The organism is Shinella sp. G-2 (genome assembly GCF_050172695.1).
Classification (GTDB): domain Bacteria; phylum Pseudomonadota; class Alphaproteobacteria; order Rhizobiales; family Rhizobiaceae; genus Shinella.
Map to the genome: position 1 here is coordinate 1 of NZ_JBBEYH010000029.1, position 56,041 is coordinate 56,041.

Consider the following 56,041-nt stretch of genomic DNA (forward strand, 5'->3'; position numbering starts at 1 on the left):
AAGGAAAATACGGCGCGATCCGCGCCATCTGCTGTTCGCTCAGCAAAAACAAATCACTCATAATAGCCTCCTGCCAGAGGCCATGAATCACAACTTATTCCAAATTAATAGGTCCTGAGCCTAGCTCACGGGGTATTGGTGGATGGACAGTCAGGGCTGCCAACGATTGTATCCAACATGTTCGCGAGGAAAAAGAACTTCCGACAGGAGAGCATCAGCGCTGACATGATTTATGACAAGTACAACGAGCTTCAGCAGCTCTATCTCGACTTCCTTCACGCGATGGACGCTGCCCCGAAGGGGTTTCCTAAGAAATTCGATTTCGGCGCTCCACCCACGGCGAGCTAGCGCTTCCCGGCAAGAGGGGATGTTTATGACGTTGGAGGGCGAAACAGGAATCCTCAATGCTGTCGCATGGCCGAAGGTGTCTGAACGACAGTGCCGGCCCGTGCTCACTGCTTCGAGGGTGGCCATTAGTGGCAAAATCCAGCGAGAGGGAGATGTTGTTCACATCGTGGCTCAACGATTGTTCGACCTTTCCGAAGATTGGGAGAGCCTGAGTGTGAGCTTTCAGCAGGTTGTCCATTCGGTCCTGGCCGAGCAAGCTGAGGTTGTCGAAGCTTCAGTGATTGTTGGAGGACCGAATGAACATCCGCATGAATGCCCGTTTGACGCCGCTGCGTCGAGGGGAGATGGCTCGCGCGGTTTGTTAGGGCCGTCTTTCCAAGGCCCATGCCGCGCGCACCTACGCCGTGACGCTCAAGGTTGTGGGGCGCTGGGTCGAACGGTTCCGGTGCGACGGCCTCGCCGGCATGGCGGATCACTCGTCCCGACCGAATAGGAGCCCGAAACAGATCGCGTCGATGATTGCCGACGAGATCGTCATGCTGCGCCGCCAGCGACTGACGGGCAAACACGTTGCCAGGCAGACCGGGGTGTCGGCGGCCACTGTCAGCCGGGTGCTCAAGCGTGCCGGTCTATCGCGATGGAAGGATATCGAGCCGGCCGAACCGGTGCGTCGTTACGAGCGAGACACGCCCGGCGAGATGATCCACATCGACATCAAGAAACTCGGGCGCTTCGAGCGTATCGGTCATCGCATCACCGGCAACCGCACCGGCCAGTCCAAAAGCCGTGGCATCGGCTGGGAGTTCGTCCATGTCTCGATCGACGACGCCTCGCGCGCCTTCTCGCAGATCGTGCCGGACGAAGGACAAGAGAGCGCCGTTGGGGGGAGTTACCCCCTGACGCATGCGCTTGGAGATGAGTTTGCTCGAGGGAAAGGTACCCCTTGATCCGCGGGAACGGTCAAACGCTGCGTGCCTGCTCGGGATATCTTCATCCCCGATCTGCATAGCGAAGGGTTGAAGATCAAAAGCCGCAACTTTCACTGAGGCGGACGCGGCGTCTCCCATCAAAGGGCTGCATTCCTTCGTTCTCTATGTGTTCACGTTGCCTCTTGGGCTAAATGATCCGGCTAGAGGCGAGAGTCAAGCTATGCAAATGGGGCTTTTGGTGAACAGATTGCCACACCTGATTTTGGTGTGGCGGAACGGTTCAAGCCCATACTGCCACACCTAATATTTCCCATAGGGATATCAGATGCTTGCAGCGCATGCTGGAAGGGGGTGGAGGCCTCGCCGAGAATCGAACTCGGGTGCAAGGATTTGCAGTCCTCTGCGTCACCACTCCGCCACGAGGCCATCCGGTTTGCTATAAAGCGTGTGGTGCCGGGCGTTTAGAACGAATTCCGGCAGGGTGCAAGACCCTAGATTCTGAACTTGCTGCTTTTTTTGTTCTGAACTGCCGTTGCGGGGATTGCCCCGCGATCTTTTCCCCAGCAATGCGGAGAAAGGCGCTATCTCTCCGGCTTGCGCCGGCGGGAGCTTTGTTACAGCCTCGGCAAGCGCCCGTTCAACCTTGTCGGGCCGTCCCTTGATTCCCAATGATTTCCCGCCACATTCGACGGGGCCGGAAGGCCGTAGGGGCCGCCCACGCGAGCGCACGACAAAGGAGAGGTCACCTCTTGAGCAAGATCATTGCCATCACCTGCATTCTGGCAGCCGGCCTGTCACTGGCGAATTGCGCCGGCCGGCCATGCAATGAATGGCCGGGCACCTGCATCATTCAGTGATGGCCTGGGCGCAGCGAGGGCTGGTTGGCGCAGCTTTGTGCCGTCACTGCGCCGGGGCGCCTTCCAGACCGACGAGGGCGATCTTGGCGTAGCCGGCGCCGCGCAGGAGGTTCATCACGTCCATGACGTTGCCATAGTCCACCGCCTTGTCGGCGCGCAGCAGGATGCGGGTGTCCTTGTTGCCTTCCGTCACGGCATCGAGCTCGGGGCCGAAATTGTCGCGGGCGATGGCGCCGTTGCCGATGGAGACCGTCAGGTCCTTCTTCAGCGTCATGAAGACCGGCTTGTCCTCGCGCTTCGTCGGCTGGGCGACGGAGGAGGGCAGGTCGACATTGATGTCGACGGTCGCAAGCGGCGCCGCCACCATGAAGATGATGAGCAGGACCAGCATGACGTCGATGAACGGCGTCACGTTGATCTCGCTGTTCTCCTCCAGGTCGTCGCCGCCGCCTTCCTTGATCTTGCCTGCCATGCGTCACCCGATCTTTACGACGGAGCTGGCGGCGCGCTCGTGCCGGTAGGCAGGCTGGCGCTGGGCGCGGCGCATGTCGAGGTCGCGGCTGGCGAGGCGCTCGATGGCCGCCGAGGCGTCGGCGAGCTTCTGGCGGTAGCCGGTGATGGCGCGGGCGAGGAAGTTGTAGATCACCACGGCCGGGATGGCGGCGACGAGGCCGATGGCGGTGGCGAGCAGCGCCTCGGCAATGCCGGGCGCGACGATGGCGAGGTTCGTCGTCTGCGCCTTCGAGATGCCGATGAACGAGTTCATGATGCCCCAGACCGTTCCGAACAGGCCGACGAAGGGCGCGGTGGAGCCGATGGTGGCGAGAAGCCCGGTGCCCTTGGCGATGCGGCGGCCGGCATGCACCTCCATGCGGGTGAGGCGGGAGGCGATGCGCTCCTTCACGCCGCCGTCCGACACATGGTCGAGCACGGGTTCGGAGACGGCCATTTCCTCGCGGGCGGCGGCCGTCATGCGCGCGGCGACGCCGCGGTTGCGGCCGAGCGCCTGTTCGCCGTCCTCAAGGCCGCGTGCGGCCGAAAGCCGGCGCACGGCCTGGCCGACCGAACGCTGGGCGGCCCCGAGTTCGGCGATCTTGACGAGCAGCACCGTCCAGGTGACCACGGAGGCGAAGGCAAGGCCCATCATCACGCCCTTCACGACGATGTCGGCCGCCATGAACATGCCCCAGGGGGACAGGTCGTGTGGCAGGCCGGCCTGACGCTCGTCGCCGGCGGGTACGCCGTCGTCCAGCGCATCGAGCTCGGTTGCCGCTTCACCGTCCGGCGTCGCCTCGGTTTCTGCGGACGAGGTGGCTGTGGTGTTGGCCGTGCTATCGCCCGCCGTGGGACGCGCGGTCGTTTCCGTCGTCGTGCCGGTCGTCGCGGCCGCACCGCTGTCCGTGCCGGAGCCCGTGGCGGTGCCGGTCGATTGGCCGGCTTCCGTCTGGGTCGAGGGCGTCTCGGCCTGGGCCAGAACGGCGTGCGGGGCGGCGAGCGCCATCAGGATGATCGCGGAGTGCAGTCGAAACCGTTTCGGCACGGCGTAGTCCTCTTGCATGTGTCAGTTCAAACGGTGCCCGTTTCGGACGGCGGGCATGGTGCGGGCGCGTGGCGACCCTAAAACCTGACTGTTCCATACGACATTTTGCGCGCGGCAGGCAATAATATGTTGAGTATTTTATTCATGATAACGCCCGGCCATGGCGTGCCGCGCGGCGGCGGCGGCATCGCACGCGGTTTTTGCGCGCAAGCGGTCGCCGCCTATGGACACCCGCCCCGAAACCGCACTAAGAGGAAGCGACGCATCCGGCATGGCCGGGCCTTTGCGCCGGTCTTCGCCGTCTTACTCCAAGGGCTAGAGATGATTGACTACAAAGCAGCGCGCACGAAGATGGTGGACAACCAGATCCGTACGACGGATGTGACGGCGCTTGAGGTGCTCGACGCCTTCCTGACCGTCGCGCGCGAGGAATTCGTGCCTGCGGCCGTCAAGCCGCTCGCCTATATCGACAACGACATCCAGGTTTCGCCCGGCCGCTACCTCATGGAGCCGTCGCCGCTCGCCAAGCTCATCCAGCTCGCCGAGATCGCGCCGAGCGACGTGGTGCTGGAAGTCGGCTGCGCCACCGGTTACGCCTCGGCGGTCCTCTCGCTGCTCGGCAGCTCGGTCGTGGCGCTGGAAAGCGATGCGGACCTTGCCGCAAGCGCGACGGAAACGCTCGCCCGCCTCGGCTACGACAATGTCGCCGTCGTCACCGGCGGTCTCGAGACAGGCTATGCACCGGAAGCGCCCTATGACGTGGTCTTCGTGCATGGCGCCGTCGAATTCGTGCCGGACGCGCTGTTCGCGCAGCTGCGCGACGGCGGCCGTCTCGTCGTCGTCGAAGGCTACGGCAATGCCTCGCAGGCCCGCCTCTACATCAAGGAAAGCGGCCGCGTCGCCGAGCGCAACGCCTTCAACACGGCGGTCAAGCCGCTGCCGGGCTTCCGCAAGGCCAAGGAATTCGTCTTCTGAGACGGCCCGCCGCGCGGGATTTCGCGAGGCCCGTCGCTTGCGGCGGGCCTTTTCGTTTTCGCAAGCCCTCGGAGCTTGCCCCCAGCCTTCGCCTCCCAGATCTCGGCCCCCCAGACCTCGCCCCCAGACCTCGCCCTTGGCAGGGTAAACAAATCTGTGCATCACTGGTGACACATGATTCGCAGCGATTTAGTTCGCCGTCGAACTCGCCTAGGGTTTTCGGGATGTCCGGCGCGCCTCCTGCGGCAAGTCGCGGACGCCGCAGAGAACGGGGATAGAAATGGCTCAGCCAAATGTAGCGCGTGAACCGTCCATGGATGAAATCCTGGCGTCCATCCGCAAGATCATCGAGAACAACGAGGCGCTGCCGGATCTTGCCGCCGATGGGGGCGAGGACGACGAAGGCTTCGACATCACCACCGACAGCCAGGCCACGCTTCTGGATCACCCCGCCGTGGTCGAGCAGTTCCATGCCGAGGAACAGCGCGCCGCCGTCGTGCAGCCCTTGCCGCGCAGCGAACCCCAGCCGGCCCTGTCGCTGGCGGATGTCGCCGCGCGCGTGCGCGCCGCCTCCGAACGCCACGTCGCCGCCAACCGCGACACCGCCAGCCGTGACGCCATAGAGCGCGAGCCTGTTGCCATCGAGCGCGAGCCCGTCGCCATGGAGCGCGAGTCCATTGCCGTGGAGCCGGTTCAGCGCGAGGAAAGCCCGCTGGTGACGGCGCGCATGGCGGCCAATGCCGGCCGTGTCGAGCCGGTCGAGAAGATCGAGCCGGCGCCTCTGAAGATCGAGGCCGCGCCGCAGACGGCCGAGGCCATCGCGCCCGTGAGCCGCGATATCGCCGCGCTGGTTTCGCCCGCCGTCGGCGAACGCGTCGCGCAGTCCTTCGGCGCGCTGGCCGAGGCCATCGATGCCGGCCCGCGTCGCTCCTTCGACGAGATCGCCGAGGACATGCTGCGCCCGATGCTGCAGGAATGGCTCGACGACAACCTGCCGACGCTCGTCGAGCGGCTGGTGCGCGAAGAAATCGAACGCGTGGCGCGCGGCCCGCGCCGCTGACCGACGCCGCCATTGACGAAAAGATGGTTTGAGCCGCGCCGGGGGCCCCCGGCGCGGCTTTTCTTCTGATATTGTTGACTCCATGCCGGCCATCCGGTTTAGAAAACCCAACCGACAAACAGCAGGCCACGCACGAAAATGCTTGAAAAGAACTATGATTCCGCAGCGGTCGAGCCGCGCATTGCCAAGACGTGGGAAGACGCGGACGCCTTCCGCGCAGGCGAGGGCGCAAAGCCCGGCGCCGAGACCTTCACCATCGTGATCCCGCCGCCGAACGTGACGGGTTCGCTGCATATGGGCCATGCGCTCAACAACACGCTGCAGGACATCATGGTCCGCTTCGAGCGCATGCGCGGCAAGGACGTGCTGTGGCAGCCGGGCATGGACCATGCCGGCATCGCGACCCAGATGGTCGTCGAGCGCAAGCTTGCCGCCGAAAAGCAGCCGAGCCGCCGCGAGATGGGCCGCGAGGCCTTCGTCGAGAAGGTCTGGGAATGGAAGGCCGAATCCGGCGGTCTGATCTTCAACCAGCTGAAGCGCCTCGGCGCGTCCTGCGACTGGTCGCGCGAACGCTTCACCATGGACGAGGGCCTGTCCGAGGCCGTGCTCGAAGTCTTCGTCTCGCTCTACAAGGAAGGCCTGATCTATCGCGGCAAGCGTCTCGTCAACTGGGACCCGAAATTTGAAACGGCGATTTCCGACCTCGAGGTCGAGAACAAGGAAGTCGACGGCCACATGTGGCACTTCAAGTATCCGCTCGCCGACGGGGCCACCTATACCTATGTCGAGAAGGATGCCGACGGAAACGTCGTGCTTCAGGAAGAGCGCGACTATATCTCGATCGCCACCACGCGTCCCGAGACGATGCTGGGCGACGGCGCGGTCGCCGTCCACCCGACGGACGAGCGCTATGCGCCGATCGTCGGCAAGCTCTGCGAGATCCCGGTCGGCCCGAAGGAGCACCGCCGCCTGATCCCGATCATCACCGACGAATATCCGGAAAAGGATTTCGGCTCCGGTGCGGTCAAGATCACCGGCGCGCATGACTTCAACGACTACCAGGTCGCCCGTCGCAACAACATTCCGCTCTACCGCCTGATGGACACGCGCGCCTCCATGCGCGCCGACGGCGAACCCTATGCCGTCTACGCGGCGCAGGCGCTCGCCATCGCCAAGTCCGGCCACGTTCCGAACGAAGCGGAAGTCGACGACATCAACCTCGTGCCCGACGAGTATCGCGGTCTCGACCGCTACGAGGCGCGCAAGCTCATCGTCGAGGCGATCAACGCCGAAGGTCTTGCCGTCACCGTCAAGGATGCCGAGGGCAACGACGTTCCCTATGTCGAGAACAAGAAGGTCATGCAGCCCTTCGGCGACCGCTCCGGCGTCGTCATCGAGCCGATGCTGACCGACCAGTGGTTCGCCGACGCCGCGACGCTGGCCAAGCCCGCCATCGCCTCCGTCCGCGAAGGCCGCACCAACTTCGTTCCGAAGAACTGGGAAAAGACCTATTTCGAATGGATGGAAAACATCGAGCCGTGGTGCATCTCGCGCCAGCTCTGGTGGGGCCACCAGATTCCGGCCTGGTACGGCCCGGACGGGCAGGTCTTCGTCGAAAAGACCGAGGAAGAGGCGCTGCACGCCGCCATCCAGCACTACATCGCCCATGAAGGCCCGTGGAAGGCCTGGGTGGAGGAAAAGCTGGAGAACTTCGCGCCGGGCGAAATCCTGACGCGCGACGAGGACGTGCTGGACACCTGGTTCTCCTCTGCCCTCTGGCCGTTCTCGACGCTCGGCTGGCCGGAGCAGACGAAGGAACTGGAGAAATATTACCAGACCGACGTGCTCGTCACCGGCTTCGACATCATCTTCTTCTGGGTCGCCCGCATGATGATGATGGGCCTGCACTTCATGAAGGATGAGGCCGGCAACCCGGTCGAGCCGTTCCACACCGTCTATGTCCACGCGCTGGTGCGCGACAAGAACGGGCAGAAGATGTCGAAGTCGAAGGGCAACGTCATCGACCCGCTCGAACTGATCGACGAATACGGCGCGGACGCGCTGCGTTTCACGCTGGCCATCATGGCCGCGCAGGGCCGCGACGTGAAGCTCGACCCGGCGCGCATCGCCGGCTACCGCAACTTCGGCACCAAGCTGTGGAACGCCACGCGCTTCGCCGAGATGAACGGCGTGAAGAGCGATCCGCATTTCGTGCCGGAAACGGCCTCGCTGACGATCAACCGCTGGATCCTGACGGAGCTCGCGCGCACCGCCCGCGACGTCACCGAGGCGGTCGAGACCTACCGCTTCAACGATGCTGCCAGCACGCTCTACCGCTTCATCTGGAATCAGTTCTGCGACTGGTATCTCGAACTGCTTAAGCCGGTCTTCAGCGGTGAGGACGAAGCCGCCAAGGCGGAATCGCAGGCCTGCGCCGCCTATGTGCTGGAGGAGACCTACAAGCTCCTGCATCCGTTCATGCCGTTCATGACGGAAGAGCTCTGGGCGCACACGGCCGGCGAGGGCGTCGACCGCGACAGCCTGATCTGCCACGCCGCCTGGCCGTCGCCGGCCTATGCCGACGATGCGGCCGCCGACGAGATCAACTGGCTGGTCGATCTCGTCTCGGGCATCCGCTCGGTCCGCGCGGAAATGAACGTGCCGCCGAGCGCCATGGCGCCGCTCGTCGTCGTGGGCGCCAATGCCCTGACGCAGAAGCGGCTGGCGACGCATGACTCGGCGATCCGCCGTCTTGCCCGCGTCGAGACGATCCGGCTCGAGGATGCGGCGCCCAAGGGCGCGGCGCAGATCGTCGTTGGCGAAGCGACCGCCTGCCTGCCGCTCGGCAGCCTGATCGATCTTTCCGCCGAAAAGGCGCGCCTCGAAAAGGCGATCGACAAGGCGAAGACGGAGGCGGCCCGCATCGAGGGCAAGCTGTCGAACGAAAAGTTCGTCGCCAATGCCAAGCCGGAGGTCGTCGAGGCCGAGCGCGAGCGCATGAGCGAACTCGAACAGCAGCTCGCCAGCCTTGCCGTGGCCTTGACCCGGGTCAGCGAAGCCGGCTGATTCTCTCGATATACACCGCAAAGCCCTGAGAACCGCGCCGGACGCCCCGGCGCGGTTTTCTATTCAAGGGGTGGTTCGCAAAAAATCGGTTGTGGTCAAAATGTGACACGATTGCGGCGCGTTGGAATATCATTCCTGCGGGGCTGCGGATTTCTCTCTATGTTGAGAATTTCATTTCTCTTCGGCGGATTGTTGAGGGTCTTCAGAAAAATCTTACGTAATTTATTCGCCTCCTTCGGGAAATGAGGGGCTAAAACTTGGATTTGCCAAGCCGGCGCGTGTCTTCGATAGTCATGTTCGGAGATGCGCGGGACGGAGGCAGCTGTCGGCCGCGCGAGCCACGCAGGGGAGGACTTTATGCGTAAGAAGAATGTCGGCGTAGGTGCTTTGGCGGCTGTTGCGCTGCTGACGGCGACGTCTGCTCATGCTGGCGGCCTTGAGCGTGCCGGTTACAACATCGATCTGCTGTTCGAGCCCTCGGGCTACGCGATCGAAACGGGCCTGACCTATGTCAACCCGCAGCGCAAGCTGAACAACGTCGTCGACAACCCGGCTGACGGCGGCAATATCAGCGGTCGTCCGAGCCAGGGCATCCGCGCGACGGACAGCTATCTCGTTCCGCGCGTCGGCTTCAAGGCCTCGTTCGGCGATGCCGTCGACTGTATCGCTGATTACTCCGAGCCGTGGGGCGCACACCTCAATCAGGGTGCCGACTGGGCCGGTGCGAACGAAAACATCGAAACCAACCTGAAGAGCCGCAACTACGCGACGACCTGCTCCTATTCCTTCGACATGGGACAGGGCCAGCTGCGTCTGATCGCCGGCGGCTTCTACCAGGAAATTTCCGGCTTCCAGGATCGTCTGGTCAGCACGGCGGTCATTCCGCTCGGCCGTACCGGCATCGGCCATCTGGGCCTCGAAGGCGACGGCTGGGGCTGGCGCGCCGGCGTTGCCTACGAGATCGAGGAATATGCGCTCCGCACGAGCCTCGTCTATAACAGCGCGGTCGATCTCGACAACATCACCGGCACGCTCAACCTGAGCCAGGTCACGGGCGCGGTCATCCCGGTCTTCGGTTCGGCCAGCATGCCGGACTCGCTGGAATTCAAGTTCCAGACCGGCGTCGCGCCGGGCTGGCTGGTCTTCGGTGGCGTCAAGTGGACCGACTGGAGCCAGCTCCAGAGCATCGCATTCTGCCCGGAAGCGACGCGTGCCCTGGCTGCCTGCCGCACGAACAGCCCGACGGAAGCAACGTCCCTCGACCTGCTCTATCGTGATGGCTGGGCCATCACCGGCGGCGTCGGCCACAAGTTCAACGACCAGTGGAGCGGCGCGGTCAGCCTGACCTGGGACCGTGGCGTCAGCACCGGCATGGGCACGCACACCGACACCTGGACGGTCGGCGCGGGCGTTTCCTACGCACCGACCCAGAACGTCGAGTTCCGCCTCGGCGGCGCGCTCGGCATCCTGACGAGCGGCGAGTCCCGTCCGGTCACGATCGACGGCCGCACCTACGGCAACCGCGCGACCTACGATTTCGACACCGATCTCGTCTCCGCGGTCACGACGTCCCTGAAGGTTAAATTCTGATCGGCGGACCTCTTAACGGTCAGAATCGGGCCCGGCGTCATCGCCGGGCCCTTTTTGTTGGTTAACGCTTTCTTGCGCCGGGCCGTGCCTCCTGGGGAAATCACAGCGGGCTGTGAAAAAATGTGACGGAATCGCAACACATTTTTTTCCAGAGTTTGCTACACCCCTAGGCAAGCGTCCAAATGTCCATTTCCCGCCACAAACGGGGCGCAGCGATAGGGGCATGTAGACGCGTGGAACCGCGCCCTAGGGAAACGATGAGCCAGCCGATGTCATTGTCGCCGGAATTGCCGGAAGCCTGCACGAGAGCCGTGTATGTCCGGTCCGGAACAGCGAAGAAGGCGCGGCGCGGAATTGTAAAAGTGATGCCGAAGCCCGAGTTGATGCCGATGAAAGTACTGGTAATGGGCCTTTGCCTGTCGCTGTCCTCCTGGATGGCGCCCCAGGCCCTCGCATTCGATCCTCAGTCCGGCGTCAGCAAGGAAAGCGGTCCGTTCGACCTCTTCAAATTCGGCTTTTCCTCCTACAAGGAGGGCCGCAAGAGCGATGCCGTCGAGGCCTATCGCTACGCGGCGGAAAAGGGCCACACGGCCTCGCGCTGGAAGCTCGCCAATATGTATGCCGATGGCGACGGCGTACAGGAAGACGACCTCGAAGCCTTCAAGATCTACAGCGAGATCGCCCAGGCCGGCGTCGAGCCGGAATCCCAGGACACCAGCTACTTCGCCAATGCGCTGATCTCGCTTGCCAGCTACTACCGTCGCGGCATCCCCAACAGCCCCGTCAAGATCGACCTCACGCAGGCCCGCCAGCTCTATTTCCAGGCCGCGTCCGCCTTCGGCATTCCGGAAGCCCAGTTCCAGCTCGGCCGCATGATGCTGACCGGCGAGGGCGGTTCCGTCAGCGTGCACCAGGCCAAGAAGTGGCTGAACCGCGCGCGCAACAACGGCCATGCCGGCGCCATGGGTCTCTTCGGCAACATCATCTTCCAGGAAGGCGACGTCGCCCGCGGCCTTGCCTTCATGACCGCCGCGCTCGACCATTGCCTGCCCAAGGACTGTGCCTGGCTTCAGGCCACGCAGGAAGAGGCTTTCTCGGTCGCCAGCGAGGAAGAACGCCGTCGCGGCGTCGCGCTGGCGCAAAACATCCGCTTCAGCCCCGGCGATTGAGGCGGGACGGCCGGCCGCTGGCGCGGCGGCCATCCGGACATTCCTTTTGAGAATCCGTGCATTTTTCCTTCCTCGCCCCGCTGATGGGGAGAGGGTGATGGCGCGTGGGTGAGGTTTGTTGCGCCGCTCTGGCTACGCTGCGGCGTAATCCAGCACCGCGACGACCGGCACGTGGTCCGAGGGCTTTTCCCAGTTGCGCACGTGCTTTTCCACCGCCGTCGAGACGAGGCGGTCCGAGGCTTCGGCCGACAGCATGAGATGGTCGATGCGGATGCCGAAATTCTTCGGCCAGCACCCCCCCTGGTAATCCCAGAACGTATAGAGCGGCGTCGCGTCGCTCGAGGCGCGCACGGCATCGGTCAGGCCGAGGTTTTCGAGGCGGCGGAAGGTCTGGCGCGTGGCGGGCAGGTAGAGCGCGTCCCGTTCCCAGACCTTGACGTCCCAGCAGTCGTGCGGCTCGGGAATGACATTGTAGTCGCCGGCAAGGATCAGCGGCTCCTCCAGCGCGAGGCGATCCTCGGCAAAGGCGATGAGCCGGTCCATCCAGGACAGCTTGTAGGGATATTTCACCGGGTCGTCGGCGGGGTTGCCGTTCGGCAGGTACAGCGAGCAGAAGCGGACGACGCCGCCCTCGACGGAAAAGACGCCCTCGATGAAACGCGACTGCTCGTCGCCTTCGTCGCCGGGTAGGCCGCGGTTCACCTCGTCCGGACGGATCTTGGAGAGCAGGGCGACGCCGTTGAAGCCCTTCTGGCCATGCGTCTCGACGTGATAGCCGAGCGCCTCGATCTCGGCGCGCGGAAAGCTCTCGTCGACGGTCTTGATTTCCTGCAGTCCGACGATATCGGGATTGGATTCCTTCAGCCAGGCGACGAGATTGTCGATGCGCGCCCGCACGCCGTTGATGTTCCAGGTGGCAATCTTGATCGGCATGCGGGGGTCCTGTCGGGTTGGGGTCAGATCGAGAAGCTGGTGCCGCAGCCGCAGCTTGCGACGGCGTTCGGGTTCTTGATCTGGAAGGACTGGCCAAGCAGGTTGTCGACGAAATCGATCTCCGACCCGTCCATGTAGACGAGGGAGAGCTGGTCGATCAGCACCGTGGCGTCGTCCTTCTGAAGCACCAGGTCGTCGTCCTGCTGGTCTTCGACGAGGTCGAACTTATAGGAAAAGCCGGAACAGCCGCCGCCTTCGACGGAGACGCGAAGGGCCTGCTTTTCCGGGGCGGAGCCGAGGATCGCCGCGATGCGTCGGGCGGCGGCGTCGGAGATGGTTACGGACTTGTCGGTCATGTCTGCCTCCTGCCGGGGTCAAGATCCGGAGAGAATCGCTTGTCGAACGCGGGTGGCGAATGGATCGCCCATCTTCCGGCCTCAGCGGCGACACTGAAAACAAAATATTGAAAACACTTGTCTTTCAGGCGCAGCTTGCGGCCGGACTTGCCGCTGTGCACACTATAGGTATGAAGGCATTGAGGCCGCGTCAATGGGCGGCGCGAATGCAGGTGACGAATGACGTTTGACAGACATGCGCTGGGTTTCGGCGCGGGGCAGCGCGCCATCTATGCTTCCGACCCCTGGGCGACCCGCGGGCGGCTCTTCCCGGAGCCGGAAAGCCTCACGCGTTCCGATTTCCAGCGCGACCGCGACCGCATCGTGCACACCACCGCCTTCCGCCGCCTGAAGCACAAGACGCAGGTCTTCATCGCCGCCGATGGCGACCATTACCGCACGCGCCTGACCCATACGATCGAGGTGGCGCAGATCGCCCGGGCGCTCGCCCGCGCCCTGAAACTCGACGAGGACCTCGCCGAAGGCGTCGCGCTGGTGCACGATTTCGGCCACACGCCCTTCGGCCATACCGGCGAGGACGCGCTGCACGAGGTGCTGGAGCCCTTCGGCGGCTTCGACCACAATGCCCAGTCGCTGCGCATCGTCACCAAGCTGGAACGGCGCTACGCCGAATTCGACGGGCTGAACCTCACCTGGGAGAGCCTGGAAGGCCTCGTCAAGCACAACGGCCCGCTGATCGGCCCGACGGGCGAATGCACCGAGGGCGACGACGTGCCCCGGCCGATCCTCGAATATTGCGCCCTTCACGACCTGGAACTCGGCAGCTTCGCCAGCATGGAGGCGCAGGTCGCGGCCATCGCCGACGACATCGCCTACAACACCCATGACATCGACGACGGCCTGCGCTCCGGCTACCTGACCTTCGAGATGCTGGAGGAGGTGCCGTTCCTGGCAAAGCTGATGCGCGGCGTGCACGAGCGCTATCCGGGCCTCGAAGCCTCGCGCTTCACCCATGAGATCATGCGCCGGCAGATCACCGCCATGGTGGAGGACGTCATCGGCTATGCCCAGCAGGCGATCCGCGACGAGCGGCCGGAAAGCGCCGACGACGTGCGCAAGGCGCATCGCTGCCTGGCGACCTTCTCCGAGGCGATGTCGGTGACGGACAAGCAGATCAAGAAGCTGCTGTTCTCGCGCATCTACCGCCATCCCGAGGTCATGCGGGTGAGGGCCAATGCTGCCTCCATCCTGACGGACCTCTACCACGCCTATATGGACGACCCGCAGCTGATGCAGGGGCACTATTGGGTGGACCGCATCGCCACCATGCCGGAATCGGCGCGCGCCCGTCATGTCGGCGACTATCTCGCCGGAATGACCGACAACTACGCGATCAACACCCACCGGCGGCTGTTTGACCATACTCCGGAATTGCGATAGTCAGCCGCGCACCTGAACTTCTTCGCAGAAAATGCCCGCAACGGGCGGCTGCGTGCGGATGGATGAGATGAACCTTTTTACAGACTTCGACAACAGAATCAAAAACGTACTCGAAGGACTTGAGGTCGTGCGTGAAAAGCGCGCCGAGCTCGATTTCGGCCGCATCAGCGTCGAACCGCCGCGCGATGCGAGCCATGGCGACGTCGCGACCAACGCGGCGATGGTTCTCGCCAAGCCGCTTGGCCTCAATCCCCGCGCGCTCGCCGACCTCATCGTCGCCGAGCTGAAGAACGATCCCGAGGTCGCCGAGGTCAGCGTCGCCGGCCCCGGCTTCATCAATGTGCGCCTCGCCGTGCCCTATTGGCAGAAGCTGCTTGCCGCCATGGTCGAGGCCGGCACGGATTACGGCCGCGGTTCGCTCGGCGCCGGCCGCAAGGTCAATGTGGAATATGTCTCGGCCAACCCGACCGGCCCGATGCATGTCGGCCATTGCCGCGGCGCCGTCGTCGGCGACGCGCTCGCCAACCTGCTCGCCTTCGCCGGCTATGCCGTGACCAAGGAATATTACATCAACGACGCGGGCTCGCAGATCGACGTGCTCGCGCGCTCGGCCTTCCTGCGCTACCGCGAGGCGCTGGGCGAGGCGATCGGCGACATCCCGTCGGGCCTCTATCCGGGCGACTATCTCGTTCCGGTCGGCGAGGCGCTGGCCGCCGAACATGGCACGTCGCTGCGCGCCATGACCGAGCAGCAGTGGATGCCCATCGTCAAGGAAAAGACCATCGCCATGATGATGGCGATGATCCGCGACGATCTCGCCGCCCTCAACGTCAACCATGACGTCTTCTTCTCCGAGCGCTCGCTGCATGCCGGCAACGGCGCGCCGATCCGCACCGCCATCAACGACCTGACCTTCAAGGGCCATGTCTACAAGGGCGTGCTGCCGCCGCCGAAGGGCCAGCTTCCGGAAGACTGGGAAGACCGCGAGCAGACGCTGTTCCGCTCGACGGAAGTGGGGGACGATATCGACCGCCCGCTGATCAAGTCGGACGGCTCCTATACCTATTTCGCGGCCGACGTCGCCTACTTCAAGGACAAGTTCGACCGCGGCTTCGACGAGATGATCTATGTGCTTGGCGCCGACCATGGCGGCTACGTCAAGCGCCTGGAGGCCGTCGCGCGCGCCGTCTCCGAAGGCAAGGCGAAGCTGACGGTCCTGCTGTGCCAGCTCGTCAAGCTCTATCGCAACGGCGAGCCGGTGAAGATGTCGAAGCGCTCCGGCGACTTCGTCACGCTGCGCGACGTGGTCGAGGAGGTCGGCCGCGACTCGGTGCGCTTCATGATGCTCTACCGCAAGAATAGCGAGCCGCTCGACTTCGACTTCGCCAAGGTCACGGAACAGTCCAAGGACAATCCGGTGTTCTACGTGCAGTATGCCCATGCGCGCTGCATGTCCGTCTTCCGTCAGGCCGCCGAGGCCTTCCCGGGTCTCGACATCGCCGCGCTCGATCTGGCCGGCGCGATTGCCGGCAATATCGAGGATCCGAGCGAGTTGCAGCTTCTGGCCAAGCTTGCCGAATATCCCCGTGTCGTCGAGGGCGCTGCACTGGCGCAGGAGCCGCATCGCATCGCGTTTTACCTCTATGATCTTGCCAGCGCATTCCATGGACACTGGAATAAAGGTAAAGAGCAGCCGGAATTACGGTTTGTTAACGATAAAAATAGAGAATTGACCATCGCCAGACTTGGGCTGGTGCACGCTGTCGCGTCTGTTCTTAAGTCGGGCCTGTCCATTACAGGCACCGCAGCACCGGACGAAATGCGATAACGTCACCATTTGCCCACAATAAGCTGGCAAACGCGTCTTTGTAGCTTGTGAGTGGGAAGCAGTATGGCAGACAAGAACTTCGCGCGAAGCGGAACCGGTGAAACGGGCCTCTTGGCGGACGATGATCCGTTGAGCGAGCTTACCCGCCTCGTCAACTTCGAGCCGCGCCCGGTCCAGGGCGTGGGCAAGTCCCATTCCGACACGGTCCAGCCGGCCTCGCGGCGCGAGAATCCCGTTCTCGCCCTCGAGGACGAACTCATGCGCGCCTTCGAGCAGTATGACACGCCGGCGAGCCGCGCGGCCGAAAAAGCCGCCCCGCGCCATATCGAGCCGGTCTTCGAGGAGGCTGAGCCCGTCGTCGAGGATCGTGCGTCCGTCCTGGACGAGATCCCGGTGCGCGGCGAAGCCCGCCATGAGGTCCGCCATGAGGAGCGCGCCCAGCCGCGCGAGCCGGTCTTCGAAGAGGTCGCCTTCGCCGACGAGCCGCAGCAGAAGGCCGATGCGGCCCTGCTTCTGGCCGACGAGCTGGAGACCTCCGTCGAAGAGGTGCCCTCCGTCGAGATCGAGCCGGTCGTCCATACCGGCCGCCAGTTCGCCGACCGCTTCGAGCCGCGTTTCGAGGAGCCGGTTCGTCAGGAGCCCGCCTATCGCGAACCTGTTGCCGAAACCCGCTTCGACGAGCCTGTCCGCAGCCAGTCCCGCGAGCCCGCCTTCCTCGGCCTGCAGCCGCTTGCAGACGAGCCGGCCGACGACATGGCGCTGGATCTCGAGCGTGAGCTGGAGCTTTCCATCGGCGACGGCTTTTCCGACGATGCCGCACCGGTCGAGGCCGCCTTCGTCGAGCCGATGCCGGTTGCCGCCGAACGCCATGTCGAGCCGGATTTCGACACGCTGATGCCCGCCGATGCCCGGGTGGAGCGTGCCGAGCCGTTCCAGGCCGAGCAGGCCTATGCCGGCGACGAGCCGCATTTCGTGGCCGACATGACGTTCGACACGCGCGAAGAGCGTGCCCGGGCGACGGCGGAAGCCGAGCGCCAGTGGCAGGCCGAAGCGGATGAGCCCGTGTTCGACGCGGAACCGGCCTATCAGGTCGAGGCCGTGGAAAAGGGCGCCGGTTACGACCGGGACGCGTTGCTGGCCGAGGTCGAGCGCTTCCCGGTACCGGAGGCCCGTTCGCCGCTTTCCGCCGCGACGGCTGCCGCCGTTTCGCGCAGCAACACGCCCGCCAACATCGCCTCCATCTTCGGCCGTGCGACGCCCACCAGCCGCGCGACCCCCACGATCCACCGCGAACCCGTCATGGACGCTGCGCGGGAAACCGCGCGGGAACCGGTGATGCAGACGCCCGTCATCGAGACCCCGGTTGCCCAGACTCAGGTCGTCGAGACACCTGTTCTTGAGACGCCCGTCGTCGAGGCGCGCCGCGAGCCGGTCGCAACGCCCGTGGCCGCCGAGCCCGAGGTCGATTTCGACAACATGGAATTCGACCTGTCGGACATCGAGCTCGACCTCAACGATTTCCAGCTCGACGAAGAGCCGGTGAAGGCCGAAATCAAGCCGGAACCGGTCAAGGTCGAGCCCATGAAGGTTGAGCTTGCGAAGGCCGAGCCGATGACGGTCGTCCAGCCGGTCGCCGCCGTCGAAACGCCGGTGCGCCGCGAGCCGGCCGTCGCCGTTCCGGTTTCCACCTATACGACGCCGCAGCCCATCGTCACCGAGACCAATGATGGCGCGCTGCCCTTCGACCCGACGATGATCGCCGATACCGACGAGGGCGTCGCCCCCGTAACGGAACTCGACGTGCCGCAGCTTCCCGTCATCGAGAAGGAAAAGCCGCCGGCCTACCAGCCCGACTACGACTTCGACATCGACGCGGAAATGGCGCAGCTCTTCGAGCCGGCCGCCAAGCCGCGGGTCGAGGAGCCGCGCGTTGTCGCCGCAAGCCCCGCCGTTGCCGCCGCCATCCCGCAGCCGGTAACGCAGATTTCCGACGTCGACGATTTCGAGCGCGCGCTGGAAGAGGATTTCCGCCGGTCGCTGAAACAGCCCGAGCGCATGGCCATCCCGGTCGATCCGGGCCAGGCGAACACGCTCTATGCCGGTGACGGCTATGACGACGAGGCGGCCCGTCCGCGTCGCGGCATGCTGATCGCGGCATCGCTTGCAGGCCTGCTCCTCATCGGTGGCGGCGGCGTCTATGCCTGGTCCGCCTTCACGGGCGGCACGGCAAGCTCCGGCGAGCCGCGCGTCATCCTGGCCGACAAGACCCCGGTCAAGGTCGTGCCCGAGGAAAAGGGCGGCAAGACCGTGCCGAACCAGGACAAGGCCGTCTACGACCGCGTCGCCGGCGACACCGCCAGCACGCCGCAGCAGGAACAGCTCGTCACCTCGACGGAAGAGCCCGTCGACGTCGTGCAGCGCACGCTGACGCCGGAAACCCTGCCGTTCGACGGCCCCGAGGACGGCACCGAGACGGCGAATGCCGCCGATGACGAAAACCGCCTGCTGCCGGGCGTCGACGAGCCGGAAAAGGCCACCGCCGACGGCGAAAAGCAGCTCGTCTCGCCGCGCAAGGTCAAGACCATGATCGTCAAGCCGGACGGCACGCTCGTCGCCCGCGAAGAAACGGTCGGGGAACCCGCTGCCGAAACCGCCGGCCTTGAAACCGCCGGTCTCGACGCCAAGGCGACCGCCACCACGGGCCGTGCGTCCGGCGAGGCAACCGCCAATGCGACGCTGGACGCCGACGCATCGCTGCGCGCCGAACAGCAGGCCGGCACGGACGCCAAGCCGCGCTCGGCGCTCGCCGAAGCGGCCAATGCCGAGGTCGACGACATAGCGCCGGTGCGCACGGTCAAGACGACGGCGATCGGCGCGACCGAAACCGCCTCGACCGGCGACAAGACGCCGCTGCCGGGCACCCGCCCGATCGACCAGCCCGTCACCGTCGTCGGCACCGTCACCGAGAACGGCAATGTGTCGGGCACGCAGACCGCGGCTGCAAATGGCACGCAGACGGGCGAGCAGACCCAGGTCGCCGCCGTCGCCCCGGGCAGCTACGTGATCCAGATCGCCTCGCTGCCCTCCGAAGCCGAAGCGCAGAAGAGCTACAACTCGCTGTCCTCGAAGTTCGCGAGCGTCATCGGCGGCCGTGGCGTGGATATCAAGAAGGCGGAAATCCCGAACAAGGGCACCTTCTTCCGCGTCCGCATCCCGGCCGGCTCGCGCGAAGAGGCCAATGCGCTCTGCAATCGCTACAAGGGCGCCGGCGGCAGCTGCCTCGTCACCCGCTGAAGCCGGATCGATTTCATGAAGAGGCGCGGGACCCGTTCCGCGCCTCTTCGATTCCCGCGCGGACTGCGCCCTTCGTCTTTCCCCACCGAACCTCTAAAGTTGCTGACATGAGCGAATCGAAATCCTTCATTTCGGGCTGCAAGGGCCTGACACTGACCGCCGACGAAAAGGCCTTCTTCCGCAGCGAGCGGCCCTGGGGCTTCATCCTGTTCGGCCGCAATATCGGCGAGCCGGCGCAGGTCGCCGATCTCACGGCGGAAATGCGCGACTGCATCGGCGGTGGCGCGGACATCCCGGTTCTGATCGACCAGGAGGGCGGCCGCGTCCAGCGCATCAAGCCGCCGCATGTCCAGCAATATCCGAATGCCGCCGCGCTCGGTGCGATCTACCGCGCCGATGCGGAAAAGGGCCTGCGCGCCGCCTGGCTGCTGTCGCGCCTGCATGCCTTCGATCTCCTGCGTCTCGGCATCAATGTCGATTGCCTGCCGGTGCTCGATGTCGCCGTTCCCGGCGTGCATGACGTCATCGGCAACCGCGCCTACGGGCAGGAGCCGGATATCGTCTCGGCCATGGGTCAGGCGGCCGCCGAAGGCCTCAAGGCCGGCGGCCTGCTGCCGATCATGAAGCACATGCCGGGTCATGGCCGCACCATGGTCGATTCCCACCATGACCTGCCGGTCGTGCATGCCAGCCGCAAGCAGCTCGAGGCCTGCGATTTCGTGCCCTTCCGGCGCATGCGGAACGAACTGATGGCGATGTCCGCGCATATCGTCTTCACCGCCGTCGATGGCGACAATCCGGCGACGACCTCGGCGAAGGTCGTGGAGGAGATCATCCGCGGCCATATCGGCTTCGACGGCCTCCTGATGTCCGACGATGTCTCCATGAACGCGCTTGCCGGCGATATTGCCACAAGAAGCCGGGGAATCATCGCCGCCGGCCTCGACATGGTGTTGCATTGCCATGGCATCATGGAGGAAATGATTGCCGTGACGGAAAACGTTCCTCCGCTGGCCGGCGAGAGCCTCAGGCGGGCGAACGCCGTGCGCGCGGGCTTCCCGGCCGCCGATGGGGCGGACGAACAGGCGCTGCGCGAAGAATTCAACGCCATGATCGCGGTGGCCTGACGGCCCCGCGCAAGGATCCAAGGGAGCGCCGTGCAGGAACCGGGAGCCAAGCCACAGAAGAAGGGACGCGGCGCGCAGGCGCCGATGGACGATCTGTGGCAGGACGGCGAGGGGCGGGGGCTTTCCGAGGAAAGCCTCGTCGTCGACCTTGCCGGCTTCGAAGGCCCGCTCGACCTTCTGCTGCATCTTGCCCGCACGCAGAAGGTGGATCTGACCCGCATCTCCGTGCTGGCGCTTGCCGAACAGTATCTCGCCTTCATCGACAAGGCGCGAAAGATCCGCATCGAGCTTGCCGCCGATTATCTCGTCATGGCGGCCTGGCTCGCCTACCTGAAATCCCGCCTGCTGATTCCCAAACAGGCCAAGGACGATGGCCCCTCGGGCGAGGAGATGGCGGCGAGCCTCGCCTTCCGCCTGAAGCGGCTGGAGGCGATGCGCGACGCGGCGACCAAGCTCGTCAACCGCAACCGCCTCGGCCGCGACGTCTTCGCCCGCGGCATGCCGGAGCATATCCCCACCGAACGGCGCTCCGTCTTCGAGGCCTCGCTCTACGATCTTCTGAGCGCCTATGCCTCGCTGCGCCAGCGCCATGCCATCACGCAGGTCACCATCGAGAAGCGCAGCGTCTGGTCGCTCGCCGATGCGCGCGAGATCCTGCAGCTGCTCATCGGTGGCTTCGACGACGACTGGACGGCGCTCGACCATTTCATGCTGCGCTACCTGAGCGATCCGACGGAGCGCACGACGGCGATCGCCAGCGCCTTCGCCGCGACGCTGGAGCTCGTGCGCGAAGGCCGGCTCGAACTGCGCCAGGACGGCGCCTTCCAGCCGATCTATCTGCGCCGCGGCCAGAGGGCCGACGACGAGGACGGGAGCGCTGCGCGTGAGTGAGGGCGAGGGAGCGCGCGTCATGGAAGAGGCAACGGTGGTCGATCCGCGCCGCCTGCACGAGGCTGCGCGCATTGCCGAGGCGCTGGTCTTCGCCTCCGCCGGTCCGGTCTCCGAGGCCTATATCGCCGACCGCCTGCCACGCGGCGTCGACGTGGTGCACGTCATGCACGACTTGAAGGCGCTCTATGCCGGGCGCGGCGTGACGCTGGTGCAGGCGGGCGACAGCTGGGCCTTCCGCACCGCGCCGGATTTGTCCTTCGTCATTCGCACCGACGAGACCGAGGTGCGCAAATTGTCGCGCGCGGCGCTGGAGGTGCTGTCCATCATCGCCTACCACCAGCCGGTCACCCGCGCCGAGATCGAGGATATCCGCGGCGTCCAGACCTCGAAGGGCACGCTCGACGTGCTGATGGAAGCCGGCTGGGTGCGTTTTCGTGGCCGCCGCCGCTCGCCGGGCCGGCCCGTAACCTTCGGCACGACAAGGGATTTCCTTGATCATTTCGGCCTCGAGGAGCTGCGCGACCTGCCGGGCCTCGAGGAGCTGAAGGGGGCAGGGCTCCTGTCCGGCCGCATTCCCTCCAACTTCCAGGTGCCGCTGCCGCTCGGCGAGGACGAACTGGCGGAGGACGAGGATCCCATCACCCAGCTCGACCTCGAAGAACTCGGTCTCTTGACACCGGGCGGAAAAGAAGACGAATAGACGAAGCTTATGGCAGGACCGTCGGCACGAGACCGGCGGCAGGGAAAGACTTCGGCACAATGGCTTCGGACCCGTCAGGCTCCAACGGTATCGAGACGAGACGGGCATCGGCGGTGACCTTCGCGGCACGGCTTGCCTTCGAGAACATCCATCACAGCTACCACAACAAGGAAACGATCCGCGGCATCTCGCTGACGGCCGAGCCCGGCGAAGTGCTGTGCCTGCTCGGCCCGTCCGGTTCCGGCAAGACGACGCTGCTGCGCATCGCCGCCGGCATCGAGGCGCAGACCAGCGGCCGCGTCCTGCTCAACGACCGCGAGATCGCCGGCCCCGACGTTTTCCTGCCGCCAGAGCGGCGCGGCGTCGGGCTGATGTTCCAGGATTTCGCGCTCTTCCCGCACATGTCCGTGCTCGACAATGTGCGTTTCGGCCTGACGGCCCTGCCGCGCGCGGAGGCCGAGGCGGAGGCGCAGGCGGCGCTCGAGCGTGTCGGTCTTGCGCATTATGCCCAGAAGTTTCCGCACATGCTGTCGGGCGGCGAGCAGCAGCGCGTGGCGCTTGCCCGCGCGCTCGCGCCGCGCCCGTCGGTGCTGCTGATGGACGAGCCGTTCTCCGGTCTCGATTCGCGCCTCAAGGATTCGATCCGCGCCGACACGCTGGCGATCCTGCGCCAGTCGCGCGCCAGCGCCATCGTCGTCACCCATGACGCCGAAGAGGCGATGCGCATGGGCGACAGGATCGCACTGCTGAAGGATGGCTGCCTCGTGCAGGTGGGCACGGCGGAAGAGCTGTATCTCAAGCCGCAGAGCATCTTCGCCGCCGCCTTCTTCTCCGAGATCAACGAATTTTCCGGCCATGTGCGCGGCGGCGTGGTGGAAACCCCGCTCGGCAATGTCGACGGCGCGGGCTTTACCAATGGGCAGAAGGTGTGCGTGGCCGTCCGCCTTGCCGGCCTCAGGGTGCTCGAAACCGGCGGCGACATTCCCGCGCGCATATTGTCGCGGCGTTTCCTTGGCGTGGTCGAGCTTCTGGAATTGGCCGTACCGGGCGCGGACCGGCCGGTTCGGGCGCGTGTGCGGGCGGATCAATTGGCTGCCGGATTGCGCGACGTCACGCTTTCGGCTAACCACCGCGACATACTGGTATTTGAAAAAGACGGCCGAACGTCTTAAATCGGGGTTCAGGTTTCAAAGGGAGTTACGGGAATGGGTTCTTTCAGCATCTGGCATTGGCTGATCGTTCTGGTGGTTGTGCTGCTGCTGTTCGGGCGCGGCAAGATCCCGGAACTGATGGGTGATGTCGCCAAGGGCATCAAGAACTTCAAGAAGGGCATGTCCGACGAGGAAGCCGCTTCGGCCGAAAACGGCAAGACGGTCGAGCACAAGGCTGACGAGGTCAAGTGACCGGCGTCTGGCCGCGCGCGGCGGTTCGCGGCCCATGAGGACATTACCCTATGCTTGATGTCGGCTGGACCGAAATACTCGTCATCGCCATCGTTCTGATCATCGTGGTGGGTCCGAAGGACCTGCCGCAGATGTTGCGCACGTTCGGGCGCATGGTGTCCAAGATGCGCGGCATGGCGAGCGATTTCCGCCAGCAGTTCGACGAGGCGCTGCGCGAGGCCGACCTCGACGACGTGCGCAAGACGATCGGCGAGGCGCAGAAGCTCAATCCGCTGAACACGATCCGCGATGCGGTCAATCCGCTGCGGCAGATCGGCGACGAGATCAAATCCGATCTCCAGAAGGCGACGAACGCCTCATCGACGCAGACGCCCGCCGTCACCCCGACGGACAGCGTCTCCGCAACGCCGGCCGCCGTGCCCTCCAAGGCGCAGACGCCCGCTTCCACCGAGCCCGTGGCCGCCGTGCCGCTCAAGGCCGGTCCGGTCGCCAAGACCGCGAAGAAGAAGGCCGAAGGCGATAGCGCGAAGGTGACAAAGCCCCGCAAGGCCGAGACCGCGGCGAAGGCCACGGCGACGAAGGCAGCTGCAAAGACCGCCGTCCAGACGCCTGCGGTCGAGAAGGCCGCCACTACGACGGCCGCGACCGCCAAGGCTGCGGTCAGGCCCAAAACGGCAGAGAAGGCCGTAGCCAAGTCCCCCGCGGCCGAGAAGGCCGCGACCAAGCCCAATGCAGCCGAGAAGGCCGCAATCAAGCCCAATGCGGCCGAGAAGGCCGCTATCAAGCCAAAGACGGCCAAGACCAAGAAGGGCGACGCATGAGCGGCGATCTCGAAGACAAGCCCCAGCCGCTCATCGAGCACCTGATCGAGCTGCGCCAGCGCCTGCTCTGGGCGGTCGGCGCCTTCTTCGTCGCCTTCCTCGTCTGCTTCTATTTCGCCAAGCAGCTTTTCAATCTGCTCGTCCTGCCCTTCAAATGGGCCGTGAGCTGGGCCGGGCTGACCCATCGCAATGTCGAGCTGATCTATACGGCGCCGCAGGAATTCTTCTTCACCCAGATCAAGGTCGCCATGTTCGGCGCGCTGGTCATCGCGTTCCCGGTCATCGCCCAGCAGGTCTACAAGTTCGTGGCGCCGGGCCTCTACAAGAACGAACGATCCGCCTTCCTGCCGTTCCTGATCGCTTCGCCCATCCTCTTCCTCATCGGCGCGGCGCTGGTCTATTTCTTCTTCACGCCCATGGTCATGTGGTTCTTCCTCGCCATGGAACAGGGCGGCGGCGAGGGGCAGGTCTCGATCCAGCTTCTGCCGAAGGTCTCCGAATATCTCGGCCTGATCATGTCGCTGATCTTCGCCTTCGGCCTCGTCTTCCAGCTTCCGGTCGTCTCCTCGCTGCTCGTGCGTGCGGGCTTCATCGATTCGAAGGCGCTCGCCAACAAGCGCAAATATGCGATCGTCATCGCCTTCGTGGTGGCTGCCGTGTTGACGCCGCCCGATCCGGTGTCCCAGATCGGCCTTGCACTGCCGGCCATCCTTCTCTACGAGATTTCCATCTATACGGCCCGACTCATCGAACGGCAGCGGGCGAGCGCCTCGAACGCGCAGGATGCGGAAAACGAGGTCGCTGCAACACCGGGCGAGGCCGAATGAGGCCTGCCGGCGGGTCGCTGCCGGGCGTCGACGGGTCTTCATCCACGGAACGCCTGGAACGACTATGCTTGATATCAAATGGATCCGCGACAACGCCGACGCCCTTGACGCCGCCCTTGCAAAGCGCGGCGCCAGTCCCCTTGCCAGGACGCTGATCGACCTCGACGAGAAGCGCCGCGCCGTCATCCAGACGGCGCAGGACATGCAGTCGCGCCGCAACGCCGCCTCCAAGGAGATCGGCGCGGCGATGGCGAGCAAGAACACGGAGCTTGCCGAAAAGCTGAAGGCGGAAGTCTCGGCCATCAAGGACCAGCTCCCCGCCGCCGAGGAAGAAGAGCGTCAGGTCACCGCCGAGCTCAACGATGCCCTGTCGCGCATCCCGAACATTCCCTTCGACGACGTGCCGGTCGGCGCAGACGAGACGGGCAATGTCGAGAAGCTGACCTGGGGCAAGAAGCCCGGCTGGAACCACAAGCCGCTGGAGCACTACGAGATCGGCGAAGCGCTCGGCTACATGGACTTCGAGGCCGCCGCGAAGATCGCCGGCTCGCGCTTCACCGTGCTCAAGGGCCAGCTCGCCCGCCTGGAACGCGCCCTCGGCCAGTTCATGATCGACACGCACACGCAGGATCATGGTTATACGGAAGTCCATGCCCCGCTCCTGGTGCGCGACGACGCCATGTACGGCACCGGCCAGCTTCCGAAATTTTCCGAAGACCTCTTCCGCACCACGGACGGCCGCTGGCTGATCCCGACCGCGGAAGTCTCGCTCACCAATCTCGTTCGCGAGGAAATCCTGGAACAGGAGAAGCTGCCGCTGCGCTTCACCGCGCTGACGCCGTGCTTCCGCTCGGAAGCCGGTTCGTCCGGCCGAGACACGCGCGGCATGCTGCGCCAGCACCAGTTCATGAAATGCGAGCTGGTCTCGATCACCGACGCCGAAAGCGCGGTCGACGAGCACGAGCGCATGACGGCTTGCGCCGAGGAAATCCTCAAGCGCCTCGGCCTGCACTACCGCGTCATGACGCTGTGCACGGGCGACATGGGCTTCGGCGCCCGCAAGACCTACGATCTCGAAGTCTGGCTGCCCGGCCAGGATACGTTCCGCGAAATCTCGTCCTGCTCGGTCTGCGGCGATTTCCAGGGCCGCCGCATGAATGCCCGCTACCGCGGCAAGGACGACAAGGCGACGAAGTTCGTGCACACCCTCAACGGTTCGGGCACGGCCGTCGGCCGCGCGCTGATCGCGGTCATGGAAAATTACCTCAATGCCGATGGCTCGATCACCGTGCCGGACGTGCTGCTGCCCTATATGGGCGGCCTGAAGAAGATCGAGAAAGCTGCCTGAGGCGGGAAACGACATGCGCATTCTCCTGACCAATGACGACGGCATCCATGCCGAGGGCCTCGCGGCCCTCGAGCGGATCGCCCGCGAACTGACCGACGACGTATGGGTCGTCGCGCCGGAGACCGACCAGAGCGGCCTTGCGCATTCGCTGACCCTTTCCGAGCCGCTGCGCCTGCGCAAGATCGACGACAAGCGCTATGCGCTGCGCGGCACGCCCACCGACTGCGTGATCATGGGCGTGCGCGAAGTGCTCGACAGGAAGCCGGACCTCGTGCTGTCGGGTGTCAATGCCGGCGCCAACATGGCCGACGACGTCACCTATTCCGGCACCATTGCCGGCGCCATCGAAGGCACGTTGCAGGGCATCAAGTCCATGGCGCTGAGCCAGGCCTACAATCATGCCGGCGGCCGCGTCGTGCCGTGGGAGGTCGCCGAGACCTTCGCGCCGAAGCTCATCCGCCAGCTGATGGATGTGGAGCTGCCGGACTGGACGTTCTTCAACCTGAACTTCCCCAATTGCGCGCCCTCCGACCTTCAGGGCGTCGAGGTGACGAGCCAGGGCAAACTGGATTTCGGCCTGACGATCGACGAGCGTCAGGATGGCCGCGGCTTCCCCTATTACTGGCTGCGCTTCGGCGAGCGGAAGGGCGACTTCCGCGCCGGCACGGATATCCATGCCGTGAAGAACCACAAGATTTCCGTGACGCCGCTGAAGCTCGACCTGACGGATTACACCGTGCTGGACCGCGTGCAGCGCGCGCTTGGCGCAAAGGGTGACGATTGAACACGGGGCGGGTGATCGAGAAGGAAGGTTTTGCCGCGCTGGCGCTGCGCCTGCGCGGCGAGGGCATCAACAATCTCGACCTGCTCACGGCCGTCGAGCAGACGCCGCGCACGCTCTTCGTGCCGCCGCAATTTGCCGGTGAGGCCTATTCCAGCCGCCTGCTGCCGCTCGATTGCGGCTCCTTCATCGAGGGCGTCGACCTTGCGGTGCGGCTGCTGCACCTTCTCAATCTCAAGGCCGGGCAGCGCATCCTCGAGGTCGGCACCGGCAGCGGCTTCACCGCCGCCGTCATGGGCCGCATGACGGAGCGCGTGCTGACCATCGATCGCTACCGCACGCTGGTCACCAATGCGCAGCAGTCCATCGAGAAGGCCGCCATCCGCAACGTCATCGTGCGTCAGGCCGATGGCAGCAACGGCATGCCGGGCGAGGGGACCTTCGACCGCATCCTCGTCACGACGGCCTTTCCGGCCCTGCCGCGCTTCTTCGCCGAACAGCTCGTCTCCGGCGGCATGCTGATCGCCCCCGTCATGGTCAGCGAAACCGAGTGTCGCATGCTGAAGCTGGTCAAGACCGGCAGCCGCTTCGACCGCGAAGACCTCTTCGCCGTGCCCTATCTGCCCATCGTCCCGCAGATGGCCGAGGCTCTCTAGGCCCTCCGAGCACCCTTCACGCACCGTTTTTTCAACCCGGCAGGCCGCGCGCCCGCTGAGTCCCTGCTGTTTTTGTCCGCAAATCCAGAGGCTTCCCGCATCTGCTCTGCACGCGGTGGGTGAATTTCGCTCGCAAATACAGCGCGTTAACCTTTTGTTAACTTACGCAAGCTTCGCGCAAGCTTCGCAGCGTAGGCCGGAGACGAAGCAGAAGGTTCCACGCAGAACGCCGGTTTTCCAGACGGTTCGGCCGTTCCGATGGAGAGGAAAATGAACGTCTCGAACAGGATCGCCAGCGGTTCCACCAGCGACAGCCTCGCGTATCTCGCGACGAAGGCTGCCGGCAAGGGCGCCGAGGAGAATGCCGAGGCTGTCTCGACCGCGCATCTTGCGGGCGGCAGTTCCGACCCGTCCCTGCATGTCGGCCTTTCGGTCGACGCGCTGCTGGTTCTCAGCGTCGCCAAGGAAGAGACGGCTTACAGTCAGCCTGCGCTTACCGAGGCGGAACGCAACAATCTCGACACGTCGGCGCTCGAACAGCGCGAGCACGCCGCCTACGGCCATTTCCTCGACGAGGGCGACCGCAAGGCCTACTACCGCGCCTATATCGAATATTTCGACAGCATGCCGGCGCAGGACCAGCGCAGCTCCCGCTATGCCGGCACGCGCGAGCCCGCCATCGCGGCGCTGCGCGCCATCGCGTATAATGAAAGCGCGCTCGACATGTCTGCACCGGACGCTGCCCTTGAAAACGGTAGCGAGACCGGCGAGCGCAATGCGCGCCGCGCGACGCCCATTTCGGCAATCTTCCAGCCGAGCGCCGGCGATCTCGAAAACGTCGCCCGTGTCAGCGGCCGCATCTCGCGCGCCGACAGCATGTATTCCATCGGTTTCTGAGGCACTTCAGTCCTCGTTTCGCCACGGTGCGCGCGCACCATGGTTATCAATTCATCAAAAAGACACGGCGGACCGCCCGACTTTAACCGGGCGGTAACTCTAACGCGCTTTAATCATCCCATATCAAGTAGCGTACCGATTGGGTTGTCTCATGCGTAAGAGTGTATCGCCGAGTTTTGGTAGGACCGCGACCCGCCTTATGGCGGCTGCCCTGCTGGCCAGTGTCGCGACCGGGTGCAGCTCGGACGCTTCGCGGTTTGGCGGTCTTTTCTCCAGTTCCGACCAGGATAATATCACGACCAGCTCGGTTCCGCGCCGCACGCTGTTCGGCGGCACCAATCCCGTGCCGCGCGGCGATATCGGCAACGGCCAGCAGTTTGCATCGGCAAACCAGATGGGCTCGCGCAACGAGGCGCTGAACCAGCCATTCCCCGATCAGGGCGCGGTCTCCTACGATCCGATCAACACGTCCACCACGGGCTCCGGCACGCGGTCCATGGGCGTCCAGCGCGGCGAGCTTTCCGATCCGACGGTCGGCCAGGTAACCGACCGCCAGGCTTCGCTCGGCCAGGAACTGCCGCAGCGCAAGGCGAAGGCCATCGTCGAGGAGACGGACAGCCTCACCACCGCGACGGTCAAGGGCAAGGCCGGCTGGTCGACCCGCAATGCGCCCGTCGTCATGCTGCGCCAGGGCGAAAGCGTGAAGACGCTCGCCAACCGCTACGGCGTGCCGGAAAAGGAAATCCTCGCCGCCAACGGCCTGAAGCGCGCTTCGGACGCCGAGCCGGGCCAGAAGATCATCATCCCGACCTTCAGCACCACGGCGAGCAGCGCCAAGGCTTCGGCCGACAACACGCTGAAGGCCGACAACAAGCTGCCGACGCCGGAACGCAAGGGCGAGCAGAACGTCGCCATCCTTCCGGGCACCGCGACGCGGGACAAGGTCAAGTCGGAGAGCGGTCAGGCGAACACCAACCTCGCCGAGATCGGCGAAGGCAAGGGCAAGGGCAGCTACGAAGTCAAGACGGGCGATTCGCTCGCCAAGATCGCGCGCAGCAACGGCGTTTCCGTCGATGCGCTGAAGAAGGCGAACGGCCTTGAGACGGCCTCGATCCGCATCGGCCAGAAGCTCGTCATCCCGGCCGGCGGCACGGCGGGCGAGACGACGACCGACAAGACCGTAACGGCCTCCGTTCCGGTCAAGAAGGAAACCAAGGTCGAGACGGCCGAGAAGAAGCCGGAATCCTACAAGGCGCCGGTGAAGACGGTGACGGAAGTCGCGGAGAAATCCGACGTGACCGACGAAGCGCCCGAATCCACCGGAATCGGCAAGTATCGCTGGCCGGTGCGCGGCGCGGTCATCGCCGGCTACGGCGCCAATGTCGAAGGCAACCGCAACGACGGCATCGACATTTCCGTTCCCGAGGGCACGCCGATCAAGGCCGCTGAGAACGGCGTGGTCATCTATGCCGGCAGCAGCCTGAAGGAACTCGGCAACGCGGTTCTGGTGCGCCATGACGACGGCACCGTCACGGTCTACGGCCATGCCGGCGACCTCAGCGTGCAGCGCGGCCAGAAGATCCAGCGTGGCCAGACGGTCGCGACCTCGGGCATGAGCGGCAACGCCACCCGTCCGAAGGTGCACTTCGAGGTGCGCAAGAACGCGACGCCGGTTAACCCGATGACCTTCCTCGAATAGGCCTCGAGAGGCCCACTCTGAAATCCTGCGCGGGCGGTTCCCTTCGGAGCCGCCCGTTTGTCATTGGTGACTTGCCTCGTTGTTTGCCGCCCGCTTGCCGAAGGCGTCGCGATAGGCGGCGGGCGTCGTCGCGAGGTGAAGGCGGAAGTGGTGGCGGAGCGTGCCCGTCGTGCCGAAGCCCGAAAGCGCGGCGATCTCCTCGACGGAGGCGCTAGTCTCCTCCAGGAGGTCGCGCGCCTTGCCGAGCCGCTGGGCCAGCAGCCAGCGGGCAGGCGTCATGCCGGTCGCTGATTCGAAGCGGCGCAGGAAGGTGCGCCCGCTCATGCCGGCCCGGCGGGCGAGCGCCGCGACGGTGTGGTCGGCGCCGAGATTTTCCCGCATATGATCGAGCAGCGGTCCGAGCCGGCCGCTTTCATGGGCGCGCGGCACGACCTGCGTGATGAACTGCGCCTGTCCGCCATCGCGATGCGCCGGCATGACGAGGCGGCGTGCGACACGATTGGCGGCCTCCGTGCCGAAATCCCGGCGGATGAGATGCAGGCACAGGTCGAGCCCGGCCGCCGTACCCGCCGATGTCAGCACCGTGCCGGCATCGACATAGAGCACGTCTGGGCTGACGTCGATATCCGGATGCCGCGTCGTCAGCGCCTCGGTATAGCGCCAATGGGTGGTGGCCCGCCGCCCGTCGAGCAGGCCGGCGGCGGCGAGCACGAAGGCGCCGGAGCAGAAGGAGAGAATGCGCGCGCCGCGGGCATGGGCGGCCTTGAGCGCAGTGACGAGCGCATCCGGCACCGGCGCATCGACGCCGCGCCAGCCGGGAATGACGATGGTGCCGGCCTCGGCCAGGAGCTCCAGCCCGCCGTCGACCGCAAAGCGCAGGCCACCGGCCGCGCGCATTTCGCCCGCATCGACGCCGGCGACGGCGAAGCGATACCAATTCTCGCCCATTTCCGGCCGAGGAAGGGCGAAGATCTCGGTCGCGATGCCGAACTCGAAGGTGCAGAGCCGGTCATAGGCGATGGCGACGACCAGGGAATTGGCGAGCGGCAGGAGCGCGAGCGGATTTGGCATGATCTTGAGCTTATATGTCAATCATGCCATCTGCAAGCCGGCGCGCGAAGCGGCTACATCTCTCTCATCGCAACAGGAGAGAGCCATGAGCTTCGTCACCGATTACGCCCCCGCATCCCCCGCCGTCGCCGCCGAACATTTTCTCAGGCGCCTTTCCGTCGAGACCGATTGCTCGGATGTCGCCGCCGCGCTCCGGGCGGGCGACGCGGATTTCGTTCTGCTGCATGTCATCGGTTCGCCGGAGGCCTACGCCCGGCAGCACGTGCCGGGCGCGCTGCACCTCCCGCACCGCCAGATCAGCGCGGAGCGCATGGCCGAGTGGCCCGAAGAAACGCTGTTCGTCGTCTACTGCGCCGGCCCGCATTGCAACGGCGCGGACCAGGCGGCGCTGAAGCTTGCCCGTCTCGGTCGTCCGGTGAAGATCATGATCGGCGGCGTCACCGGTTGGGCCGACGAAGGATTGCCCTTTGCGGCGGGCGCCGCGCCGGGAAGCCTGCTTGCGGTCGCCGCCGAATGAGCAAGGAGGGCTTCACGCGGTGGCCTCTGCCGGCGATTGCGACCCTGCCGTCCTGCGGGCGAATCTGAAACAGTCGCGCAAACCAACACGGGAGCCCCCAATGATCACCTGTTATCTTCGCTACGTCATCGATCCGCACAAGCTGGAGGAATTCGAGCTCTATGCCCGGGCGTGGATTCCCATCGTCAATCGCATGGGCGGCACGCATCACGGCTATTTCCTGCCGAGCGAGGGGGCGAACAACATCGCATTCGCGCTGTTCAGCTTCCCGAGCCTTGCTGCCTACGAGGATTATCGCACCCGCATGGCGAGCGATCCCGAATGCATCGCCGCTTACGACATGGACAAGCGCAACCGCAGCATCATCAGCTTCGAGCGCAGCTTCCTGCGCCCCGTTTTTTCCTGAAAACCAGTATTTTCCTGAAACAAGAAAGCCGGCCCTCGGGCCGGCTTTCGATTACCTGAGCGCCTTGCCGAGGCGGCCGGCGACGTCCTGGACATATTGCCAGGCGACGCGTCCGGAGCGCGAGCCGCGCGTCGTGGCCCATTCCAGGGCTTCCGCATGCAACTGCTCCTGTGGCAGGTCGAGACCGAAATGGGCGGCGTAGCCGTCGATCATCTCGAGATATTCGACCTGGCTGCACCTGTAGAAGCCGAGCCAGAGGCCGAAACGGTCGGAAAGCGAAACCTTCTCTTCCACGGCTTCGGACGGATTGATCGCCGTCGACTGCTCGTTCTCGATCATGTTGCGCGGCAGAAGGTGCCGGCGGTTCGAGGTGGCGTAGAGCAGCACATTGTCCGGCCGCCCTTCGACGCCGCCGTCCAGCGCCGCCTTCAGCGACTTGTAGGACGTGTCGTCATGGTCGAAGGACAGGTCGTCGCAGAAGATGATGACGGGGAAGGGCACGTCCTTCAGCACGTCCAGCAGCAGCGGCAGCGTCGCGATGTCCTCGCGGTGGACCTCGATGAGCTTGAGGCCGCTCCCGGTCTCCTGCGCGGCCAGCGCATGCACGGACTTGACCAGCGACGACTTGCCCATGCCGCGCGCACCCCACAGCAGCACGTTGTTGGCCGGCAGGCCGCGTGCGAAGCGCACGGTGTTGTCGACGAGGATGTCGCGCACATGGTCGACGCCGCGGATGAGGCCGATGTCGATGCGATTCGGGCGCTTGACGGGCTGGGCGTGCAGCCGCGCGGGCGACCAGACGAAAACGTCGGCGGCGGCCCAGTCGTTGACGGCGGGCGCAGGACCGGCGAGGCGTTCCAGCGCGGCGGTGATGCGGCCGATTTCGGCCAGCAGAAGCGTGACGTGATCTTCCTGCAATGTCTGTCTCCTCATGCCTTCCTGCCGGGTAGCATGCGCCGGCCGGTGGCGAAAAGGGGGAAAGCGCTTGAAAAACGAGCGGTTCGCGGTCTCGTGTGTTGCATTCGAGGCCTGCTTGCCTATATTCCGGCAACCGAAATGGCCCCTCAGGCCGCGCAAATTCAAGATTTCAAGGAGTAGCTGATGTTCATTACCGAGGCCTTCGCCCAGACCGCGACACCCGGCGGGCCAGGCGCAGACATTTTCATGACTGTCATGCCGTTCCTGCTGATCTTCGTGGTGATGTACTTCCTCATCATCCGTCCGCAGCGTGCTGCCATGAAGCGTCGCGAAGAGCTTCTGAAGAACATCCGTCGCGGCGACCAGGTCGTCACGGGCGGCGGCATCGTCGGCAAGGTCACCAAGGTCGTCGACGACAGCGAACTGGAAGTCGAAATCGCCGAAGGCGTAAAGGTACGCGTCGCGCGCAGCGGCATCAGCGAAGTCCGCGTCAAGGGCGAACCCGTCAAGGAATAAGCTTGGCCTGCCGCTCGGCCGAGGATACGCTCGGCCTGGCGGCCCGACTGGTTTTCAGCCGGCGCCACGCCGGACCGAAGTCGAGACCGCGATGCAGCACTCCGCCCGCTGGAAAACCCTCCTCGTCTGGCTCGCCCTGGTGGCGAGCCTTCTTGTCATCCTGCCGAGCCTCGTGCCGGCGCGCATGGCAAATGGCCTGCCGGACTGGCTGGCCTCGCACCGCCTCGTTCCGGGCCTCGACCTTACCGGCGGCTCGCGCCTCGTCCTTCAGGTCTCCCGCACCGATATCGCCGACGAGCGGCTGCGCGCCGGCGTCGAGACGATCGGCAACGCGCTGCGCGCCGCCGCCGTTCCCTATGGCGATCTCAATGGCGCGGAAGACACGATCGACGTGACCGTCACGGCCGCCGACCGCATCGACGCGGCGCGCCAGACCCTGACGGGTCTTGGCCTCGGTACGCTCAGCGAACCCGCGGGCGGCCAGTTCCGCATCGTCCTGCCGGCATCCGCCGTCGAAGAGGCGGCCAGCGCCGCTTCGCTCGGCGCCGTGGATGCCGTGCGCCGCCGCGTCGAAAGCCTCGATATTCCCGCGCTGCTGGTGGCGCGCGGCGAGCGCGACCGCATCGTCGTCTCCATGCCGGGCCTGACCGATCCGCAGCGCGTCAAGGACATGCTGGCGCAGGTCGGCCGGCTCTCCGCCCGGCTGGTCGACAACAGCATGCCGGTCAACCAGGCCATCGAGGACGGCGCGCCGGCCGGGTCCGAAGTGCTCTATTCCACCGGCGAGCCGCCCGTCGGCTATCTCGTGAAGAAGGACGACCTCTTCACCGCCGTGGATGTCGCCTCCGCCCAGCCCGCCGCCAATGGCGAACCCTTCATCGAATTCGTGCTGAAGGGGGATGCCGCCGAGCGGCTCGCCGCCTTCACGCGGGAAAACAGCGGCCGCACCATCGCCATCCTGCTCGACGGCCAGGTCATCTCCACCTCCGATATCAAGGGCGCCATCACCGATGGCGTCGGCCGCCTTTCCGGTGATTTCGACGCGGAGGGGGCGGCGAACATCGCGCGCATCGTCGCGAGCGGCCCGCTGCCGGCCCCGCTCACCATCATCGAGGAGCGCTCCATCGAGCCGGCCCTCGGCACGACCTCGGTCGGCACCGTGCTGCTCGCCCTCGTCGTTGCCGTCGCCGCCGTCGTCGCCTTCATGACGCTGTTCTACGGCGTGCTCGGCGTCATCGCCTCCTTCTCGCTGTTCTTCAACGTGCTGATCACCTTCGCGGCGCTGGCGCTGATCGGCGTGCCGATCTCGCTGTCGATGATCGCGGGTGTCGTGCTGACGGTCGGTCTTGCGGTCGATGCCAGCGTGCTGATCTTCGAGCGCATCCGCGAGGAAACCACCAAGGGCCGCTCGCTGCGTGACGCCATCGCCATCGGCTTCGGCCGGGCGCGCGCCACCGTGCTCGATGCCTCCGCCACCATGCTGATCGCCGTGGCGGTGCTTTTCGTGCTGTCGGCCGCGCCGGTGCGGGCCTTCGCGCTTGCCGTCGGCATCGGTCTTCTGGCCACGCTCTTCACCACCTTCACGCTGACGCAGGGCCTCGTGCGCGCCTGGCTCGGCCGCAGCCACGCGACGCATCTGCCGAAGGGCGTGCGCACGGGCCTGTTCGACCGGCTCAACCTGCGCTTCATGGCGGTGCGCAACGTGGTGTTCCTGGCGACGGCCGTGCTGTCGCTGGTGATTGCCGGCCTGCTGACGCTCGGCGAACTGCGGCTCGGCATCGACTTCACCGGCGGCGCTGCCGTCGAGATCCAGGCGAAATCCGGCGAGGTCGATCTCTTCGACATTGCCGCGCGGCTGGCCGATGCCGGCATCGAGGTTCTCGACGTCGACACCCATGGCGATCCGCGCCGGGCGCTGGTGCGGCTCACCTCGCAGGGCGAGGGCGAGAATGCCGAACAGACCTCCGTGCTCGTGGCGCGCGGCGAGCTTGAGGACGCCTACGACTTCCGCCGCGTCGAAGTGGTCGGCCCGGCCATTTCGGGGGAGTTGATCGACACCGCCACGCTCGGCTTCGTCGCCGGTCTCCTGGCGCTCGTCGCCTACATCTGGATCCGCTTCGAGTGGCATTTCGCCATCGGCGCGGTGATCGCGCTCGCCCATGACGTCTTCTTCACGCTCGGCTTCCTCGCCATCGCCGACATCGAGTTCAACGTCAGCGCCGTCGCGGCCCTGTTGACGGTCGCCGGCTATTCGCTGAACGACACGATGGTGGTCTACGATCGCATCCGCGAGAATCTCCGGCATTTCAAGCAGATGCCGTTGCCCATCCTCATTGACGACGCCATCAACCGCACCCTTTCGCGCACCGTCCTCACCTCGGCGACGACGCTGATCGCGCTCGCGGCGCTTGCCGTCTTCGGCGGCGAGGCGATCCGCACCTTCGCGCTGACGCTGCTCTTCGGGGTGGCGATCGGCACCATCTCCTCTATCTACATTGCCGGACCGATCCTCATCCTGTTCCGCCTCAGGCCGGAGCGCTACCGCCCGGGCAAGGGCGGCGCGGGGACGGCGCCGGAGGCAACAGGAAACAATGGCTAAGGGCATCGAAATCCGGGAGGCGCATTTCCCCGGACGTGCGCCGATCGACGCATATGGCAATGGCGGCTTCCGTTTCGCCGACATGTCGCACCGCGGCTCCATCCTCTGCCTGCCCTCGGGCATTCACGGCTGGGACAAGGAAGAGGGCGCGCCGCTGACCGTCGCCGATCTCCAGCGCGTGCTGGACGAGGCGGGCGAGATCGAGGTGCTGCTCGTCGGCACCGGCAAGGAAATCCGCCCCCTGCCGCCCGAAATAAAGGCGGCGCTGACGGAGCGTCGCATCCGTTCGGATCCGATGAGCACGGGCGCCGCCGTGCGCACGTTCAATGTCATGCTGGCCGAGAGCCGGGCGGTCGCCGCCGCGCTCATCGCCGTTTGAAGCCGGTTTTTCTCGTGACCGATCCGAAAACCGATCCCTATGCGCATGGCCTGACGGTGCTCCGCGATACCGATCGCGACCGCTATCTCGCCTGCCTTCTCGCTCCGCCGGAAAAGCGCGGCGCGCTTGCCGCGCTCTATGCCTTCCATGCCGAGATCGCCCGCGTGCGCGACGTGGTGCGCGAGGCGCTGCCCGGCGAAATCCGCCTGCAATGGTGGCGCGACGTGCTGGAAGGCACGGCGGAGGGCGATGCATCCGCCAATCCGCTCGCCGTCGGCCTCATGGCCTGCGTCAGGGAGCACCGGCTGCCCGTTGCCGTGCTGACCGACATGACCGAGGCGCGCATCTTCGACGTCTACAACGACCCGATGGAAAGCCGGGCGGCGCTGGAAGGCTATGCCGGCGAAACCGCCTCGGCGCTCATCCAGCTCGCAAGCCTCATTCTGGACCCGCAGGGCGCGCCGAAATCCGCCGAGGCTGCCGGCCATGCCGGCGTGGCGCAGACGGTCGCCGGCCTGCTCCTGATGCTGCCGATCCACCGCCGGCGCGGCCAGGTCTATCTGCCGGCCGATCTTCTCGCCGCGACCGGTCTTACGCCCGAAGCGCTGCTTGCCGGCGACGACAGGGCCGCCGCGGCGCGCGCCATCGAGGCCTTTGTCGGCCTCGGCCGCGAGCATTTCGCCAAGGCGAAGCGCGTCGGCGGCGTTGCGCCGGCGAATCGCCCGGCCTTCCTGCCGGTCGCGCTCGTGCCGCATATCCTCGATGCGGCGGAAAAGGCGGGGGCCGATTGCCTCGAACGCTCCCTCGTGCCGGCGCAGTGGCGGCGGCAATGGTGGATGTGGCGCGCCGCGCGCCGCGGGCCGTTCTGAGGCCGGCCGGCGGCAAAGCGTTATGCATGTTTGCGGCCGGTGCTTGACGGGACGCAAAACTGGCGCAAGCCTTGTCGGCTACAGCGACGGGACGTTTTTCGTGGAGGAGTGGAGCCGATGCTCTGGACCATCACCATCGCCTGCCTGCTGGTGGCCGGCCTGATCTTCCGCCAGAGTTTCCGCACGCGGAGCGAGGCGCCTGAACTGGCCGGCGAGGACGCTGGCCTTGCCATCCTCGAATTCGGCCGGGCATTTCCCGAGGAGGCGATCCGCGAGATGATCGCCACCACGAACGGCCGCACCGTGTTCCTGCGCCTGCATGACGGCAAGGCCGGCTGCATGCATGCCCATGGCCATCACTATACCTGCCACCTCATCGAGCCGGGCACGGTGCGCGTGTCCAGCGCCGGCCCGAAGCGGCTGACCGTACAGTTCACCGATGCCTCCTTCGAGGGCGGCACGTTCGAATTCGCAAATGAGAAGAAGGCGGCAGAGGTTTCGCTCTGGCTGCTCGGCAGCTTCAGGCCGAATCTCTCCGGCAGGGCCGAGGTCGCCGGTCAGCCGAGCTGACCGGCGGATTTTCCGGCAATCAGCGGCCCAGCCAGCGGGCGCAGTCTTCCAGCGCGCGGGCGGCGGTCGCCTGCTTCTTGGCGAGCGCCTTGTCCTTGCCGCGGAAGCGCTTCATGCCCTCGGGCTTGGTCAGCGTGCCCGGTTCCAGCGGCGGGAACAGGCCGAAATTGACGTTCATCGGCTGGAAGGAGCGTTTGCCCGGCTCGTCGTCGGAAACGATGTGGCCGCCGGTGATATGGGTCAGCAGCGCGCCGAAGGCCGTGGTTTCCGGCGGCAGCGACGGCGTCTCGCCGCGGCGCTCGGCGGCGGCGAAGCGGCCGGCGAGAAGGCCGATGCTGGCGCTTTCCACATAGCCTTCACAGCCCGTGATCTGCCCGGCAAAGCGCAGGCCCGGCCGGTCCTTCAGCGCCAGCGACGGATCGAGCAGCGTCGGGGAATTGATATAGGTGTTGCGGTGCAGGCCGCCGAGGCGGGCGAATTCCGCGTTTTCAAGGCCGGGAATGAGGCGGAAGATCTCCGCCTGCGCGCCGTATTTCAGCTTCGTCTGGAAACCGACCATGTTGTAGAGCGTGCCGAGGGCATTGTCCTGGCGCAGCTGCACGACCGCGTAGGGCTTGACCGTCGGGTTATGCGCATTGGTGAGGCCCATGGGCTTCATCGGCCCGTGGCGCAGTGTCTCGCGGCCGCGCTCGGCCATCACCTCGATCGGCAGGCAGCCGTCGAAATAGGGCGTGCCTTCCCATTCCTTGAAGCCCGTCGTGTCGCCGGCGATGAGCGCGTCGATGAAGGCATTGTACTGCGCTTCGTCCATCGGGCAGTTGATATAGTCCTTGCCCGTGCCGCCGGGGCCGACCTTGTCGTAGCGTGACTGGAACCAGCAGGTGTCCATGTCGATGCTGGCCGTGTGCACGATGGGCGCGATGGCGTCGAAGAAGGCGAGCGAATCGGCGCCGGTGCGCGCCTGGATGGCTTCGGCGAGCGAAGGCGCGGTGAGGGGGCCGGTGGCGATGATCGCCTGGTCCCAGTCCTCCGGCGGCAGGCCCGTCACTTCCTCGCGGGTGATGGTGATCAGCGGATGGTTTTCCAGCGCGGCGGTCACGGCGACGGAAAAGCCGTCGCGGTCGACGGCGAGCGCGCCGCCGGCCGGCACCTGGTTGGCATCGGCCGAGCGCATGATCAGCGAACCGGCAAGGCGCATTTCGGCGTGCAGCACGCCGACGGCATTGCTGGTGGCGTCGTCCGAGCGGAAGGAGTTGGAGCAGACGAGTTCGGCAAGGCCGTCCGTCTTGTGGGCATCCGTGCCGCGCACGCCGCGCATTTCGTGCAGGATGACGGGGATGCCGCTCTCGGCGATCTGCCAGGCGGCTTCTGAGCCGGCAAGGCCGCCGCCGATGACATGGATGGGGCTTTGGGAAGAGGTCTGGGTCATGGGCGGTTCGTTACCATGGCGGCCGGCGCATTCCAAGGAAAAGCGCGGCGGGACTTGCTATGCCCAGAATCAAAAACGGCACCCTCATGGTGCCGTTTGAAGCGTTCCTCGCGCGTCGCCGTTTCCGGCCGCAGCGGCGGAAACCGGCTATGTCTTAGCGGAACGAACGCGAAGCGATGTCACGGATGTCGTAACGGGTCAGGCCGATGTCCGAGAGCGTGTGGTTCGACAGGTTGCCGAGTTCGTTCAGGGTGCGGCGGTAGGAAATCCAGTTCTTTGCAATGCGGATCGGGTTCATGGTCGTCTTCCTCGAAGTGTTTGGCCGGGAGGTCTGTCTCACCGGTTCGTGACGCCTGTATACGCGAACTGTCTATTAGTGTGCAGTGCAAAGAAGATGCAGCTGCTATGCATTTGTGCAATAAGGCCGCCACAATGGCGCCAAAAACATCAAAAGCGCCTTTATTTCAGGTGGATAGGCGCGGCTTTCCGATGCCTTCCAAATGAGCTGTTTTGTCGCGAATAAGAAATTGCGACATTGTGCGCCGCAAAAAGACGAGCAGAAACGAAAACGCCCTCCGGCAAAACCGAAGGGCGTTTGAAAATCATCCGAAAGGATCGATCGGCTTACTTGGCAGCCTTGCGAGCGATGTAAGGGATATCGCTGCGGCCGATGCCGAGGTCGCGCAGTTCACGGTCCGTCATGCGGCCGAGTTCGCTGACCGTCTGACGATACTTGCGCCAGTTGTTGAAAGAGCGTGCCAGGTTCATGTCTATACCCCTTTCTTGGGCTTCGTACTGAGCGGCCGCTCATCCTTGGCGCCGCCCTGATCTGTTGATGGGGAATATACGCTGCGCCGCAAAAAAGAACAGCGCTGCTATAGCAGGGCACCTATGCAATTGGCGCATGTCAAGCATAAATTTGGGCGAAATTCTGGTCAAATTTCCAGCTTTTGGCCACAAAGGTTAAGATTGTTATGCGCTGAGGGATTGGTGCGGCGCAAAAGAAAAACCCGCCGGGGGAGGAGATCCGGCGGGCTTTTCAATTTCGATCGGCGGCTTGGGAGGAGGAGGGGCCGCCAATCCTGTCGGGGACGAGGGAGGAGAAGATCGTCGCCCGATCGATGAAGCCAACATAGCTCGCCTCGGCCTGCATCTGTAGCGCGGGATGCGAATGGCACCCATGCGCAGGCGGCATGCGTCGGGGAGGAGGAAGGGGCCGATTGCGCGATCGATGGGCGAAAGGCGGCGTGCAGCGCAAAAAATAACGCCCGCTGGGGGAGGAGATCCAGCGGGCGTCATAATGGCGATTGGCAACTGGGAGGAGGAGTGTTGCCAATCCTATCGGAGGGACGCTGGGAGGAGGAGTGCGTCGCTCCGAATTCTGTCGATCTCCGTTGCCGGAACATCGGGTCTTTCGGCATCATGCCGGGCGTTCGACCAATTCCCTTGCCCGTCGGCCGCGTCCGGTAAGGCGCCTTGCTTCGGGGCTGGATCGCTTTTGATCCGATGACCGCAGAATAGCGGGATTCGCGGTTTTGTGCAGTGCAATATGAGCATGGATGGCATGCGCCTTGTGCATGTCTCCCTATCCAGGTTGTGTAAGGTACGTATTAGTAAACTTCCTGTACATATCCTTGCCTCGCGGATTTCCGAGGAATTTCACGGCAATTGCGAATTTCTCGCCGTCCTCTATCGTTCCTGCTGACGAGACCGGATTCGATCCGGCGGACTTGCAAAGCCAAGCGGAGCGAAACGAATGTACAGGGGCAGGCTGGAGCGCGACCTCAAACTCTGGACGACGCAGGGCCTGATCGATGCCGGAACGGCCGGGCGTCTGCTGAAGGAATACGATTCCCGCGAAAGCTCCTTCAGCCTTGGCCGCGTGCTGATGATCATCGCGGCGCTGCTCCTGTCGGCCGCCGTGCTGCTGCTCGTCGCTGCCAATTGGGACGCGATCCCGCGCCTCGTGCGGCTCGTCGGCATCGTCGGGCTGATCTGGGGCGCCTATCTTGCGGGCGGCGTGCTCATTCAGCGCGGCGCCGAGCGACTGGCGGCCGCCTTCCTTGTGCTCGGCACGCTCGCCTTCGGCGGCGCCATCGCGCTGGTCGGGCAGATGTATCACCTGTCGGGCGATACGTTCCAGGCGATGCTCGTCTGGTTCGCCGGCGCCGTCGCGGCCGCCGCGCTCTTCCGCTCCGGCGCGGTCACGGCGATTGCCGGTTTTCTCGCCTTCGCCGTCGCGGGCTTCGACTGGACGCAGTCTTCCAATGCCGACGAGACGGTTCTCTTCTGGCTGATGCCGCTGATGGCCGTCATCATCATCCTCCTGGTGCGCTACACCGGCGCCGACCGCGTCCGGCATCTTGCCTATCTGCTGCTCGTCGCCTGGCTTGCCTATATCTATGGAGAGAACGAGACGCGCACGACGGCCATCGCCATCGCGTCCTTCGGCGCCATCGCCTATCTCCTGGCCGCCGTGCCGCAATCGCCGCTTCATGCCTTGGCCCGCAGCGCAGGCGCTGCGCCCGCCTTCTATGCCTATCTCGTGCTGATGCTCGGCCTCATGGCGCTGCATGCCGAATTCGGCGGCGTTGCGGACCGGCTGTTCATCGGCATCGTCACGCTCGGCGCGGCCATCGTCGGCATCGTTCTCTCCGGCAAGGAGAACGGCGCGGTGCGCTATCTCGGCTATGCCATCTTCGCCGCCGAAACGCTCTATCTCGCTTCGGAGACGATCGGCTCGATCATCGGCACATCCGGCTTCTTCCTCATCTCCGGTCTCGTCGTGGCGCTGATCGCCTGGGCAGTGATCGTGCTGGAGCGGCGCCTCGCCAAGTCTGAAACCAGGGCGGAGGCCTGACCATGACCGCATCCCGCTTGTTCCGTCTCCCGCCGGTCGCCGCCGCCATCATCGCCGCGGCGCTGCAGACCGCCGTCATCGGCTATATGGTCGAAAGCCGCGCCTCGATCCTGCGCAATGGCGCCGATATCAAGCTGAAGACCCTGCCGGTCGATCCGCGCGACTTGCTGCGTGGCGACTATGTGATCCTGTCCTACCCGATCTCCACCATTTCGAAATCCATCGTGACAGGCGAGATGCCGCAGGGCGGAACGCGCGCGCGCCTCAACGTGCGCCTGAAGCCCGGCGCCGACGGGCTGTGGACCGCGACGGAGGCGAGCTTCGGCGCGCTCGCCCCTCAGGAGGGCAGCGTCGTGCTGCGCACCCTGCCGCTCGATTTCTACACCTCCGTCGCCGGCGGCCTGCCCGATACATTCTTCGTCGAATACGGCATCGAGCGCTATTACGTGCCGGAAGGCGAGGGCAAAGTGCTGGAGGACGGCCGCAACCAGGAAGAGCTGGAAGTGGAGGCGCGCGTCTCGAAGGATGGCACGCCGCAGATCGCCCGCCTCGTCCTCAGGGGCGAGCCCGTTTACGACGAACCGCTCTATTGAGCCCAAAAGGCCGGGAAAGGGCGGGTTTGCCGCGCATTTTTCCTTTGATCCGCCGAAAACGGGTGATATAGAGACGCCGCGCTCGGAAGGCGCCATGGGAGCGGCCCGGCCGCCCGTGGCAAAAGGGTTTCTGAGACGCGGGTATGGTGAAATTGGTAGACACGCCAGATTTAGGTTCTGGTGCCGCAAGGCGTGGGAGTTCAAGTCTCTCTACCCGCACCAGAGCCACCAAACGCGGAAACTGAGCGTTCCGCGTGGCGTGGAGCATTTCAGCGCGCCATTTTGCTTGCCAAAAGGCCACCGAATTCAGTAAAGCCACTGCCGGCAAATGGACCGGCGGGGTGCTCGCCATAACCGGCAGGCCGGTTTGAGCACCGCCAACTCGAAATGAAGGTTTGAACATGCAGGTTATCGAAACGCTCGCTGAAGGGCTGAAGCGCGAAATCAAGGTCGTTATCTCGGCCAAGGACATGGAAGCTCAGATGAACGAGCGTCTTGAGGACGTGAAGGGCCGTGTCCGCATCAACGGCTTCCGTCCGGGCAAGGTGCCCTTCGCCCATCTGAAGAAGATGTACGGCAAGTCCGTCATGGCCGAACTCGTCAACGAGATCGTCCGCGAACGCCCGTCGGCGATTCTCTCCGAGCGCGGCGAAAAGTCCGCTACGCAGCCGGAAGTCGCGATGACCGAAGACCAGGCCGAAGCGGAAAAGATCCTCAACGGCGAAGCCGATTTCGAGTTCACCCTGTCCTACGAAGTCATTCCGGCCATCGCGCTGAAGGACAATTCCGGCATCGCCGTCACCCGCGAAGTCGTCGAGATCGACGCCAAGGAAGTTGACGAGCAGATCCTGAAGATCGCCGAAAGCGCCCGCACCTACGAAACCAAGAAGGGCAAGGCCGCCAACGGCGACCGCGTCACCATCGACTACCTCGGCAAGGTCGACGGCGTTGCCTTCGACGGCGGCAAGGACGAGGACGCAGAACTGGTTCTCGGTTCCAACCGCTTCATCCCGGGCTTTGAAGAGCAGCTCGTCGGCCTGAAGGCTGGCGACGAGAAGGTCATCACCGTCACCTTCCCGGCCGATTACCCGGCTGCGAACCTCGCCGGCAAGGAAGCCACCTTCGACATCAACGTCAAGGACGTCGCCGGCGCCGCCGACATCGAGATCAACGACGACCTCGCCACCAAGCTCGGCCTCGAATCGGCCGACAAGCTGCGCGAAATCGTCCGTGGCCAGATCGAAAGCCAGTACGGCTCGGTCACCCGCCAGAAGGTCAAGCGTCAGATCCTCGACCAGCTCGACGAGATGTACAAGTTCGACACGCCGGAGCGCCTGGTCGACGCCGAGTTCGAGAACATCTGGCGCCAGATCAACACGGACCTCGCCCAGTCGGGCAAGACCTTCGCTGACGAAGACACGACGGAAGAAGCCGCGCGCGAAGAATATCGCAAGCTCGCCGAACGCCGCGTCCGCCTCGGCCTCGTTCTCTCGGAAATCGGCGAAAAGGCCGGCGTCCAGGTAACGGACGAAGAAATGCAGCAGTCGCTCTTCCAGCAGCTCCGCCAGTTCCCGGGCCAGGAAAAGCAGATCATCGACTACTTCCAGAAGACCCCGGGCGCCGCAGCTTCGCTCCGCGCACCGATCTTTGAAGAGAAGGTCGTCGATCACCTGCTCGGCGAAATCAAGGTAACGGACAAGACCGTTTCCAAGGACGAACTGCTCGCCGACGACGAAGACGGCGCCGACAAGGACGCCAAGAAGGCGCCGAAGAAGAAGGCCGCCAAGGCTGAAGCTGCGGAAGGCGAAGAAGCCGCTCCGAAGAAGAAGGCCCCGGCCAAGAAGAAGGCCGCTGAAGGCGACGCCGAATAATCGGTTCCTGCCAGAACATTCCGGAAAGGCCGCCCTCGGGCGGCCTTTTTGCGTTTGGGGATGGGAGCTGTCGTTCACCGCGCGGATGCGCTGTGACCGGATACCGGATCAGGCCCGGCATGACGGAGGAAAGGTAGGCGGCGAGACATGATGGGCGAGCTTGTTGCCTGCCGGTCCACCATCCAGCAGCCCGAAAACCTCTCGTCCGTCACCCCAATGTCAGCAGCAGCGCCCGATGGTCCGAGACTTCAGGCGTTTCCACAACGGTGAAATCGGCGACCGGCGCGCGGGCGTTCACCAGCATGTAATCGGCGTAGCGGCCGGGCTTGGTGTAGAGCGATGTGCGGGTGTCGGTGAAGCCGTTGGTGGTGATGAGATCCGTCAGGCCGAGATCGGCGAGGGACTGGAAGGTGCGGCTCTCGGGCAGGAGGTTGAAGTCGCCGCACAGGATGAGGGCCTCGTCCTGCCGGTGCAGGCGGTCGATGAGGGCGATGAGGGATGCGGCCTGCGCGTCGCGGGCCGGCGTGTCGCTCTTGCCGCCGGTTTCGCGCAGGCCATGGAACTGCACGAGGCAGAGCGCGCGGTCCGCGCTGTAGTCGTAGAGGCGGAAGGCGTGGGCGTTGCGGGCGCGGGGATGCTCGCCGAAACCATGCGGGGAAAAGGCGCCATGGACGAAGTCGAGGGCCTGGCCGATGACCGCGATCTCCTGACGGATAAAGGTGGCGAGGCCGAATTCCTGATGGCAGGGATACTCACCGTCCAGAAGTTCGCCGCGGGCGGTCGGGGCGAAGAAGCCGTCATGGCCGGGCAGGGCGTTCGCGATCTCGCGGTAGAGATTGGCGCGCTGCTGGAGTTCCACCGCGCCATCGCGGTAGGTCAGCCATTCGGAGCGGGCGGCGACGGCGCGCGGCACCTCCTGCAGGCAATAGACATCCGCATCGACCTGCTTGAGATAGTCGAGAAGCGACGCATGGCGCATGCCGCCCCAGACATTCAGCGACAGGATTTTCATGGCGCTGCTCCTCTCTGCTATGCCGATGCCGCGTTGCCATGCCGGGTGGAACGCCTCGAAAGAAAGGCGTTCGCCGGAATGTGAAACGGGCGCTTACGCCTTCTGCGACAGGTCGCCCATGCGGTTCCAGGCGTCGAGCCCGGCGATCTTGTAGGCTTCGGCGAGCGTCGGGTAGTTGAAGGTGTTCTCGACGAAATACTCGACGGTGCCCTTCAGGTTCAAGACGGCCTGACCGATATGGACGAGCTCGGTCGCACCTTCGCCGACGATATGCACGCCGAGCAGGCGGCGGGTCTTCAGCGAGAAGATCATCTTCAGCAGGCCGGAATTGAGGCCCATGATGTGACCGCGCGAGGTCTCGCGGAACCGCGCCATGCCGCATTCGTAGGGAATGCCGCGCTCCTTGACCTCTTCTTCCGTCAGGCCGCAGGTGGAAATCTCCGGCACGGCATAGATGCCGTAGGGGAAGTATTTCGGCGGCTCCTTGGCGATGGCGCCGACGGCGACGCGAGCCGCGATGCGCCCCTGTTCCATCGATGTGGAGGCAAGGCTCGGGAAGCCGACGACGTCACCGGCGGCGTAGATATGCGGCACCTCGGTCTGGAAGGTTTCCGGGTTCACGCTGAGGCGGCCACGCGAATCGGCGCTGAGGCCGGCGGCGGCAAGGTTCAGGCTGTCCGTCGCGCCGACGCGGCCGGCGGCGTAGAGCACCATGTCGCAGGTGACGCGGCGGCCATTGTCCAGCGTGATCTCGCACTTGCCGTTGTCGAGCTTTTCCACCTTGTCGGCCGTCTGGCCGAGGATGAGCTTCATGTTGCGGTCGCGCAGCTCGTAGATGAAGTCCTCGACGATCTCCCGGTCGATGAAGTCGAGAATTGTCGGCTTCGGATCGATGACGGTGACCTGCGTATCGAGCGCGGAGAAGATGGTGGCATATTCGATACCGATGACGCCCGCGCCGATGACGGCGATGGAGCGCGGCAGTTCCTTGATGTCGAGCAGTTCGTCGCTGTCGAGGATGCTGACGCCGTCGAAGGGAATGCTGCTCGGGCGATAGGGCTTGGTGCCGACGGCGAGCATGATGCTCTTGCCGTTGACATGGATCGTCTCGCCGTCGTCCTTGACGATCTCCATCGTCTCGGACGTCAGGAATTTCGCCTTGCCGCGGATATGCTGCACGCGGTTGCGGGCGAACTGGTGTTCCAGCACCTCCACCTCGTGGTCGAGCGTGATCAGCAGGCGGCGGCGCAGGTCGTCGGCGCTGATTTCCTGCTTCACGCGGTAGGCGCGGCCGTAAAAGCCGCGCTCGCGCCAGCCGGAAAGGTTCAGCGCCGTCTCGCGCAACGTCTTGGAGGGGATGGTGCCGGTATGCACCGAGACGCCGCCGACGCGCTTGCCCTGTTCGACGACGAGAACCTTGCGGCCGAGCTTGGCCGCCTGGATGGCGCCGCGGCGGCCTGCGGGGCCGCTGCCCACGACAACGAGATCGTATTCCTGCATGTGAGATTGCCTCAGTCTTCCGCGGGAAGAATCATATTGCGTTGCAACAATTTTCTTCGCCGAGCGATTTTCGTCAACCGGATATGGCAGAGAACCGTTTCAATCGGATGAAGGAATGCCCCTCCGATTTCATTGGTTTTAAACGCGATTCCGGAGGCGGGGCCGCCGGCGGCATCGGCTCCGGATGCGGGGGAGTCTAGAGAAGTCGTAGCCCCTTGAGGCTGGCATGCCCGTCCTTGCCGATGATGATGTGGTCATGAACGGTAATACCAAGGGGGCGGGCGGTTTCCACGATTGTCTTCGTCATATCGATGTCCGCCCGCGACGGGGTGGGATCGCCCGAGGGGTGATTGTGGACGAGGATGATGGCGGTCGCGGACAGTTCCAGTGCGCGGCGCACCACCTCGCGTGGATAGACCGGCGTATGGTCGACCGTGCCGTGGCCCTGCACCTCGTCGGCGATCAGCACATTGCGCTTGTCGAGGAAGAGGATGCGGAACTGTTCGCGCGGCTCATGCGCCATGGCCGCGTGGCAATACTGGATGACCGAGGACCAGGAGCCGAGCAGGGTCTTGTTGCGGATCTCGCTCTTCAGCATGCGCTGGGCGACGGCGGAGATCAGCTTGAGATCGAGCGCCACGGTCTCGCCGATGCCGTTGACCTCCTGCAGCAGCGCGGGCGTTGCGCCGAAGACGCCGGAGAGCGTGCCGAAGCGCTCGAGCAGGCCCTTGGCCACCGGCTTCGTGTCGCGCCGGGGGATGAGGCGGAAGAGCAGCAGTTCGAGGATTTCGTAGTCGGCGAGCGCCGTGTCGCCATGGTCGCGGAAGCGGTTGCGCAGGCGCTCGCGATGGCCGTGATAGTGTTTGTCTTCCGTCGTGGCGGCGGACCTGGCCGATGCGCGCGCGGGGCGCCCCGGGACATCGTCGCCGGCAACGCCGAAGAGATCGTCGGCGGGCGCTGCGGCATCCTCCATCGCCGATGAGGAAGGAATGCCGGTGCGTCCGCGCGATCCCGTCATGGATGGCCCTAGGCGGGAAGGCCGGGGCGGTCGAGGCCGCCGGGCGACAGCGTGAAGATCTCGCAGCCTTCGGCCGTGACGCCGACGGTGTGCTCGTACTGGGCCGAAAGCGAGCGGTCGCGCGTGACGGCCGTCCAGCCGTCGGACAGCACCTTCACATGCGGGCGGCCGAGATTGATCATCGGCTCGATGGTGAAGATCATGCCTTCCTTCATTTCCGGGCCCTCATTGGCGCGGCCGTAATGCAGGATGTTCGGCGCGTCGTGGAAGAGGCGGCCGACGCCGTGGCCGCAGAAGTCGCGCACGACGGAGCAGCGCTCGGCCTCCGCATAGGTCTGGATAGCCTCGCCGATGGCGCCGGTGCGCGCGCCGGGCTTCACGGCCGCGATGCCGCGCATCAGGCATTTGTGGGTCACTTCGAGCAGGCGCTCGGCGGCGCGTTTGATCTCGCCGACCGGATACATGCGGCTCGAATCGCCATGCCAGCCGTCGAGGATGAAGGTGACGTCGATATTGACGACATCGCCCTCGCGCAGCGGCTTGTCGTTGGGAATGCCGTGGCAGACGACGTGGTTGATCGAGGTACAGCTCGACTTCGTGTAGCCGCGGTAGTTGAGCGTCGCGGGCAGGGCGCCATGGTCCATGCCGAATTCGAAGACGAAGCGGTCGATGACGTCGGTGGCGACGCCCGGCTTGACCAGCGGATAGAGCTCGTCGAGGCAGCGCGCCGTGAGCTGACAGGCCTTGCGCATGCCGGCAAAGGCGTCGGCGTCGTAGAGGCGGATCACGCCCGTGTTCTTCAGCGGCGCGGCGGTCGCGTCGATATAGGTCACCATGGTCGAACTTTCACTCGTCTTTGTAAGACCGTCATAATGCAGCCACCCCGGCTTCGTCCATGGCGATCGACGCCACGGGCCGGATTTGCTGGGATGTAACGGCACATTTGACGGCATAGGCCTCGACGCCGCGGGCGCGCGCCCGACGGAAGCCCTCGGCATAGAAGGGATCGAGATCGGCGCAGATGCGGAAACGTTCGCAGTCCTCGCGCTGGATCAGGTAGAGCATGACCGCGCGAAAGCCGGCCTCCGCCATGTCGCCGAGCTCCTCCAGATGCTTTGCGCCGCGCGCCGTGACCGTGTCGGGGAATTCGGCAAGGCCGGGCGTGCGGCGGAAATGCACGTTCTTCACCTCGACATAGGCCGCCGGCCGGTCGTCGCCCGACAGCAGGATGTCGATGCGCGAATTGCGGCCGTATTTCTTCTCCCGTTCCAGCACCGGATAGGTGCCGAGATCGGCGACGAGGCCGGCGTGGATCGCCTCCTCGGCGAGACGGTTCGGCAGGCCCGTATTGATGCCGACGACGGTGTCGTCCGCCTCCACCAGCTCCAGCCGGTGGCGGTGCTTTCGCGTCGGGCTGTCGCTTGTCGACATCCAGACGCGCGAGCCCGGCGCGGTGAGGCCGCGCATCGAGCCGGTGTTCGGGCACGAACCGGTGATCGCCGCGCCGTCGTCCAGCACGGCATCGAAGAGGAAGCGCTTGTAGCGCTGCACGAGGGTGCCGGAGACCAGCGGCGGATCGAATTTCATAGGGCGTCAGACACGCACGCGCACATAGGAGCCGGGGGCCTCCTCGATGGAGTTCATCGTGCCGCCCGTCTTGCGGGCGGGCACCATGCGGTCGTCCTCGGCCCTGATCCATTCGTGCCAGTGCGGCCACCAGGAACCGGGCGTTTCCTCCGCCTTCTTCACCCAGTCCTCGAACTCGCCCTTCACCGGGCCGCCGGTCCAGAACTGGTACTTCATCTTGTCCGGCGGGTTGACGACGCCGGCGATGTGGCCGGAGCCGGCCATGACATAGGTGACCTTGCCGCCGAAGAACTTGCTGCCGACGAAGACCGACTTCGCCGGGGCAATATGGTCTTCCTTGGCGGCCAGATTGTAGATCGGAATCTTGACGTCCGTCAGGGAGAGTTTCTTGCCGGCCAGCGTCATCTCACCCTTGGCAAGCGTGTTGTTCAGATAACAATTCCTGAGGTAGAACGAGTGGTTGGCGGCGGGCATTCGCGTGGAATCTGAATTCCAGTAGAGCAGATCGAAGGGCATCGGCTCCTGGCCCTTCAGATAGTTGTTGACGAAATAGGGCCAGATCAGTTCCGAGGCGCGCAGCATGTTGAAGGCGGTCGCCATCTTCGAGCCGTCGAGATAGCCGGTCGCCTTCATGCCCCGTTCGATGACGTCGATCTGGTCCTCGTCGGCGAAGACCTTGAGGTCGCCGGCATGGGTGAAATCGACCTGCGTCGTGAAGAGCGTCGCGGTGCGGATGCGCTTGTCGCCCTCCTGGCCGTGCAGGGCGAGCGTCGCCGCCAGCAGCGTGCCGCCGACGCAATAGCCGATGGCGTTCACCTCGTCCTCGCCGGTCGCCTGCTTGATCGTGTCGAGCGCGAAGCCGACGCCCTCGCGGGCATAGGATTCCCAATCCTTGCCGGCATGGCGCTCGTCCGGATTGACCCAGGAGATGACGAAGACCGTGTGGCCCTGGTCGACCGCCCACTTGATGAAGGATTTCGCCGGGTTGAGGTCGAGGATATAGAACTTGTTGATCCACGGCGGGCAGATGAGCAGCGGGCGCTTCAGCACCTTGTCCGTCGTCGCATCGTACTGGATGACCTGGCAGACGTCGCTCTGCGCCAGCACCTTGCCCGGCGTCAGCGCCATGTTCTCGCCGACGGCGAACTTGCTGGTGTCGGTCTGGCGCAGCTTGAGGTCGCCCTTGCCGGCGGCGATGTCCTCGGCCAGCATCTTCATGCCGCGCACGAGGTTGGCGCCGTTCGCGGCGACCGTCTCGCGATAGAGCTGCGGGTTGGTGGTGATGAAGTTGGTCGGCGAGACGGCGCTGGCGATCTGCTTCACATAAAAGCCGGCCTTGTGGCGCGTGTGCTCGTCGAGGCCTTCGGCGTCGGCGACCAGTTTCTCCGCCCAGTCGGAGGTGACGAAATAGGCCTGCCGCAGGAAGTCGAAGAAGGGGTTCTTCACCCAGTCCTCGTCGGTGAAGCGCTTGTCCTTGGCATGCGGATCGGGTGCCGCGTCGACCTCCTGGCCGCCGAGCTTGGTGAGCGTGCGCGACCAGATGTTGAAATAGCTGCCGAGCAGCATGGTCTGCGCCTCGAGCGTGCGGCGCGGGTCGGTCAGCCAGTATTCCGAGACCTTGGAAAGGGTCTTGACCATATCGACCATCGGCTCGGCGACGGTATCGACCTTCTCGCCGCTTTCGCGGGGAGCGAGCCAGGCGGATGCCGCCTTGCCCAGTTGCTCGACCGTGCGAGCGATATTGACCGTCAGCGCCTCCGGATCCTTGACGATATAGGGCTCGATCGCGGCAGGATCGAATGCCTGGAAACCGGGCTTGTCACCGGCCGCATCGCGTTCCCCCGCTTTGCTTTTCTCGGCCATAGCTCCCTCCCGATTTTATTGTCACTTTTGTATTTTTACATTCGGTCCGAAACAGATTACAAGGGCCTCAAAGCCTTTCGCGGCAATATCGGGAACGGCCGTTTCGACAGGAGCATACAGCCACATGGCGTTCAAATTCAGGCGCTTGAGCGCCGTCCTTCTCGTGGCCGGAGCGCCGCTCATGCTGGCTGCCTGCGCCTCGTCCTCCGAAGCGCCCGCCACGGTGAATGCCGGCGCCAACCGGGCGGCCGTCTACCCCGACATTACCGCCGTCGTCACCGCCGAGACGCAGCAGATGAGCGACGAGGAAGCCGCCGACTACGGCGCGCGCCTGACGGCGCTGTCCCATCGCCGCAAGTCCGGTGCCATTTCCGAGGCGGAATACCGCCGCCAGCTTGCCGAACTGCAGGCCCTGCGCGACAACCATGGCAAGGCGGCGCTCGCGGAAATCGAAGGCACGAAATAGCGCTTGCGTTTCTTGTCGTTTGGCAGCAAAGCGGAAGACGGCCTTCGGGCCGCCGGCGCGGGCGGGCGCCTTCATTTTGAACGCTTTCGCCCTTACCCGGTTACTTGATTCGCGCGAAGTTTTGCGCCGTCCGGCAGGGCCGCCGGAGGGGCTTCGCGCCCAACGGGGTTAGAGATGGAAGAGTTTCACAAGGTCCGGCGTCTGCCGCCATATGTTTTCGAACAGGTCAACCGTTTGAAAGCAAGCGCGCGAGCGGGCGGCGCCGACATCATCGACCTTGGCATGGGCAACCCCGACCTGCCGACGCCCAAGGCGATCGTCGACAAGCTGTGCGAGGTGGTCCAGGACCCGCGCACCCACCGCTATTCCTCGTCCAAGGGCATTCCGGGCCTGCGCCGCGCCCAGGCCGCCTATTACGCCCGCCGCTTCGGCGTGAAGCTGAACCCGGAGACCCAGGTCGTCGCGACCCTCGGTTCCAAGGAAGGCTTCGCCAACATGGCGCAGGCGATCACCGCGCCGGGCGACGTCATCCTGTGCCCGAACCCGACCTATCCGATCCACGCCTTCGGCTTCCTGATGACCGGCGGCGTCATCCGCTCCATTTCGGTCGAGCCGGACGAGAGCTTCTTCCCGCCGCTCGAGCGCGCCGTGCGCCACTCGATCCCCAAGCCGCTGGCGCTGATCCTCAACTACCCGTCGAACCCGACGGCGCAGGTTGCCACGCTCGATTTCTACAAGGACGTCATCGCCTTCGCGAAGAAGCACGACATCATCGTGCTTTCCGACCTTGCCTATTCGGAAATCTACTTCGACGACACGCCGCCGCCCTCCGTGCTGGAAGTGCCGGGCGCCATGGACATCACGGTGGAATTCACCTCCATGTCCAAGACCTTTTCGATGCCCGGCTGGCGCATGGGCTTTGCCGTCGGCAACGAGCGCCTCATCGCCGCGCTGACCCGCGTGAAGTCCTATCTCGACTACGGCGCCTTCACGCCGATCCAGGTGGCGGCCACCCACGCCCTCAACGGCGACGGCTCCGACATCGCGGAAGTGCGCAATGTCTACAAGCGTCGCCGCGACGTGATGGTCGAGACCTTCGGCAAGGCCGGTTTCGAGGTGCCGCCGCCGGCCGCGACCATGTTCGCCTGGGCCAAGATCCCGGAAAAGTTCCGTCATCTCGGCTCGCTCGAATTCTCCAAGCTGCTCGTCGAGAAGGCGGATGTCGCGGTCGCCCCGGGCGTCGGCTTCGGCGAGCTCGGCGACGACTATGTCCGTCTCGCGCTGGTGGAGAACGAACACCGCATCCGCCAGGCAGCGCGCAACATCAAGAAGTTCCTTTCCACGGCCGACGAGACGATGCACAACGTCATCTCGCTGAACGCCCATCGCTAATGAAATCCGCCCTCCGCCTTTCCCGCGGAGGGCTTCCTTCCAGAACCTATAGGACATGACCATGGCTGATGCCCTGAAGATCGGCATTGCAGGCTTGGGGACCGTTGGTGCCTCGCTCGCGAAGATTCTCGTCGAACGCAGGGACATGCTCACGACGACGTGCGGCCGGCCGATCGAGATCACAGCCGTCACGGCGCGCAGCAAGGGCCGAGACCGCGGCGTGGACCTTTCCGCCGTCGCATGGTTCGACGACCCGGTGGCGCTGGCGCGGGACGCGGAGATCGACGTCTTCGTCGAACTGATGGGCGGCGCGGGCGATCCTGCCTATGCCGCGGTCAAGGCGGCGCTGACGCGCGGCGTGCATGTGGTGACGGCCAACAAGGCGCTGCTCGCCGCGCACGGCGTCGAGCTTGCCGGCCTTGCAGAAAAGCACGGTTCGCTTCTCAACTACGAGGCGGCGGTCGCCGGCGGCATCCCGGTCATCAAGGCGCTGCGCGAATCCCTGACGGGCAACACGATTTCGCGCGTCTATGGCATCATGAACGGCACCTGCAACTACATCCTGACCAAGATGGAGAAGGAAGGGCTGTCCTTCGAGGATTGCCTCAAGGAAGCCCAGCGCCTCGGTTACGCCGAAGCCGATCCGGCCTTCGACATCGAGGGCAACGACACCGCGCACAAGCTGTCGATCCTGACGACGCTGGCCTTCGGCACGAAGATCGCGGCCGACGACATTTATCTCGAAGGCATCACCAACATTTCCATCGACGATATCCGCGCCGCCGCCGATCTCGGTTACCGCATCAAGTTGCTCGGCGTCGCGCAGAAGACCGATACGGGCGTCGAACAGCGCGTGCACCCGACCATGGTGCCGCTCGACAGCGTCATCGCGCAGGTGGACGGCGTGACGAATGCCGTGGCGATCGAATCGGACATTCTCGGCGAACTCCTGATGGTCGGCCCCGGCGCCGGCGGCAATGCCACGGCCTCGGCCGTGCTCGGCGACATCGCCGATATCGCCAAGAGCCGTCCCGGCGCGCAGACCGTGCCGGCCCTCGGCCGCCCGGCCGCGGCGCTTGCGCCCTATAAACGCGCGCAGATACGCAAGCACCACGGCGGCTACTTCATCCGCCTCTCGGTGGAGGATCGCACGGGCGTGTTCGCCAGCATCGCCAAGCATATGGCGGAAAACGGCATCTCGCTGGAATCCATCGTGCAGCGCGCGCAGTCGACCACCGAATCGACCGACCCCAAGACCATCATCCTCGTCACCCATGCGACGATGGAAGATTCCGTCCGCAAGGCCGTCGCCTCCATCAAGAGCGAAGGCTATCTTGTCGGCGAACCGCAGGTGATCCGCATCGAGCGGCCGAAGGCGGCCTGATCTTTCGAGGCCGCGCGCTATCGCGGATCGACGGCTGATCCTGATCTCCGCCTCGCGGGGCGGGGAGCGGGACCGTGTCCCGCGTAGCGGCGGCGTTTGAGGGCATCCTGCGTCTGTCTTCCCGCTTGCGGGAGCGGCAGGCCGGATGCGGGGCCGGCCACACGCGGTGGCAGGGAGGCGAACAGGCAGGAGCGTCCATGAGCATGCTGGAAAACGCGGACCCCGTCAGCCGGGCCTTCCTCAATGTCGAACGCTCGGCAACCGGCCAGCGCTGGGTGGCGCGGCTCGATCAGGCGGGGGAAAACCGCGCGCTGGCGATGAGCCAGACCCATGGCCTGCCGGATCTCATCTCGCGCGTGCTGGCGGGGCGGGGCGTGCCCTTCGAGACCGCGCTGGAATTTCTCGACCCGACCCTGCGCCGGCTGATGCCGGAACCCTACAGCCTCATGGATTGCGAAGCGGCCACGGAGCGGCTGGCGCGGGCCATCGAGCGGGGCGAGCGCGTGGCGATCTTCGGCGACTACGACGTCGACGGCGCATCCTCCTCGGCGCTGCTCTACCGGTTCCTCGTGCATTTCGGCGTGCCGGCGGAGATCTACATTCCCGACCGCATTTTCGAGGGCTATGGCCCCAATCCGAACGCCATCGCGCAACTGATCGAGCGCGGCGCGCAACTGATCGTCACC

At 65.0% G+C, this 56,041-nt stretch carries 51 protein-coding genes, 2 tRNA genes and 1 pseudogene (1 of these 54 cut by a window edge); 37 read left to right on the forward strand and 17 right to left on the reverse strand.

Annotation, left to right across the window (positions count from 1 at the left end; genetic code table 11):
- The first annotated feature begins 225 nt into the window (after nt 1–225).
- Together V8U06_RS25695 and V8U06_RS25700 are read left to right on the forward strand one after the other, a co-directional pair.
- The gene (locus V8U06_RS25695; protein ID WP_427143099.1) at nt 226–348 is read left to right on the forward strand and encodes a hypothetical protein; all 123 of its coding nucleotides are present in this window, start codon (nt 226–228) and stop codon (nt 346–348) included.
- Nucleotides 349–644: 296 nt separating this feature from the next.
- A pseudogene (locus V8U06_RS25700) lies at nt 645–1,229 on the forward strand (leucine zipper domain-containing protein); the annotation flags it as partial.
- 400 nt (nt 1,230–1,629) lie between these two features.
- On the opposite strand, the gene V8U06_RS25705 reads toward V8U06_RS25700, so the two are convergent.
- The 3 genes from V8U06_RS25705 to exbB all read right to left on the reverse strand — a co-directional run bounded on the left by V8U06_RS25705 (nt 1,630) and on the right by exbB (nt 3,692).
- Nucleotides 1,630–1,703, reverse strand: a tRNA-Cys gene (locus V8U06_RS25705).
- Between the two features lie 474 nt (nt 1,704–2,177).
- Complete coding sequence (exbD, locus tag V8U06_RS25710; protein ID WP_427143100.1) at nt 2,178–2,606, reverse strand: TonB system transport protein ExbD; 429 nt, start codon at nt 2,604–2,606, stop codon at nt 2,178–2,180.
- A gap of 3 nt (nt 2,607–2,609) precedes the next feature.
- The gene (gene exbB, locus V8U06_RS25715) at nt 2,610–3,692 is read right to left on the reverse strand and encodes a tonB-system energizer ExbB (protein WP_427143101.1); all 1,083 of its coding nucleotides are present in this window, start codon (nt 3,690–3,692) and stop codon (nt 2,610–2,612) included.
- Nucleotides 3,693–3,998: 306 nt separating this feature from the next.
- Here exbB and V8U06_RS25720 point away from each other — a divergent pair, with 306 nt between their 5' ends.
- The 5 genes from V8U06_RS25720 (at nt 3,999) to exoR (ending at nt 11,534) form a co-directional block, all read left to right on the forward strand.
- Nucleotides 3,999–4,649: a protein-L-isoaspartate O-methyltransferase family protein gene (locus V8U06_RS25720; RefSeq protein WP_427143140.1), complete on the forward strand. Its 651-nt coding sequence runs from the start codon at nt 3,999–4,001 to the stop codon at nt 4,647–4,649.
- A 280-nt stretch (nt 4,650–4,929) separates the two neighbouring features.
- Nucleotides 4,930–5,709: a DUF2497 domain-containing protein gene (locus V8U06_RS25725; RefSeq protein ID WP_427143102.1), complete on the forward strand. Its 780-nt coding sequence runs from the start codon at nt 4,930–4,932 to the stop codon at nt 5,707–5,709.
- Between the two features lie 138 nt (nt 5,710–5,847).
- On the forward strand, nt 5,848–8,775 hold the full coding sequence (locus V8U06_RS25730) for a valine--tRNA ligase (protein WP_427143103.1): 2,928 nt from the start codon (nt 5,848–5,850) through the stop codon (nt 8,773–8,775).
- A 357-nt stretch (nt 8,776–9,132) separates the two neighbouring features.
- Entirely contained in the window at nt 9,133–10,365 is a 1,233-nt protein-coding gene (locus V8U06_RS25735; RefSeq protein WP_226919291.1) for an OmpP1/FadL family transporter, read from the forward strand.
- A 365-nt stretch (nt 10,366–10,730) separates the two neighbouring features.
- Entirely contained in the window at nt 10,731–11,534 is an 804-nt protein-coding gene (exoR, locus tag V8U06_RS25740) for an exopolysaccharide production regulator ExoR (RefSeq protein ID WP_427143141.1), read from the forward strand.
- Nucleotides 11,535–11,666: 132 nt separating this feature from the next.
- On the opposite strand, the gene xth is transcribed toward exoR, so the two are convergent.
- Both xth and erpA read right to left on the reverse strand, forming a co-directional pair.
- The gene (gene xth / locus V8U06_RS25745) at nt 11,667–12,461 is read right to left on the reverse strand and encodes an exodeoxyribonuclease III (protein WP_427143142.1); all 795 of its coding nucleotides are present in this window, start codon (nt 12,459–12,461) and stop codon (nt 11,667–11,669) included.
- A gap of 29 nt (nt 12,462–12,490) precedes the next feature.
- Nucleotides 12,491–12,823, reverse strand: coding sequence for an iron-sulfur cluster insertion protein ErpA (gene erpA, locus V8U06_RS25750; protein WP_226919289.1), 333 nt, complete (start codon nt 12,821–12,823; stop codon nt 12,491–12,493).
- Nucleotides 12,824–13,042: 219 nt separating this feature from the next.
- Between erpA and V8U06_RS25755 the strand changes: the two genes are divergently transcribed.
- The 15 genes from V8U06_RS25755 to V8U06_RS25825 all read left to right on the forward strand — a co-directional run bounded on the left by V8U06_RS25755 (nt 13,043) and on the right by V8U06_RS25825 (nt 30,535).
- Nucleotides 13,043–14,263: a deoxyguanosinetriphosphate triphosphohydrolase gene (locus V8U06_RS25755; RefSeq protein ID WP_427143104.1), complete on the forward strand. Its 1,221-nt coding sequence runs from the start codon at nt 13,043–13,045 to the stop codon at nt 14,261–14,263.
- Nucleotides 14,264–14,330: 67 nt separating this feature from the next.
- Nucleotides 14,331–16,091, forward strand: a complete 1,761-nt coding sequence (gene argS, locus V8U06_RS25760; protein ID WP_427143105.1) for an arginine--tRNA ligase — start codon at nt 14,331–14,333, stop codon at nt 16,089–16,091.
- Nucleotides 16,092–16,154: 63 nt separating this feature from the next.
- Entirely contained in the window at nt 16,155–19,385 is a 3,231-nt protein-coding gene (locus tag V8U06_RS25765; RefSeq protein WP_427143106.1) for an SPOR domain-containing protein, read from the forward strand.
- Nucleotides 19,386–19,492: 107 nt separating this feature from the next.
- Nucleotides 19,493–20,512 carry a beta-N-acetylhexosaminidase gene (gene nagZ, locus V8U06_RS25770; RefSeq protein ID WP_427143107.1) on the forward strand — a complete coding sequence of 340 codons (1,020 nt, stop codon included), beginning with the start codon at nt 19,493–19,495 and terminating at the stop codon, nt 20,510–20,512.
- 84 nt (nt 20,513–20,596) lie between these two features.
- A complete protein-coding gene (locus V8U06_RS25775; protein WP_427143143.1) occupies nt 20,597–21,403 on the forward strand; it encodes a segregation and condensation protein A in 807 nt (268 codons plus the stop codon).
- A 19-nt stretch (nt 21,404–21,422) separates the two neighbouring features.
- Nucleotides 21,423–22,103, forward strand: a complete 681-nt coding sequence (gene scpB, locus V8U06_RS25780) for an SMC-Scp complex subunit ScpB (protein ID WP_427143108.1) — start codon at nt 21,423–21,425, stop codon at nt 22,101–22,103.
- Nucleotides 22,104–22,162: 59 nt separating this feature from the next.
- The gene (locus tag V8U06_RS25785) at nt 22,163–23,275 is read left to right on the forward strand and encodes an ABC transporter ATP-binding protein (RefSeq protein WP_427143109.1); all 1,113 of its coding nucleotides are present in this window, start codon (nt 22,163–22,165) and stop codon (nt 23,273–23,275) included.
- Nucleotides 23,276–23,308: 33 nt separating this feature from the next.
- The gene (locus tag V8U06_RS25790; RefSeq protein ID WP_226919281.1) at nt 23,309–23,506 is read left to right on the forward strand and encodes a twin-arginine translocase TatA/TatE family subunit; all 198 of its coding nucleotides are present in this window, start codon (nt 23,309–23,311) and stop codon (nt 23,504–23,506) included.
- 50 nt (nt 23,507–23,556) lie between these two features.
- Nucleotides 23,557–24,327, forward strand: a complete 771-nt coding sequence (tatB, locus tag V8U06_RS25795) for a Sec-independent protein translocase protein TatB (RefSeq protein ID WP_427143110.1) — start codon at nt 23,557–23,559, stop codon at nt 24,325–24,327.
- Nucleotides 24,324–25,154, forward strand: a complete 831-nt coding sequence (gene tatC / locus V8U06_RS25800; RefSeq protein WP_427143111.1) for a twin-arginine translocase subunit TatC — start codon at nt 24,324–24,326, stop codon at nt 25,152–25,154. Before tatB ends, tatC begins: the two co-directional genes overlap by 4 nt.
- Before the next feature lie 64 nt (nt 25,155–25,218).
- The gene (serS, locus tag V8U06_RS25805) at nt 25,219–26,502 is read left to right on the forward strand and encodes a serine--tRNA ligase (RefSeq protein WP_427143112.1); all 1,284 of its coding nucleotides are present in this window, start codon (nt 25,219–25,221) and stop codon (nt 26,500–26,502) included.
- Between the two features lie 13 nt (nt 26,503–26,515).
- Nucleotides 26,516–27,286, forward strand: coding sequence for a 5'/3'-nucleotidase SurE (gene surE / locus V8U06_RS25810; RefSeq protein WP_427143113.1), 771 nt, complete (start codon nt 26,516–26,518; stop codon nt 27,284–27,286).
- Nucleotides 27,283–27,939, forward strand: coding sequence for a protein-L-isoaspartate(D-aspartate) O-methyltransferase (locus V8U06_RS25815; RefSeq protein ID WP_427143114.1), 657 nt, complete (start codon nt 27,283–27,285; stop codon nt 27,937–27,939). Before surE ends, V8U06_RS25815 begins: the two co-directional genes overlap by 4 nt.
- Nucleotides 27,940–28,209: 270 nt before the next feature.
- Entirely contained in the window at nt 28,210–28,836 is a 627-nt protein-coding gene (locus V8U06_RS25820; RefSeq protein WP_427143115.1) for a biotin biosynthesis protein BioC, read from the forward strand.
- 151 nt (nt 28,837–28,987) lie between these two features.
- Complete coding sequence (locus V8U06_RS25825; protein ID WP_427143116.1) at nt 28,988–30,535, forward strand: peptidoglycan DD-metalloendopeptidase family protein; 1,548 nt, start codon at nt 28,988–28,990, stop codon at nt 30,533–30,535.
- A gap of 60 nt (nt 30,536–30,595) precedes the next feature.
- Here V8U06_RS25825 and ftrA read toward each other — a convergent pair whose 3' ends face one another.
- The gene (gene ftrA / locus V8U06_RS25830; protein ID WP_427143117.1) at nt 30,596–31,627 is read right to left on the reverse strand and encodes a transcriptional regulator FtrA; all 1,032 of its coding nucleotides are present in this window, start codon (nt 31,625–31,627) and stop codon (nt 30,596–30,598) included.
- A gap of 64 nt (nt 31,628–31,691) precedes the next feature.
- Between ftrA and V8U06_RS25835 the strand changes: the two genes are divergently transcribed.
- Nucleotides 31,692–32,123, forward strand: a complete 432-nt coding sequence (locus V8U06_RS25835) for a rhodanese-like domain-containing protein (RefSeq protein WP_427143118.1) — start codon at nt 31,692–31,694, stop codon at nt 32,121–32,123.
- Nucleotides 32,124–32,223: 100 nt separating this feature from the next.
- Nucleotides 32,224–32,529, forward strand: coding sequence for an NIPSNAP family protein (locus V8U06_RS25840; protein ID WP_226919272.1), 306 nt, complete (start codon nt 32,224–32,226; stop codon nt 32,527–32,529).
- Nucleotides 32,530–32,580: 51 nt separating this feature from the next.
- Here V8U06_RS25840 and V8U06_RS25845 read toward each other — a convergent pair whose 3' ends face one another.
- Entirely contained in the window at nt 32,581–33,462 is an 882-nt protein-coding gene (locus V8U06_RS25845; protein ID WP_427143119.1) for an ATP-binding protein, read from the reverse strand.
- A 168-nt stretch (nt 33,463–33,630) separates the two neighbouring features.
- Here V8U06_RS25845 and yajC point away from each other — a divergent pair, with 168 nt between their 5' ends.
- The 5 genes from yajC to V8U06_RS25870 all read left to right on the forward strand — a co-directional run bounded on the left by yajC (nt 33,631) and on the right by V8U06_RS25870 (nt 38,380).
- Entirely contained in the window at nt 33,631–33,963 is a 333-nt protein-coding gene (yajC, locus tag V8U06_RS25850) for a preprotein translocase subunit YajC (protein WP_427143120.1), read from the forward strand.
- A 91-nt stretch (nt 33,964–34,054) separates the two neighbouring features.
- Nucleotides 34,055–36,562 (forward strand): protein translocase subunit SecD, encoded by a 2,508-nt coding sequence (secD, locus tag V8U06_RS25855; protein WP_427143121.1) that lies wholly within the window; start codon nt 34,055–34,057, stop codon nt 36,560–36,562.
- Nucleotides 36,555–36,941, forward strand: coding sequence for an Mth938-like domain-containing protein (locus tag V8U06_RS25860; RefSeq protein WP_226919268.1), 387 nt, complete (start codon nt 36,555–36,557; stop codon nt 36,939–36,941). The genes secD and V8U06_RS25860 overlap by 8 nt, the downstream gene beginning before the upstream one ends.
- A gap of 14 nt (nt 36,942–36,955) precedes the next feature.
- On the forward strand, nt 36,956–37,810 hold the full coding sequence (locus V8U06_RS25865; protein WP_427143122.1) for a phytoene/squalene synthase family protein: 855 nt from the start codon (nt 36,956–36,958) through the stop codon (nt 37,808–37,810).
- A 117-nt stretch (nt 37,811–37,927) separates the two neighbouring features.
- Nucleotides 37,928–38,380, forward strand: a complete 453-nt coding sequence (locus tag V8U06_RS25870; protein WP_226919266.1) for a hypothetical protein — start codon at nt 37,928–37,930, stop codon at nt 38,378–38,380.
- A 19-nt stretch (nt 38,381–38,399) separates the two neighbouring features.
- Here V8U06_RS25870 and trmFO read toward each other — a convergent pair whose 3' ends face one another.
- The 3 genes from trmFO to V8U06_RS25885 all read right to left on the reverse strand — a co-directional run bounded on the left by trmFO (nt 38,400) and on the right by V8U06_RS25885 (nt 40,577).
- A complete protein-coding gene (gene trmFO, locus V8U06_RS25875) occupies nt 38,400–39,809 on the reverse strand; it encodes a methylenetetrahydrofolate--tRNA-(uracil(54)-C(5))-methyltransferase (FADH(2)-oxidizing) TrmFO (RefSeq protein WP_427143123.1) in 1,410 nt (469 codons plus the stop codon).
- 154 nt (nt 39,810–39,963) lie between these two features.
- A complete protein-coding gene (locus V8U06_RS25880; RefSeq protein WP_119258352.1) occupies nt 39,964–40,107 on the reverse strand; it encodes a DUF1127 domain-containing protein in 144 nt (47 codons plus the stop codon).
- Between the two features lie 326 nt (nt 40,108–40,433).
- Entirely contained in the window at nt 40,434–40,577 is a 144-nt protein-coding gene (locus V8U06_RS25885; protein WP_226919264.1) for a DUF1127 domain-containing protein, read from the reverse strand.
- A gap of 988 nt (nt 40,578–41,565) precedes the next feature.
- Between V8U06_RS25885 and V8U06_RS25890 the strand changes: the two genes are divergently transcribed.
- The 4 genes from V8U06_RS25890 (at nt 41,566) to tig (ending at nt 45,133) form a co-directional block, all read left to right on the forward strand.
- Entirely contained in the window at nt 41,566–42,669 is a 1,104-nt protein-coding gene (locus V8U06_RS25890) for a DUF2157 domain-containing protein (protein ID WP_427143124.1), read from the forward strand.
- A 2-nt stretch (nt 42,670–42,671) separates the two neighbouring features.
- A complete protein-coding gene (locus tag V8U06_RS25895; protein WP_427143125.1) occupies nt 42,672–43,262 on the forward strand; it encodes a GDYXXLXY domain-containing protein in 591 nt (196 codons plus the stop codon).
- A gap of 137 nt (nt 43,263–43,399) precedes the next feature.
- Nucleotides 43,400–43,484 (forward strand) — tRNA-Leu (locus V8U06_RS25900).
- A gap of 179 nt (nt 43,485–43,663) precedes the next feature.
- Complete coding sequence (gene tig, locus V8U06_RS25905; protein ID WP_226919260.1) at nt 43,664–45,133, forward strand: trigger factor; 1,470 nt, start codon at nt 43,664–43,666, stop codon at nt 45,131–45,133.
- Nucleotides 45,134–45,341: 208 nt separating this feature from the next.
- On the opposite strand, the gene V8U06_RS25910 is transcribed toward tig, so the two are convergent.
- The 7 genes from V8U06_RS25910 to V8U06_RS25940 all read right to left on the reverse strand — a co-directional run bounded on the left by V8U06_RS25910 (nt 45,342) and on the right by V8U06_RS25940 (nt 52,296).
- Nucleotides 45,342–46,145, reverse strand: coding sequence for an endonuclease/exonuclease/phosphatase family protein (locus tag V8U06_RS25910; RefSeq protein WP_427143126.1), 804 nt, complete (start codon nt 46,143–46,145; stop codon nt 45,342–45,344).
- A 93-nt stretch (nt 46,146–46,238) separates the two neighbouring features.
- Nucleotides 46,239–47,645, reverse strand: coding sequence for a Si-specific NAD(P)(+) transhydrogenase (gene sthA, locus V8U06_RS25915; protein WP_427143127.1), 1,407 nt, complete (start codon nt 47,643–47,645; stop codon nt 46,239–46,241).
- A gap of 196 nt (nt 47,646–47,841) precedes the next feature.
- Nucleotides 47,842–48,618, reverse strand: coding sequence for a RadC family protein (gene radC, locus V8U06_RS25920; RefSeq protein WP_427143144.1), 777 nt, complete (start codon nt 48,616–48,618; stop codon nt 47,842–47,844).
- A 53-nt stretch (nt 48,619–48,671) separates the two neighbouring features.
- A complete protein-coding gene (map, locus tag V8U06_RS25925) occupies nt 48,672–49,499 on the reverse strand; it encodes a type I methionyl aminopeptidase (RefSeq protein ID WP_427143128.1) in 828 nt (275 codons plus the stop codon).
- Between the two features lie 31 nt (nt 49,500–49,530).
- A complete protein-coding gene (gene sfsA / locus V8U06_RS25930) occupies nt 49,531–50,250 on the reverse strand; it encodes a DNA/RNA nuclease SfsA (protein WP_427143129.1) in 720 nt (239 codons plus the stop codon).
- A gap of 6 nt (nt 50,251–50,256) precedes the next feature.
- Nucleotides 50,257–52,113 (reverse strand): PHA/PHB synthase family protein, encoded by a 1,857-nt coding sequence (locus V8U06_RS25935; protein ID WP_427143130.1) that lies wholly within the window; start codon nt 52,111–52,113, stop codon nt 50,257–50,259.
- A 21-nt stretch (nt 52,114–52,134) separates the two neighbouring features.
- Complete coding sequence (locus V8U06_RS25940; RefSeq protein ID WP_427143131.1) at nt 52,135–52,296, reverse strand: hypothetical protein; 162 nt, start codon at nt 52,294–52,296, stop codon at nt 52,135–52,137.
- Between V8U06_RS25940 and V8U06_RS25945 the strand changes: the two genes are divergently transcribed.
- The 4 genes from V8U06_RS25945 to recJ form a co-directional block, all read left to right on the forward strand.
- Entirely contained in the window at nt 52,295–52,579 is a 285-nt protein-coding gene (locus V8U06_RS25945; RefSeq protein ID WP_427143132.1) for an SHOCT domain-containing protein, read from the forward strand. The two genes, V8U06_RS25940 and V8U06_RS25945, sit on opposite strands and share 2 nt — an antisense overlap.
- A 174-nt stretch (nt 52,580–52,753) precedes the next feature.
- Nucleotides 52,754–53,971 carry an LL-diaminopimelate aminotransferase gene (locus V8U06_RS25950; protein WP_226919250.1) on the forward strand — a complete coding sequence of 406 codons (1,218 nt, stop codon included), beginning with the start codon at nt 52,754–52,756 and terminating at the stop codon, nt 53,969–53,971.
- A 61-nt stretch (nt 53,972–54,032) separates the two neighbouring features.
- Nucleotides 54,033–55,355 (forward strand): homoserine dehydrogenase, encoded by a 1,323-nt coding sequence (locus V8U06_RS25955; RefSeq protein WP_427143133.1) that lies wholly within the window; start codon nt 54,033–54,035, stop codon nt 55,353–55,355.
- 197 nt (nt 55,356–55,552) lie between these two features.
- Nucleotides 55,553–56,041: the 5' portion of a single-stranded-DNA-specific exonuclease RecJ gene (gene recJ, locus V8U06_RS25960; RefSeq protein ID WP_226919248.1), read on the forward strand. The gene runs 1,320 nt beyond the window's last position; 489 of the gene's 1,809 nt are visible here — the first part of the coding sequence; the start codon lies at nt 55,553–55,555; its stop codon lies off the right edge, out of view.

What these genes read in the sequence shown, in the direction of transcription:
- V8U06_RS25870 (WP_226919266.1), top strand. Translation starts at nt 37,928, where the DNA reads ATGCTCTGGACCATCACCATCGCCTGCCTGCTGGTGGCCGGCCTGATC.
- V8U06_RS25940 (WP_427143131.1), bottom strand. Translation starts at nt 52,296, where the DNA reads ATGAGCGGCGCTCCGGCCACGAGAAGGACGGCGCTCAAGCGCCTGAAT.
- trmFO (WP_427143123.1), bottom strand. Translation starts at nt 39,809, where the DNA reads ATGACCCAGACCTCTTCCCAAAGCCCCATCCATGTCATCGGCGGCGGC.
- V8U06_RS25825 (WP_427143116.1), top strand. Translation starts at nt 28,988, where the DNA reads ATGCGTAAGAGTGTATCGCCGAGTTTTGGTAGGACCGCGACCCGCCTT.
- V8U06_RS25765 (WP_427143106.1), top strand. Translation starts at nt 16,155, where the DNA reads ATGGCAGACAAGAACTTCGCGCGAAGCGGAACCGGTGAAACGGGCCTC.
- V8U06_RS25885 (WP_226919264.1), bottom strand. Translation starts at nt 40,577, where the DNA reads ATGAACCTGGCACGCTCTTTCAACAACTGGCGCAAGTATCGTCAGACG.
- V8U06_RS25910 (WP_427143126.1), bottom strand. Translation starts at nt 46,145, where the DNA reads ATGAAAATCCTGTCGCTGAATGTCTGGGGCGGCATGCGCCATGCGTCG.
- V8U06_RS25955 (WP_427143133.1), top strand. Translation starts at nt 54,033, where the DNA reads ATGGCTGATGCCCTGAAGATCGGCATTGCAGGCTTGGGGACCGTTGGT.
- V8U06_RS25790 (WP_226919281.1), top strand. Translation starts at nt 23,309, where the DNA reads ATGGGTTCTTTCAGCATCTGGCATTGGCTGATCGTTCTGGTGGTTGTG.
- sfsA (WP_427143129.1), bottom strand. Translation starts at nt 50,250, where the DNA reads ATGAAATTCGATCCGCCGCTGGTCTCCGGCACCCTCGTGCAGCGCTAC.
- serS (WP_427143112.1), top strand. Translation starts at nt 25,219, where the DNA reads ATGCTTGATATCAAATGGATCCGCGACAACGCCGACGCCCTTGACGCC.
- nagZ (WP_427143107.1), top strand. Translation starts at nt 19,493, where the DNA reads ATGAGCGAATCGAAATCCTTCATTTCGGGCTGCAAGGGCCTGACACTG.
- tatB (WP_427143110.1), top strand. Translation starts at nt 23,557, where the DNA reads ATGCTTGATGTCGGCTGGACCGAAATACTCGTCATCGCCATCGTTCTG.
- scpB (WP_427143108.1), top strand. Translation starts at nt 21,423, where the DNA reads ATGGAAGAGGCAACGGTGGTCGATCCGCGCCGCCTGCACGAGGCTGCG.
- V8U06_RS25735 (WP_226919291.1), top strand. Translation starts at nt 9,133, where the DNA reads ATGCGTAAGAAGAATGTCGGCGTAGGTGCTTTGGCGGCTGTTGCGCTG.
- V8U06_RS25755 (WP_427143104.1), top strand. Translation starts at nt 13,043, where the DNA reads ATGACGTTTGACAGACATGCGCTGGGTTTCGGCGCGGGGCAGCGCGCC.
- V8U06_RS25945 (WP_427143132.1), top strand. Translation starts at nt 52,295, where the DNA reads ATGCTGGCTGCCTGCGCCTCGTCCTCCGAAGCGCCCGCCACGGTGAAT.
- exbB (WP_427143101.1), bottom strand. Translation starts at nt 3,692, where the DNA reads ATGCAAGAGGACTACGCCGTGCCGAAACGGTTTCGACTGCACTCCGCG.
- V8U06_RS25890 (WP_427143124.1), top strand. Translation starts at nt 41,566, where the DNA reads ATGTACAGGGGCAGGCTGGAGCGCGACCTCAAACTCTGGACGACGCAG.
- V8U06_RS25845 (WP_427143119.1), bottom strand. Translation starts at nt 33,462, where the DNA reads ATGAGGAGACAGACATTGCAGGAAGATCACGTCACGCTTCTGCTGGCC.
- tig (WP_226919260.1), top strand. Translation starts at nt 43,664, where the DNA reads ATGCAGGTTATCGAAACGCTCGCTGAAGGGCTGAAGCGCGAAATCAAG.
- V8U06_RS25725 (WP_427143102.1), top strand. Translation starts at nt 4,930, where the DNA reads ATGGCTCAGCCAAATGTAGCGCGTGAACCGTCCATGGATGAAATCCTG.
- V8U06_RS25840 (WP_226919272.1), top strand. Translation starts at nt 32,224, where the DNA reads ATGATCACCTGTTATCTTCGCTACGTCATCGATCCGCACAAGCTGGAG.
- V8U06_RS25820 (WP_427143115.1), top strand. Translation starts at nt 28,210, where the DNA reads ATGAACGTCTCGAACAGGATCGCCAGCGGTTCCACCAGCGACAGCCTC.
- sthA (WP_427143127.1), bottom strand. Translation starts at nt 47,645, where the DNA reads ATGCAGGAATACGATCTCGTTGTCGTGGGCAGCGGCCCCGCAGGCCGC.
- tatC (WP_427143111.1), top strand. Translation starts at nt 24,324, where the DNA reads ATGAGCGGCGATCTCGAAGACAAGCCCCAGCCGCTCATCGAGCACCTG.
- V8U06_RS25775 (WP_427143143.1), top strand. Translation starts at nt 20,597, where the DNA reads ATGGACGATCTGTGGCAGGACGGCGAGGGGCGGGGGCTTTCCGAGGAA.
- argS (WP_427143105.1), top strand. Translation starts at nt 14,331, where the DNA reads ATGAACCTTTTTACAGACTTCGACAACAGAATCAAAAACGTACTCGAA.
- V8U06_RS25895 (WP_427143125.1), top strand. Translation starts at nt 42,672, where the DNA reads ATGACCGCATCCCGCTTGTTCCGTCTCCCGCCGGTCGCCGCCGCCATC.
- V8U06_RS25835 (WP_427143118.1), top strand. Translation starts at nt 31,692, where the DNA reads ATGAGCTTCGTCACCGATTACGCCCCCGCATCCCCCGCCGTCGCCGCC.
- V8U06_RS25880 (WP_119258352.1), bottom strand. Translation starts at nt 40,107, where the DNA reads ATGAACCCGATCCGCATTGCAAAGAACTGGATTTCCTACCGCCGCACC.
- radC (WP_427143144.1), bottom strand. Translation starts at nt 48,618, where the DNA reads ATGGAGGATGCCGCAGCGCCCGCCGACGATCTCTTCGGCGTTGCCGGC.
- V8U06_RS25785 (WP_427143109.1), top strand. Translation starts at nt 22,163, where the DNA reads ATGGCTTCGGACCCGTCAGGCTCCAACGGTATCGAGACGAGACGGGCA.
- map (WP_427143128.1), bottom strand. Translation starts at nt 49,499, where the DNA reads ATGGTGACCTATATCGACGCGACCGCCGCGCCGCTGAAGAACACGGGC.
- yajC (WP_427143120.1), top strand. Translation starts at nt 33,631, where the DNA reads ATGTTCATTACCGAGGCCTTCGCCCAGACCGCGACACCCGGCGGGCCA.
- V8U06_RS25695 (WP_427143099.1), top strand. Translation starts at nt 226, where the DNA reads ATGATTTATGACAAGTACAACGAGCTTCAGCAGCTCTATCTCGACTTC.
- erpA (WP_226919289.1), bottom strand. Translation starts at nt 12,823, where the DNA reads ATGACCGACAAGTCCGTAACCATCTCCGACGCCGCCGCCCGACGCATC.
- V8U06_RS25935 (WP_427143130.1), bottom strand. Translation starts at nt 52,113, where the DNA reads ATGGCCGAGAAAAGCAAAGCGGGGGAACGCGATGCGGCCGGTGACAAG.
- secD (WP_427143121.1), top strand. Translation starts at nt 34,055, where the DNA reads ATGCAGCACTCCGCCCGCTGGAAAACCCTCCTCGTCTGGCTCGCCCTG.
- V8U06_RS25860 (WP_226919268.1), top strand. Translation starts at nt 36,555, where the DNA reads ATGGCTAAGGGCATCGAAATCCGGGAGGCGCATTTCCCCGGACGTGCG.
- exbD (WP_427143100.1), bottom strand. Translation starts at nt 2,606, where the DNA reads ATGGCAGGCAAGATCAAGGAAGGCGGCGGCGACGACCTGGAGGAGAAC.
- V8U06_RS25730 (WP_427143103.1), top strand. Translation starts at nt 5,848, where the DNA reads ATGCTTGAAAAGAACTATGATTCCGCAGCGGTCGAGCCGCGCATTGCC.
- exoR (WP_427143141.1), top strand. Translation starts at nt 10,731, where the DNA reads ATGCCGAAGCCCGAGTTGATGCCGATGAAAGTACTGGTAATGGGCCTT.
- surE (WP_427143113.1), top strand. Translation starts at nt 26,516, where the DNA reads ATGCGCATTCTCCTGACCAATGACGACGGCATCCATGCCGAGGGCCTC.
- V8U06_RS25950 (WP_226919250.1), top strand. Translation starts at nt 52,754, where the DNA reads ATGGAAGAGTTTCACAAGGTCCGGCGTCTGCCGCCATATGTTTTCGAA.